The 57,671-nt window shown below is 57.3% G+C and carries 40 protein-coding genes (1 of these 40 only partly in view); 12 read left to right on the top strand and 28 right to left on the bottom strand.

Features of this window, described 5'->3' with window-relative positions; translation table 11 throughout:
* The 18 genes from ACUNV4_RS06240 to ACUNV4_RS06155 form a co-directional block, all read right to left on the bottom strand.
* Nucleotides 1-341 carry the beginning of a Gfo/Idh/MocA family protein gene (locus tag ACUNV4_RS06240; protein WP_430877641.1) on the bottom strand. Its footprint begins 706 nt before the window's first position, so the window shows 341 of its 1,047 coding nt (coding positions 1-341); the start codon lies at nucleotides 339-341; its stop codon lies beyond the left edge, outside the window.
* 151 nt (nucleotides 342-492) lie between these two features.
* Nucleotides 493-981, bottom strand: a complete 489-nt coding sequence (gene tadA / locus ACUNV4_RS06235) for a tRNA adenosine(34) deaminase TadA (RefSeq protein ID WP_430877640.1) — start codon at nucleotides 979-981, stop codon at nucleotides 493-495.
* A gap of 203 nt (nucleotides 982-1,184) precedes the next feature.
* Nucleotides 1,185-2,222 carry an ABC transporter ATP-binding protein gene (locus ACUNV4_RS06230; RefSeq protein ID WP_430877639.1) on the bottom strand — a complete coding sequence of 346 codons (1,038 nt, stop codon included), beginning with the start codon at nucleotides 2,220-2,222 and terminating at the stop codon, nucleotides 1,185-1,187.
* 3 nt (nucleotides 2,223-2,225) lie between these two features.
* Entirely contained in the window at nucleotides 2,226-2,981 is a 756-nt protein-coding gene (locus ACUNV4_RS06225; RefSeq protein WP_430877638.1) for a glycerophosphodiester phosphodiesterase family protein, read from the bottom strand.
* Nucleotides 2,982-3,054: 73 nt separating this feature from the next.
* On the bottom strand, nucleotides 3,055-3,864 hold the full coding sequence (locus ACUNV4_RS06220; protein WP_430877637.1) for a carbohydrate ABC transporter permease: 810 nt from the start codon (nucleotides 3,862-3,864) through the stop codon (nucleotides 3,055-3,057).
* The gene (locus ACUNV4_RS06215; protein WP_430877636.1) at nucleotides 3,854-4,723 is read right to left on the bottom strand and encodes a carbohydrate ABC transporter permease; all 870 of its coding nucleotides are present in this window, start codon (nucleotides 4,721-4,723) and stop codon (nucleotides 3,854-3,856) included. Before ACUNV4_RS06215 ends, ACUNV4_RS06220 begins: the two co-directional genes overlap by 11 nt.
* An 81-nt stretch (nucleotides 4,724-4,804) precedes the next feature.
* Nucleotides 4,805-6,022: an ABC transporter substrate-binding protein gene (locus ACUNV4_RS06210; protein ID WP_430877635.1), complete on the bottom strand. Its 1,218-nt coding sequence runs from the start codon at nucleotides 6,020-6,022 to the stop codon at nucleotides 4,805-4,807.
* Nucleotides 6,023-6,378: 356 nt separating this feature from the next.
* On the bottom strand, nucleotides 6,379-8,484 hold the full coding sequence (gene pnp / locus ACUNV4_RS06205) for a polyribonucleotide nucleotidyltransferase (RefSeq protein WP_430877634.1): 2,106 nt from the start codon (nucleotides 8,482-8,484) through the stop codon (nucleotides 6,379-6,381).
* A gap of 108 nt (nucleotides 8,485-8,592) precedes the next feature.
* Complete coding sequence (rpsO, locus tag ACUNV4_RS06200) at nucleotides 8,593-8,865, bottom strand: 30S ribosomal protein S15 (protein WP_430877633.1); 273 nt, start codon at nucleotides 8,863-8,865, stop codon at nucleotides 8,593-8,595.
* Between the two features lie 84 nt (nucleotides 8,866-8,949).
* On the bottom strand, nucleotides 8,950-10,026 hold the full coding sequence (truB, locus tag ACUNV4_RS06195) for a tRNA pseudouridine(55) synthase TruB (RefSeq protein ID WP_430877632.1): 1,077 nt from the start codon (nucleotides 10,024-10,026) through the stop codon (nucleotides 8,950-8,952).
* Between the two features lie 70 nt (nucleotides 10,027-10,096).
* Nucleotides 10,097-10,510, bottom strand: a complete 414-nt coding sequence (gene rbfA / locus ACUNV4_RS06190) for a 30S ribosome-binding factor RbfA (protein ID WP_430877631.1) — start codon at nucleotides 10,508-10,510, stop codon at nucleotides 10,097-10,099.
* Complete coding sequence (gene infB / locus ACUNV4_RS06185; protein ID WP_430877630.1) at nucleotides 10,507-13,533, bottom strand: translation initiation factor IF-2; 3,027 nt, start codon at nucleotides 13,531-13,533, stop codon at nucleotides 10,507-10,509. The genes rbfA and infB overlap by 4 nt, the downstream gene beginning before the upstream one ends.
* A gap of 45 nt (nucleotides 13,534-13,578) precedes the next feature.
* A complete protein-coding gene (nusA, locus tag ACUNV4_RS06180; protein WP_430877629.1) occupies nucleotides 13,579-15,105 on the bottom strand; it encodes a transcription termination factor NusA in 1,527 nt (508 codons plus the stop codon).
* Between the two features lie 93 nt (nucleotides 15,106-15,198).
* Nucleotides 15,199-15,657: a ribosome maturation factor RimP gene (gene rimP / locus ACUNV4_RS06175; RefSeq protein WP_430877628.1), complete on the bottom strand. Its 459-nt coding sequence runs from the start codon at nucleotides 15,655-15,657 to the stop codon at nucleotides 15,199-15,201.
* 328 nt (nucleotides 15,658-15,985) lie between these two features.
* Nucleotides 15,986-17,995: an acetyl/propionyl/methylcrotonyl-CoA carboxylase subunit alpha gene (locus tag ACUNV4_RS06170; protein WP_430877627.1), complete on the bottom strand. Its 2,010-nt coding sequence runs from the start codon at nucleotides 17,993-17,995 to the stop codon at nucleotides 15,986-15,988.
* Nucleotides 17,996-18,001: 6 nt separating this feature from the next.
* Nucleotides 18,002-19,609 carry a carboxyl transferase domain-containing protein gene (locus tag ACUNV4_RS06165; RefSeq protein WP_430878293.1) on the bottom strand — a complete coding sequence of 536 codons (1,608 nt, stop codon included), beginning with the start codon at nucleotides 19,607-19,609 and terminating at the stop codon, nucleotides 18,002-18,004.
* Nucleotides 19,603-20,766 (bottom strand): isovaleryl-CoA dehydrogenase, encoded by a 1,164-nt coding sequence (locus ACUNV4_RS06160; protein ID WP_430877626.1) that lies wholly within the window; start codon nucleotides 20,764-20,766, stop codon nucleotides 19,603-19,605. Before ACUNV4_RS06160 ends, ACUNV4_RS06165 begins: the two co-directional genes overlap by 7 nt.
* Nucleotides 20,767-20,796: 30 nt before the next feature.
* Nucleotides 20,797-24,279, bottom strand: a complete 3,483-nt coding sequence (locus ACUNV4_RS06155) for an indolepyruvate ferredoxin oxidoreductase family protein (protein ID WP_430877625.1) — start codon at nucleotides 24,277-24,279, stop codon at nucleotides 20,797-20,799.
* A 139-nt stretch (nucleotides 24,280-24,418) separates the two neighbouring features.
* On the opposite strand from ACUNV4_RS06155, the gene ACUNV4_RS06150 reads away from it, so the two are divergent.
* Nucleotides 24,419-24,874, top strand: coding sequence for an Lrp/AsnC family transcriptional regulator (locus tag ACUNV4_RS06150; RefSeq protein ID WP_430877624.1), 456 nt, complete (start codon nucleotides 24,419-24,421; stop codon nucleotides 24,872-24,874).
* A 115-nt stretch (nucleotides 24,875-24,989) separates the two neighbouring features.
* Nucleotides 24,990-25,352 carry a putative quinol monooxygenase gene (locus ACUNV4_RS06145; RefSeq protein ID WP_430877623.1) on the top strand — a complete coding sequence of 121 codons (363 nt, stop codon included), beginning with the start codon at nucleotides 24,990-24,992 and terminating at the stop codon, nucleotides 25,350-25,352.
* 76 nt (nucleotides 25,353-25,428) lie between these two features.
* On the opposite strand, the gene ACUNV4_RS06140 is transcribed toward ACUNV4_RS06145, so the two are convergent.
* A complete protein-coding gene (locus tag ACUNV4_RS06140) occupies nucleotides 25,429-29,439 on the bottom strand; it encodes a CHASE domain-containing protein (RefSeq protein ID WP_430877622.1) in 4,011 nt (1,336 codons plus the stop codon).
* A 418-nt stretch (nucleotides 29,440-29,857) separates the two neighbouring features.
* Between ACUNV4_RS06140 and ACUNV4_RS06135 the strand changes: the two genes are divergently transcribed.
* Entirely contained in the window at nucleotides 29,858-30,283 is a 426-nt protein-coding gene (locus ACUNV4_RS06135; RefSeq protein ID WP_430877621.1) for a response regulator, read from the top strand.
* A 78-nt stretch (nucleotides 30,284-30,361) separates the two neighbouring features.
* Here ACUNV4_RS06135 and ACUNV4_RS06130 read toward each other — a convergent pair whose 3' ends face one another.
* Nucleotides 30,362-31,249, bottom strand: a complete 888-nt coding sequence (locus tag ACUNV4_RS06130; protein ID WP_430877620.1) for an alpha/beta hydrolase — start codon at nucleotides 31,247-31,249, stop codon at nucleotides 30,362-30,364.
* A 239-nt stretch (nucleotides 31,250-31,488) separates the two neighbouring features.
* Here ACUNV4_RS06130 and ACUNV4_RS06125 point away from each other — a divergent pair, with 239 nt between their 5' ends.
* From ACUNV4_RS06125 to ACUNV4_RS06100, 6 genes are all read left to right on the top strand, one after another.
* Complete coding sequence (locus ACUNV4_RS06125; protein WP_430877619.1) at nucleotides 31,489-32,904, top strand: methyl-accepting chemotaxis protein; 1,416 nt, start codon at nucleotides 31,489-31,491, stop codon at nucleotides 32,902-32,904.
* A gap of 115 nt (nucleotides 32,905-33,019) precedes the next feature.
* Nucleotides 33,020-34,000 (top strand): LysR family transcriptional regulator, encoded by a 981-nt coding sequence (locus ACUNV4_RS06120; RefSeq protein ID WP_430877618.1) that lies wholly within the window; start codon nucleotides 33,020-33,022, stop codon nucleotides 33,998-34,000.
* A gap of 87 nt (nucleotides 34,001-34,087) precedes the next feature.
* Nucleotides 34,088-36,499, top strand: a complete 2,412-nt coding sequence (locus ACUNV4_RS06115) for a GcvT family protein (protein ID WP_430877617.1) — start codon at nucleotides 34,088-34,090, stop codon at nucleotides 36,497-36,499.
* Between the two features lie 186 nt (nucleotides 36,500-36,685).
* Nucleotides 36,686-37,294 (top strand): zinc-binding dehydrogenase, encoded by a 609-nt coding sequence (locus ACUNV4_RS06110; protein ID WP_430877616.1) that lies wholly within the window; start codon nucleotides 36,686-36,688, stop codon nucleotides 37,292-37,294.
* Between the two features lie 159 nt (nucleotides 37,295-37,453).
* Nucleotides 37,454-38,923 carry a cryptochrome/photolyase family protein gene (locus tag ACUNV4_RS06105; RefSeq protein WP_430877615.1) on the top strand — a complete coding sequence of 490 codons (1,470 nt, stop codon included), beginning with the start codon at nucleotides 37,454-37,456 and terminating at the stop codon, nucleotides 38,921-38,923.
* 117 nt (nucleotides 38,924-39,040) lie between these two features.
* A complete protein-coding gene (locus tag ACUNV4_RS06100; protein ID WP_430877614.1) occupies nucleotides 39,041-39,235 on the top strand; it encodes a hypothetical protein in 195 nt (64 codons plus the stop codon).
* Between the two features lie 36 nt (nucleotides 39,236-39,271).
* Here the strand turns inward: ACUNV4_RS06100 and ACUNV4_RS06095 are convergent, their stop codons facing one another.
* The gene (locus tag ACUNV4_RS06095) at nucleotides 39,272-40,423 is read right to left on the bottom strand and encodes a trans-sulfuration enzyme family protein (RefSeq protein WP_430877613.1); all 1,152 of its coding nucleotides are present in this window, start codon (nucleotides 40,421-40,423) and stop codon (nucleotides 39,272-39,274) included.
* A 182-nt stretch (nucleotides 40,424-40,605) separates the two neighbouring features.
* The gene (locus ACUNV4_RS06090; protein ID WP_430877612.1) at nucleotides 40,606-41,268 is read right to left on the bottom strand and encodes an NAD(P)H-binding protein; all 663 of its coding nucleotides are present in this window, start codon (nucleotides 41,266-41,268) and stop codon (nucleotides 40,606-40,608) included.
* 137 nt (nucleotides 41,269-41,405) lie between these two features.
* On the opposite strand from ACUNV4_RS06090, the gene ACUNV4_RS06085 reads away from it, so the two are divergent.
* Both ACUNV4_RS06085 and ACUNV4_RS06080 read left to right on the top strand, forming a co-directional pair.
* The gene (locus ACUNV4_RS06085; RefSeq protein WP_430877611.1) at nucleotides 41,406-42,017 is read left to right on the top strand and encodes a TetR/AcrR family transcriptional regulator; all 612 of its coding nucleotides are present in this window, start codon (nucleotides 41,406-41,408) and stop codon (nucleotides 42,015-42,017) included.
* Between the two features lie 37 nt (nucleotides 42,018-42,054).
* A complete protein-coding gene (locus tag ACUNV4_RS06080) occupies nucleotides 42,055-43,188 on the top strand; it encodes an MBL fold metallo-hydrolase (protein WP_430877610.1) in 1,134 nt (377 codons plus the stop codon).
* Nucleotides 43,189-43,196: 8 nt separating this feature from the next.
* Here ACUNV4_RS06080 and ACUNV4_RS06075 read toward each other — a convergent pair whose 3' ends face one another.
* The 5 genes from ACUNV4_RS06075 to ACUNV4_RS06055 form a co-directional block, all read right to left on the bottom strand.
* Nucleotides 43,197-47,141 carry a CHASE domain-containing protein gene (locus ACUNV4_RS06075; protein WP_430877609.1) on the bottom strand — a complete coding sequence of 1,315 codons (3,945 nt, stop codon included), beginning with the start codon at nucleotides 47,139-47,141 and terminating at the stop codon, nucleotides 43,197-43,199.
* A gap of 194 nt (nucleotides 47,142-47,335) precedes the next feature.
* Nucleotides 47,336-48,412 carry a DUF3080 family protein gene (locus ACUNV4_RS06070; protein WP_430878292.1) on the bottom strand — a complete coding sequence of 359 codons (1,077 nt, stop codon included), beginning with the start codon at nucleotides 48,410-48,412 and terminating at the stop codon, nucleotides 47,336-47,338.
* 158 nt (nucleotides 48,413-48,570) lie between these two features.
* Entirely contained in the window at nucleotides 48,571-50,919 is a 2,349-nt protein-coding gene (locus tag ACUNV4_RS06065) for a putative bifunctional diguanylate cyclase/phosphodiesterase (protein WP_430877608.1), read from the bottom strand.
* Nucleotides 50,919-52,163 (bottom strand): FIST signal transduction protein, encoded by a 1,245-nt coding sequence (locus tag ACUNV4_RS06060; RefSeq protein WP_430877607.1) that lies wholly within the window; start codon nucleotides 52,161-52,163, stop codon nucleotides 50,919-50,921. The genes ACUNV4_RS06065 and ACUNV4_RS06060 overlap by 1 nt, the downstream gene beginning before the upstream one ends.
* A gap of 216 nt (nucleotides 52,164-52,379) precedes the next feature.
* Nucleotides 52,380-53,624 carry a multidrug effflux MFS transporter gene (locus ACUNV4_RS06055; RefSeq protein ID WP_430877606.1) on the bottom strand — a complete coding sequence of 415 codons (1,245 nt, stop codon included), beginning with the start codon at nucleotides 53,622-53,624 and terminating at the stop codon, nucleotides 52,380-52,382.
* Between the two features lie 308 nt (nucleotides 53,625-53,932).
* Between ACUNV4_RS06055 and ACUNV4_RS06050 the strand changes: the two genes are divergently transcribed.
* On the top strand, nucleotides 53,933-55,858 hold the full coding sequence (locus ACUNV4_RS06050; RefSeq protein WP_430877605.1) for an alkaline phosphatase family protein: 1,926 nt from the start codon (nucleotides 53,933-53,935) through the stop codon (nucleotides 55,856-55,858).
* 50 nt (nucleotides 55,859-55,908) lie between these two features.
* Here the strand turns inward: ACUNV4_RS06050 and ACUNV4_RS06045 are convergent, their stop codons facing one another.
* Nucleotides 55,909-57,279, bottom strand: coding sequence for an acetamidase/formamidase family protein (locus tag ACUNV4_RS06045; protein WP_430877604.1), 1,371 nt, complete (start codon nucleotides 57,277-57,279; stop codon nucleotides 55,909-55,911).
* Nucleotides 57,280-57,671 lie beyond the last annotated feature (392 nt).

The following is a 57,671-nucleotide window of genomic DNA, read 5'->3' as shown; positions in this document are numbered from 1 at the left end:
CCACAGCGTTTCACCTCATCGGCCAGCACCAGGCCACTGGCGTGATCGGTTGCGACCGGTTTTTCCAGTAGCACCGGCACGCCCATGGCCAGGCATTGCCTGGTCTGTTCCACGTGCAAGTCATTGGGAGTGGCGATGATGACCGCATCTGGCCGCTGCGTTTCCAGCAAGGTCGACAGAGCGTTGAATTGGGGAACCTGATATCCGGCAGCCAGCTCGATGGCATTGTCATCCGGGTCCACGATTGCCTGCAGGCAACAGTCATCATTGGAATTGATGGTTCGGATATGGACCTGTCCAATCAGTCCAGCTCCGACCACAGCGATCTGCAACACAGTCATCGAGACACCGAGTATTCAGTAGTGCTGCATCATCTCACTTACTGCCGAATTCTGCTTGCACTGGCGCACGCCACCTGGGCATCAGTCACCTATGGCAATGGAGGGTACAAGGTACCAACCCGGCTCGCTGCCAGTCAGTGAGGAGACAATTTTACTGCGCCGATCCCGACTGGCGCAGCTCCCGGAAAAACGTCTGCATCAGGGCAGCTCCCTGCTCCGCCAGCACGCCTTCGGTGATGGCCACGTGGTGATCCACACCGGGAAGTCGCAGAGCCTCATGGATGCTCACCACACCACCGGTGCGTGGCTCGCGAGCACCGAATACCAGTCTGGCAATACGCGCCTGTAACAGGATGCCGCAACACATCAGACAGGGCTCCAGCGTGACATACAGGGTGGCTCCGTCCAGCCGGGACGAACGAGACTTCAACGCCGCGTCTCTGACCGCCAGGACCTCGGCATGAGCCGACGGGTCATGATCCATGACGCAGCGATTCTGGCCACTACCCAGAATCTGCCCCTCCTGCACAAGCAGTGCACCAACCGGCACCTCACCGTGACGACCGGCACTCTCTGCCAAGGCCAGCGCCTGATGCATGAAGTCCTCATCGATATGCTGTTGCCTGCGTGGAATGATCATTGCCCCCTGCCTGGGTCGGACTCCAGTACGGAGTGCCAGCACGCTCAATGATGATCAGCGGACAGGCATCCAGATGAATTGGAACACTCTACTGCAAATTCGAGCGGCGAACATGTCGCCGCCTGGCAGGCTTGCCAGCGATGTTCCTCTCCCGATTTTCCGGATCCTGCAGGCGTCGCCACTGATCACTGATACCCAGACCGTCAGCCAGACAATTCCTGTGATCTGATTCTCTTGCCGTTGTCGGCATCGAAATACATGAGCTGCTGCGCGTCGACGGTCAACCAGACCTGTTCGTGCTCAGTTGGCAGGCAGTCACGCACCGCAGTTGCTGTCATGCGTCCCAGTGCAGTCTCGCAATGCAGCAGCATCGTGGCCCCAACCATCTCGGACAGGACCACACGCCCGGCTATTGACAACCCGGACTGTTGCTCGGATGTCAGGTCAAGCGCTTCAGGGCGCAACCCTGCAACCATGCCACCATGACCAATACCCTGCAGCGCTTCCGCATCGACGAAGTTCATGGCGGGCGATCCGAGAAACCCTGCCACGAAACGGTCTGCCGGGTCGTCATAGATCTGTTCCGGGGTGGCGTACTGCAGAACCTCTCCTCCTTTCATGACGGCAATTCTGTCCGCAAGCGACAGCGCTTCTGTCTGATCATGGGTCACGTAAACGACGGTGGCACCCAGTTCCCGATGCAATTGCTTTATTTCGGTACGCATCTCCGTGCGCAAGACGTTGTCAAGATTCGACAAGGGTTCGTCCATCAGAAAGGTTCTTGTATCCCTTGCAAGGGCTCTCCCCATGGCCACTCGCTGCCGCTGTCCTCCGGATAATGCACCAGGTTTGCGCTCAAGATAGGGCTCCAGCTGCAACATGCGGGCAACCTTCTCGGTACGGGCATTACGTTCAGCCTTTGGCATCTTGCGCAGTTCCAGACCGAAAGCGATATTCTCTCGTACCGTCATGTGAGGGTAGAGAGCGTAATTCTGAAAAATCATCGCAATGTCGCGTTCCTGAGGAGCCAGTTCATTGGCACGAACTCCACCAATTCTGAGCTCGCCCTGATCGATCTGTTCGAGGCCCGCAATCAGTCGCAGCAGTGTCGACTTGCCACAACCCGAAGGTCCGACGATAACCACGAACTCACCATCGCGTATATCCAGCGAGACTCCCTGCAACACACAGGGGCCAGCTGCATAGGATTTTTCAATACCTGACAGACTTATACCGCTCATGCTCTACTCATCTTCCTGCTTGTCTGCTGCAAATCGCCTGCGCAGTTCGATCGCAAGGCTGGGGCGATCGCAAGTCAGAACCTTCACACCCAGCTCGAAAGCCTTGTTGAGTTGGGATGCATCATGAGCGGCCCAGACACCGAATTCCAGACCTGCATCCTGTACCTGAGCCATCAGTGCGGCATCCGCTGAATCCACATGCACTCCGATTTCGGGCACCTCGTGAGAACGGCAGAGCTCGATGAGAGCAGCCTGCCCCAGTTGACGCAGTACCGCAGGGCTGACCAGCCACAACCTGGGTCGCTCGGTGGCTACCGCCAACTCATCCAGTGAAGCCATCAGAAAAGAAGAAAATACCGTACGTTGCAACATGTTCTGCGAGCGCAGCGTCTCGATGACCTTTGGCACGAAGTCAGGGTAGGCGAAGCCGTCTCCATCGGGCTTTATTTCACAGCGGAAGTCCACCTGACTATCTCCGTAGATCGTGCACAACTCCGGTAGTGACAGAGGATGTTCGCCTCCGGAATAGTTGATGACAGCCTTGCGCACTTCAGCCTCGCTCATTTCAACGATGGCGCCGGAACGATCAGTTGTTCCATCAAGTGTCGGATCATGGTGAACCATGATCGCTCCATCGCATGTTGGGTGAACATCGAATTCGAGCTCTTCAAGAGCCAGCAGGGCGCTCTGTCGGAAACCATGTGGCGTGCTGTCACCAAACTCCAACGTTCCACCACGATGTGAGGCTATTCTGGTCATGCAGTGAGTTTCTCCGTCGTCGGTTCAATTGTCGTGAAATAGCCTTGCAGTAGAGGCCAGCAAACCAGCCGCCTCATTTGACAGCTCCCATGGTGATACCTCGCACCAGATGCCGCTCTACCAGCATGAATCCGGCAATGACCGGCAGCATGGTAATGACCGAAGCGGCCATGACGAGCGGCCAGTCGATCAGACCTTCACCCGGATTGAGCTTGTAGAGTCGAGACAGGCCGATCTGCAAGGTGTAGAGCTGATCATCATTGACAGCAACCAGCGGCCAGATGTAGTTGTTCCACTCGGCCAGAAATATGAACAGTCCCATCGAATAGATCGCTGGCCTGGATATCGGCACGATGATGCGACGCAAGACCTGCAACGGTGTTGCACCGTCCATATACGCCGCCTCATCCAGTGAGCGAGGTATTCCCCGAATGTACTGTCGCAGGAAGAACGCTGCAAACCCGTTGGCGATGGCCGGAAGAATCAGTCCTGAATAAGTGTCCAGCAAACCGACTCTGGCAAGCGTGAGGTAATTGGGGATCAGCGTGACATGACTGGGGATCATCAAAGTGGCGACCGTTGCCGCAAACAGCAACTTTCCCCCACGAAACTCGAAGCGGGCGAATGTGAAGGCCGCCATGGTTGCAAAAAGCAGACCCAGAATCGTTACCGCAGCCGAGACGATGATGCTGTTGAGTAGATAGCGAAAGAAGTCATGCTGGCCGACCGCCCTGACATAATTGCTCAAGGTGAATTGCACGGTGCCGGTGTAAAAACCATGGGAACTCTGGAAAGACATCCACAGGCTGTAGAGCACAGGGGACAGGAACAGAAGACCTGCGAAACCTGCCAGTGTAATCAGAAACGGATTTTCACGCCTCATAGTGCACCCTTCTTCCAAGTACATGCGCCTTGACCAAAGCCAGTACGATGAGAAAAATGAACAGAAGTACAGCCAGTGCCGACCCGGTTCCAACATCAAACAGTGAGAAACCGATACGGAACAACATGTTCACCAGCACATCGGTGGCTCCCGCCGGACCTCCTCGCGTCATCACATCCACGATGGTAAACACCTGAAAGGCTTCGATTACCGATACGATCAGCAGGAAATAGGTCGTTGGCATCACCAAGGGAAATGTGACACGTCGAAATACATGCCAGCGCCGACCTCCATCCACAGCCGCAGCATCGTAGAGCTCTCGGGGCACAGCCTGTAGTGCCGCGATATAGATCACAACGTCATAGCCCAGCTGTTTCCACGTATTGACTGCAATCAGTACACCCAAGGCAAGTTGAGGATCCTGCATCCAGGACACCCTGGGCAAGCCGACTGCGGCGAGGATTCCATTGACCAGGCCGTAGTCTGTAGAGAAGACCCAGCTGAACACCACAGCAATGGAGACAGCCGAAGTGACAGATGGAAGAAACAAGGCTCCACGCAACAAGCGGGAGACGATGCCTTCGCGTACCAGGTAACTCGAGATCATGAGAGCAAGACACAATCGCAAAGGCACCGAGACCAATGCGAAAATGGCGGTCACGTTCAATGAATTCCAGAAATCACGAGAGGACAGCAGCAATGCATAGTTTTCCAGGCCGACAAACGGTTTATCTGACGACATGAAATCCCACTCTCGAAAACTCAGGTCGAGACTGGACAGGATCGGGAAATAGGTGAAGATTCCCAGAAATAACGTCAGTGGAAGCACCAGCAGATACGGAGTGATTTTGCGTTGCATAGCAGATCTGTGAGTTAGTCGAATATCAGAGAAAGTGCCAGGCAGGCTGAACGAATCGCCCCCCGGCACCTGACTGTCGAATTACTCGGTTCTTGATGCTTCCGCGCGCGTCAGTTCCGCAAACTCCTGCAGTGTCTCTTCAACGGGACGCTGTCCCAGCGCCATCGCCTGCCACATGTCGTATTCCCTGGAACGCATCCAGGTGACAACCGGAGGACGCGGCCGTCCTCTGGCGAAGTCAAGCTGATCAATGGCAACGCGTATGCCGGGTTGTGTGGCCAGTGCATCTGCCGCCACATCGACGTCGGCAGTGTTGGCATTGATCGGCATGTAGCCGGTTTCTGCAAACCAGATCGCGTTCGCCTCAGCCGACGCAAGATAGCTTACCAGTTTGTAGGCCGCGTCTTTCTTCTCCTGATCAGCCCCTTCCAGAATGCCAATTCCGGCACCTCCGATGGGAACGCGACAGACAGCATTGCACGGCATTGGCAAGACAAGCAGATCTTCACCCAATGCGTCCAGCAGTCCGCTATAGTTGCCTGTCGAGTTGATATTGAGCGCAACCTTTCCGGCCGTGAACGCGTTTTTCCCGGCACTTTCGTCCGTCACACCATCTGCGGACGCCAATTGCCATGTGTGTACCAGATCGGACATCCACTGGTACGCCTCGATGGTGGCAGGTGAATCGAGGAGCACATTACCGCTTCTGGAATCAATCAGATCACTGTCGTTCCCCATGACGAGCCCCCAGCGAGCAAACTGACCTGGCGCTACAATGCCCTTCACGTTCTCTGCTTGCAGTTTTTCACTGACTGTCCTGGCCACGTCGGTAATCTGATCCCAGGTTGTCATCTCCGGCACGGTTTCCATTCCGGCCGACCTCAGAATGCCTTTATTGACGTATAGCACCGGCGTCGAGGAGTTGAAGGGAACGATGTAGTTCTTCCCTTCGTAAACACCAACCTCTCGGGCGAACTCGAAGAGTTCATCCTTCAGTGGGTCTTTTTCCAGATAAGGGGTGAGATCTTCCAGAACACCTCGATCAGCAAACAGACCGTATCGAGTCACCTCCAGGATGACAGCGTCCGGATAACGTTTTGCCGGTATGGCTGCCTGCAACTTTGCAACGATGTCGTTGTAGTTGCCAATGTTTTTCGCCTCGACTTGTATGTCCGGGTTTTCTGCCTCGAATTTCTCGATGATTTTCTCGAGAGTCTCACCGGACGAATTACTGAAACTGTGCCAGAACTCGACAGAGGTGTCAGCGACGGCAGATGTGGAAAGGGTTAGCGATGCCAATCCATATATTACAAGTCTGGAGAGGCCAGAGAATCTGTATCTTGGCAACTGCATGCGGGAATCACCTCTATCTTCAGAATTTGTGGAGTGTTGATCCGCGCATACTAGGTAGGAAATATTACCTACTCATGAAGGTGCCCGACGGAGTTGTCACGTACCGGAAAAGTCCACTTGAATCTGCAACAGGAGCCTGCAAGCGGCTGAGCATTCATTGCACCATGGTTGTATTGTCAAGAATTCATGACAGGAAGCTCCATGCTCCTCCGCAGATATTCATGCCCACAAAAAAGGAGGCTCGAAGCCCCCTTTCTCTCTAGTCACTTCGTGGCAAGCGATGCTTGCCACATTGTCGAGACTCAGCTGCTGACAGCTTCGCCTTCTTCAACGGCTTTCATGCTCAGGCGAATACGGCCCTGCTTGTCCACTTCCAGAACCTTGACCTTGACAACCTGCCCTTCGGACAGCTCGTCAGCGACGTTCTGCACACGCTGGTCAGAGATCTGAGAGATGTGTACCAGACCATCCTTGCCAGGCAGGATGTTGACGAAAGCACCGAAGTCCATGATCTTCTGTACACGGCCTTCGTAGATGGTGCCCACTTCGATGTCAGCGGTAATCAGTTCGATACGACGACGGGCTTCTTCACCCGCTGTACGATCGCTGGACGCGATCTTGATCAGGCCATCATCACCGATATCGATGGTTGCACCGGTCTCTTCAGTCAAGGCACGAATGACGGCCCCCCCCTTACCGATGACAGCAGCGATCTTCTCGGGATTGATCTTGATGGTGATGAAGCGTGGTGCATGCTCGGACAGATCGCCACGTGGCTCTGCCAGAACCTTGGCCATCTCACCCAGAATCCAGATTCGACCGCCTTTGGCCTGCTCCAGCGCCTTTTCCATGATCTCGCGAGTGATGCCCTGAATCTTGATGTCCATCTGCAAAGCAGTGACACCATCGGCAGAACCAGCCACCTTGAAGTCCATGTCGCCCAGATGATCTTCATCACCCAGGATGTCGGAGAGTACGGCATAACCGTCGTCTTCCTTGATGAGACCCATGGCAATACCGGCTACCGGTGCTTTCAAGGGAACACCCGCATCCATCAGAGCCAGAGAGGTACCACAGACCGATGCCATGGAGCTGGAACCATTGGACTCGGTGATTTCCGAAACAACTCGGATGGTGTACGGGAAATCCTCTTCGTCAGGCATGACCGCCTGAACGCCACGCTTGGCCAGTTTGCCATGCCCGATCTCACGTCGCTTGGGTGAACCGACAAAGCCGGTTTCGCCCACCGAGTACGGAGGAAAGTTGTAGTGCAGCATGAACGCCATGCGCGTCTCGCCGCTCAGCGCGTCGATGATCTGCGCGTCACGAGTGGTGCCCAGAGTCGCAGCAACGATCGCCTGTGTTTCACCACGAGTGAACACGGCTGAACCGTGAGTTCGTGGCAGAATACCGGTGTGAACTGAAATGGGACGAACGGTGTCAGTGGTACGACCGTCGATGCGTGGCTCACCCGCGATGATGCGAGAACGTACGATGGATTTTTCCAGCTTGCTGAACGCATCCTTCACATCGCCGGCGCTGTAACCTTCTTCGCCCTCTGCAGCAGCCAGGGCTTCAACGACCTTTGCCTTGGCATCGGATACGGCATCCTGGCGCGCCATCTTGTCGGCGACCTGGTAGGCGGCGGTGAGATCGGCTCGAGCGGCCTCATCAACCTTCTGTGCCAGTGTGGCATCGGCCTCCGGTGTCTGCCATTCCCAGGGAGTGGCATTCACATCGACGGCCAGGGCCTTGATGGCGGTAATGGCGGTTTGCATCTGGTCGTGACCGAACATGACCGCGTCCAGCATCACGGATTCGGACAGTTGATCGGCTTCGGACTCCACCATCAGAACCGCTGAGTCCGTTCCGGCAACCACGAGATCCAGCTGCGATTCTTCCATTTGTGACACGGAAGGGTTCAGGACGTATTCACCGTCGATGTAACCCACCTTGGCAGCACCGATAGGACCGGCAAAAGGCATTCCTGAGCAGGCCAGGGCAGCCGAGGCACCCAGCAATGCCGGGATGTCAGCACTGATTTCGGGATCCAGAGACATGACGGTTGCGATGACCTGCACCTCGTTCATGAACCCCTTGGGGAACAAGGGACGCAGTGGTCGATCGATGAGACGCGAAATCAGGGTTTCGGATTCGCTGGGGCGGCCTTCGCGCTTGAAAAAGCCACCGGGGATCTTGCCCGCCGCGTAAGTCTTTTCCTGGTAGTTGATGGTCAGGGGAAAGAAGTTCTGACCGGGCTTGGCCTCTTTCCGGCCAACGGCAGTCACCAGCACGACGGTATCGCCCATGCTGGCGACGATCGCGCAACTTGCCTGACGGGCAATTTCGCCGGTCTGCAAGGTAACGGTCTCGCTACCGAATTGAAAGGTTTTTGAATGTATGGTCACAAAGTGTTCCTGAGAAGGTAAGCGGCCTCGGGTCACGAGGCCTCGTTACACTGCCACCAGATGGTTATGCTGCCAGCTGATGGGATGGACTCCTTTGGAGAGCCGCCCTTAGCGGCGCAGACCCAGGCGTTTGATCAGATTCTGGTAACGGCTGGCATCTTTGCGGTGCAGGTAATCGAGCAGTTTACGACGCTGATTTACCATTCTCAGCAGGCCACGACGCGAATGATGGTCGTGCTTGTGTTCCTTGAAGTGTTCAGTCAGATGAGAAATTCGCGCAGACAGCAATGCTACTTGTACTTCTGGTGACCCTGTGTCCGTAGAGTCGGTCTGGTGTTCTTTGACGATTTCCGCTTTTTGTTCAGCGCTTAGGCAAGACATGTTGAGGTAATACTCCAGTACGATTTGATGTATGTGTTGTTCATCCGCCGTCAAAAACGGCTGATAACCCGATATTGTACCATTTCAGTCCCATTGAAGGACCCGGCGAGGTGCAACCAGTTCGCCAGTTTCATGCAATTCTCCCAGTCCAGCCAGTCGACCGGTGGCGTCATAGACTCGACACGGCAGCGTTGCTGCGCCTTCTCCCGACTCTCCCGTGACGGAAGGCCCCTCTGTCGAACCTGAACTCACATCGCATGTTGCAGCGGCGCTCGATGACATGGCACCGGCAGCTCTGTCCGACGTGGGGTCGACCTCAAGACGTCGGCATGGTGCTGACTGGCCACGCTGGAAGGTTGCCAGCCCGGCTTCGTCCAGCCTGACGCCACGTAAATGGGCCAGTCCGGCATCCAGCGGCAACAGCAGTGCATCCAGGGCTGCCAGATGATCTGTGTCCTGCCCTCGGTCGGATTCGTTCTGTGGCGCTGCCATCCTTTCCAGCACCTCAAGACTCGTCATGGCCTCTCGTTGAAACGGGGAAACGAACGTTCGTCGCAATTGGGCGACATGCGCCCCACAACCGATGGCTTCGCCTATATCGGTCACCAATGATCGAATATAAGTCCCCTTCGAACAACGTACCGCGAGTCGTGCGCTTGTTCCCGAAAAAGACAGGACTTGCAGATCGTGAATGACGACCGAGCGCGCTGGTCTGTCCACCTCCTTGCCTTCACGCGCCAGCTTGTAGAGCCGCTGACCATCGATCTTGATGGCAGACACCATGGGTGGAACCTGTTGCTGGGGACCGCGAAAACGATGACAGATTTCCGTAAAGGATTCGAGGGTCAACCAGTCGGGAACCGGACGCTGCTCCAGCACCTCCCCGTCGGCATCGGCCGAATTGGTGGTGACACCCAGTCGCATGGTGGTCTCATAGCCCTTGTCGGCATCCAGCAGAAAGGCGCTGAGCTTGGTTGCCTCGCCGAAGCAGACCGGCAACATGCCGGTCGCCAGCGGGTCCAGGCTGCCGGTGTGACCGGCCTTTCTGGCTCCAAACAGGCGCTTGGCTCGTTGCAAGGCATGGTTGGAGCTTCCGCCAGAGGGTTTATCAAGCAACAGAATGCCATGAACCGCTCGGCCCTTGCGATTTCGACGACTCAAGATGGTATGTCCGATTGAAGCGACGGGGAGGAAAGCGGACGGCGGCAGCAGGCCGCCATCCGCTCAGGAATCAGTCCCGGGCAGCCGGAGATTCGTCAGCAGTGCCTTCACCGGACTCATCGTCAGCGGTGGTGTTGCTGGCAACAGCGTCGGCAATCAGGGCCGACATCATCGCACCGCGTTCAGCCGAGTCATCATAGAAAAAACGCAGCTGCGGTACGGAACGGGTATTCATCTGGCGCGCCAGTTGACGACGCAGAAAGCCGGATGCACGCTCCAGTGCCTCCTGGGTTTCCTTGTGCTCACCAGAGTCCAGCAGGGAATAATAGACTTTCGCCACAGAGAGGTCCCGCGAAACCTCGACCGACGCCAGTGTCAGCATCGGCGAGATCCGCGGATCACGCAACTCGGTCCGGATCAGACCTGCCAGCTCACGCTGGATGAAGTCGGCAACCCGGTGGCTTCTTGGATAATCGCTGGTCACAGTGTACGAGCTACCTCGGTACGCTCGAACACCTCGATCAGGTCACCCGGTCGGACGTCGGTGTAGTTCTTCACACCGATACCACATTCGGTACCCATACGCACTTCCTTGACGTCATCCTTGAAGCGACGCAGAGATTCCAGCTCGCCTTCGAAGATCACGACATTGTCGCGCAGAACCCGGATGGGTTCGTCCTTGCGCACAACCCCGTCAACCACCATGCAACCGGCAATCTGACCGAACTTGGGCGAGGTGAATACCTCTCCGACTTCCGCGTTGCCGATGATGCGTTCGCGAACTTCCGGCGCCAGCAGACCACCGGCCAGCTGCTTGGCCAGATCGATCAGCTCGTAGATCACGCTGTAATAGCGCAGATCGGTTTCCTGCTCCTGCACGATTCGACGGGCCGCACCATCGGCGCGTACGTTGAATCCGACCAGAATGGCATTGGAGGCAGAAGCCAGATTTGCATCGGACTCGTTGATGCCACCGACGCCACCACCCACGACTCTGACTTCGACTTCGTCGGTGCTGAGCTTCTCGAGTGCGTCCCGAATGGCTTCGAAACTCCCCTTCACATCGGCCTTGACGACAAAATTGACGACCGGCACGGTGCCCTTGATCTGCGAGAACACATCTTCCATTCGAGCGGGTCGACGTTCGGCCAGTCGAGCATCACGCTGCTTGCCATGGCGCAACTCGGCCAGTTCCCGTGCGCTCTTCTCGTCGGCTGCCACCAGCATTTCGTCACCGGCATTCGGCGTGGCTGACAGACCAAGCACCTGTACGGGCGTCGATGGACCGGCTTCTTCAACAGCCTGACCGTTTTCGTCGAACATGGCGCGAACACGACCAGTCACCTGGCCGCAGATGAAGCTGTCACCACGCTTGAGCGTACCTTCCTGTACCAGGATCGTGGCAACAGGCCCCTTGCCCTTGTCCAATGAGGCTTCGATGACCGTACCCGCAGCATTGCCCTCGGGTACCGCTTCCAGTTCGAGCACTTCTGCCTGCAGAATCAGCGCTTCCAGCAGAGTGTCCACACCTTGACCGGTCAGTGCCGAGATAGGTACGAACTGCGTATCGCCGCCCCATTCCTCGGAAATGACGTCGTGCTGTGCCAGTTCATTGCGCACACGCTCCGGATCAACACCTTCCTTGTCCATCTTGTTGATGGCGATGATCAACGGCACATTTGCCGCTCGCGCATGTTGAATACCTTCCACCGTCTGCGGCATGACGCCATCGTCGGCAGCCACCACCAGCACCACGATATCCGTAGCCTGAGCACCACGTGCCCGCATCGAGGTAAACGCGGCGTGACCCGGAGTGTCGAGGAAGGTGATGTCACCGTTCTCGGTATGAGTCTGGTAGGCACCAATGTGCTGCGTGATTCCACCGGCTTCGCCAGAGGCAACCCGTGCACGTCGGATGTAATCGAGCAGCGAAGTCTTGCCGTGATCGACATGACCCATGATCGTGACAACCGGCGGTCTCGGCACGGCATCGCCGTCGCGCTCACCGGCAACCAGTGCTGCCAGAGCTGCTTCAACGTCATCCGCACTCATCGGATTGGCTTTGTGACCCATCTCCTCGACCACCAGAATGGCCGTATCCTGATCCAGAAGCTGGTTGATGGTGGCCATGACGCCCATGGTCATCATCGCCTTGATGACCTCGGCAGCCTTGACGGCCATCTTGTTGGCCAGCTCGGCAACCGTGATGGTTTCAGGCACATCGACGTCACGCACGACAGGTGTCGTCGGCCGCTCGAAGGCATGCTTGGCCTCGAAGTTACTGGGCAGAGCTCGACGCCCACCCTTGCCACCCTTGCGGCGACCGGATTTTCCCTTGGCAACATGCAGCTGGTTGCGGCCATAACGCGTATCGCCACCACCGCTGCTCTTGCCACGGCCCTTGCCTTTCGGCTTGTCTGCGCCACGTGCATTGCCACGATCATTGCTGCTGGCGGCCTGCTGGGCTTCCATCGCGGCACGGCGCTGCAACTCGGCAGCCACACGTTCCTGCTCCTTGCGCTCACGTTCACGCTTGGAGTTTTCGTCCGCTTCCTGACGCCGTGCCGCCGCTGCCTGCTTTTCAGCCATGCGCTCTGCAGCAGCTCGCGCAGCCGTCTCGGCTTCAAGGCGCTTGGCGGCCTCGCGTGCCTTGCGCGCCTTGTCTGCCGGAGAAAGCTGCTCTTCGGGCACCTTGGCAGATGGCGCTGATTCCGAGCCTTCCGCCTGTGCTGCTGCGGCTACTGCCGCTGCCGCCTGAGCTTCTGCCTGGCGGACGGCCTCGGCAGCTGCATCGGCAGCTGCATCGGCAGCCGACAATTTCGGCTTGCTCGCAGCCTCACTGGCCTGACTCGCCGCCTTGGCAGCCTGCGCAGCAACCTGCGCTGCCACCTGCTCGGCAGCTGCAGCCGCATCCGCTGCACTATCGCCAGCAGCTGCCGGCTTGTCCGCTTCGACCGCCGGCTCTTCTGCCGCAGCAGCAGTATCATCTGCCGCCGGTTCGGCTTCAGCCGGTGCCTCAGGGGCCTCGGCGTCGCCAGCATCACTCACGGCAACTGCATCTGCATCATTCCGTGCTGCTGATTCGATCTCGGCTGCCGGTGTGTCCACAGCCGGCGCATCGCTCTCGTTGACCGACTCATTCACAGGAGATTCGATGACTTCGTCAGCGCTTGGCTTGCTCACAGTCTCATCAGCCGATTCTTCACCGCCCGGCCGCACGTAGGTCCGACGAGCACGCACCTCGACGTTGACCTTCTTGCGACCCGAAGGATCGGTCTTCAACTCACTGACGCGCTTGCGCTTGAGCGTGATTCTCTTGCTCGCGCCGCCACCTGCCGAACTCCCGCGAGATTCACGCAGATGAGTCAGCAGGGTCAGCTTCTCCGAATCGGAGATCATGTCGTTTTCGCCCGTCTTGGCGATACCCGCATCACCGAGCTGCACCAGCAGCTTGTCCACTGGCGTACCAACGACTTGCGCGAGCTGTTTTACTGTAACTTCAGCCATAGCTTCTCTTGTATGTTCCCCGTACGACCGGTTGCCCGGGAGGTACTACTTGCCTGCTTCTGCCGCTGCCTGTTCTTCTGCCTCGGCATCGGCAAACCAGCTCTCACGTGCTTTCATGATCAGGGTGCCGGCAAGCTCTTCATCCATTCCCTGCACAACCATCAGGTCGTCGACCGACTGATCGGCCAGATCATCAATTGTCAAAATCTCATGAGCGGCCATTTCCAGGGCCAGCTCTTCGTTCATGCCTTCCATCGCGACCAGCTCGGCTGATGGCGTATTGCCACCCAGCTTTTCTTCCGTCGCGATCGCCTTGGTCAGCAGTGCATCCTGAGCGCGGCTTCGCAATTCGTCAACGATCTCTTCCTCGAACTCGTCGATATCGAGAAGCTCTTCTCGTGGTACGTAGGCCACTTCCTCTACGGTCGTGAACCCTTCCTGTACCAGTATCAGCGCCACTTCCTCATCGACATCCAGCTGATCGACGAACACCTGCAGTGTCGCCTTGGATTCTTCTTCGCTCTTTTCCTCGGCTGCCGACTCGTCCATGACATTCAGCGTCCAGCCGGTGAGCTCCGAGGCCAGGCGGACATTCTGCCCGCCACGACCGATGGCCAGCGACAGTTTGTCACTTTCCACGGCAATGTCCATGCTGCCCTTGTCTTCGTCCACCACGATACCCTTGACTTCGGCTGGCGCCATGGCGTTGATCACGAACTGGGCCGGATTCTCGTTATGGAGAATGATATCGATCCGTTCTCCTGCCAGTTCGTTGGATACCGTCTGTACCCGTGAACCACGCATACCGACGCAGGCACCCACCGGGTCCAGCCGCGGATCGAGTGATGACACGGCAATCTTGGCGCGTGCACTGGGGTCGCGAGCCGCACCGTTGATGACGATGACGCCCTGGCCGACTTCCGGTACTTCCAGCTTGAACAGTTCGATCAGGAATTCCGGCGCTGTGCGCGTGACAAACAACTGTGGACCACGAGGCTCGCTGCGCACCTCACGAAGATAACCTCGCAGACGATCACCCGGACGAACGGCTTCTCGTGGAATCATGTCCTCACGGGATATATAGGCTTCGGCGTTACTTCCCAAGTCCAGATAGACACCACCGCGCTCGAGGCGCTTGACGATACCCATGACCAGTTCGCCGACACGGCTGCGATAGGCATCCACCACGCGCTCGCGCTCTGCCTCGCGCACCTTCTGCACAATGACCTGCTTGGCTGTCTGGGCAGCGATACGGCCGAAGTCGACCGACTCGATTTCCTCTTCGACAAAACCGCCGATTTCCAATTCGGGCGCATCATATTGCGCCGCAGACAAGGTGATTTGCCGCAGAGGAAACTCCATCTCTGCATCGTCGGCGACAACCTCCCAGCAACGATAGGTCTTGTAGTCACCGGTGGCCCGGTCTATGGCAACACGCACTTCGATATCACCGCCATGACGCTTGCGGGTAGCCGATGCCAGCGCTGCTTCGAGCGCCTCGAAAATGATGCCTTCATCAACGCCTTTCTCATTGGAAACGGCGTCAACAACGAGCAGGATATCTTTACTCATCTCAACTGAGCCTCAATACGGAAGAACACACAGATGCGCTCCTGATTAACGTTCGTGCCAGCTTTTGGAAAGCCCTGTTCACAGCCGGACTCATCATGTCAAACGCCCGATGATGTGAGCCTGCTCGACATCGGAGATGGTGAGATCATAGTCGATGCCATCGACTTCGACCGTTGCCACACCCTCCTGAACAGCTACCAGCGCCCCCTTGAAGTTGCGTCTACCACCGACGCCATCGGACAGCCGCACCTTGACGGTCTCACCGATCTGCGCAGCGAAATGCGCCTCGGTGAACAATGGACGATCGATTCCGGGGGAAGAAACTTCCAGTAGATAGGCACTCTTGATGGTATCTTCAACATCCAGAACCGCATTCAGCTGACGGCTGACCGCCGCACAGTCTTCCATGACAATGCCTTCTGGCTTGTCGATGTAGACACGCAAGGTCACACCATTTTCCGCCTGCCCGAATTCAGCGCCCACAAGCTCGTACCCGAGCCCGGTAACGACCGGTTCGACCACTTCAACTACTTGTGTACTGGCTCGTTGCATGCCTGAAGATTCCGCCTGAACTGTGAATACTGACCAATGAAAAAGGCTCCCTGGGGAGCCTCTATGTAAACCTGTTAGATGACTGACTCGGCAGGCAAACAGCCCCTGCCGGCTTGAGTAACGCTACTAGTGGTCAATGCCGAGGCATTCACGCAGGGAGTTCGTTACCAGCAATTGTCGGAATCATACCATCACAGCGTGATCATCGCCACTGTTCTGCCAAGACTCCTCACTCCGCCAGTGCTGCAAGGGTGATGCCTGACCGGCCATGCGCCAGCCTGCGCAACACCCTGCGACCAATGACGGTTTGTCGACTACCCGTCTGGTGTCATGTTCCGGTACTCTCCTCCTCGGCGACCAGTCGCAACAGCTCCTGCCCTTGCGCAATCTGGTCCTCGGCACGAACCGCAATCGACTCGATCACGCCGTCGCGTTCGCAGGCCAGTTCCTGCTCCATCTTCATGGCCTCCACCACAATCAATGACTGTCCGGCAAGTACGCGATCACCTGCCGAACAATTGACGGCCACTACCCGTCCCGGCATGGGCGAGACAATCGCATCACTGGCCGGGCCCACCGCTGCATCTGCACCTGCCTGCGGTATCCGGAATTCAGCCGATGTGCCTCCCAGCTGCAGCGACAGGCGATCTGTCACGCGCCAGGCATGCACACAGACGCTTCGGCCATCCACACTCACGCGATCGGGACTGAGCGCCTGTACGCAAATTCCGCTGGAGGGAAATTCTTCCAGATTCGGAAATCGAACCTGCCAGCCAGCGGAATGCCCCTGTGACGGCAGTGCCTGCAATTCGGCTGTTTGCAGGCTCTCATCGAGCAGTAGCCGAATGCGCCGCCGCGCCCCACCCCACAACTGCCAGGGCCCCAGTCGCTGCGCGACACTGTCGGCGTCCTCTGTCAGGCCGATCCATGGCACGGCCATCTCGACGGCAGCCACTGCCAATGCGTGCATCTGTCCTTCGCTGTGCAACAACGCATCAAGCTCGGTGTCGATGAAAGATGTGTCGAAGCGACCGCTGCGCACCTGCTCGTGACTGACCAGCTTCCACAGGAATTCGCGGTTGGTGATGGTACCGAGTACCACCGTGTCCGCCAGCTGTTGTGCCAGCTGCCCGAAGGCTGCTTGCCGATCAGCAGCGTGGCTGATCAGTTTTGCCAGCAAGGGGTCGTAATAAGGCAGAACCGAATCGCCTTCCTCGACACCACTGTCCACCCTGCCGGTTTCCGCCGGACGAAACCGGTGCAAGGTACCCGTCGCCGGCAGGAAGCCACTGGCCGGGTTCTCTGCATACAGACGAGCCTCGACGCTGTGTCCGCTGATCTGCAGCTCCGACTGAGTCATCGGCAAGAGCTCTCCTGCGGCCACTCTCAGCTGCCATTCAACAAGGTCGACCCCCGTGATGGCCTCGGTAACCGGATGCTCCACCTGCAGGCGCGTGTTCATTTCCATGAACCAGAAACCGTCGGTCTGCAAACCTTGACTGCCATCGACTATGAACTCGATGGTGCCGGCTCCGCGATAGTCGATGGCACGCGCCGCCCGCACGGCCGCATCGGTCATGGCCGATCTGACCTCTTCGGTCATCCCCGGCGCCGGTGCCTCTTCAATGACTTTCTGGTGACGCCTCTGCAGGGAACAGTCCCGCTCGAACAGATGCACGACATTCCCGTGCGAATCACCAAACACCTGCACCTCGATATGCCTGGGTGCGGCCACATATTTTTCGATGAGCACATGGGCATCACCGAAGCTGGCAGTGGATTCACGCTGTGCTGCAGCCAGGGCGGCATCGAATTCCTCGGCAGAATCCACTCGCCGCATGCCCTTGCCACCGCCACCGGCTCGCGCCTTGATCAATACCGGATAGCCGATTGCCAGCGCCTCGCGACGCAGCAAATCGGGCTCCTGCGATTCTCCGTGATAACCGGGTACCACCGGCACACCCGCCTCCTGCATCAGCCGCTTGGCGGCATCCTTCAAGCCCATCGCCCGCATGGCCTGACTGTCAGGGCCCACGAACACGATACCCGCTGTCTCACAGGCATCCACGAAACGGGGGTTCTCCGACAGGAAACCATAACCGGGGTGAATGGCATCGGCTCCGGTTGCGCGCGCCGCCTCGATGATACGATCGATGTCCAGATAGCTGCTGGCCGCCGCGGCCTCGCCGATGCAGACAGCAGTATCGGCCTGCAGTACATGCCGGGCATTGACGTCGACATCCGAATACACCGCAATGGTGCGCAAGCCGCAGCGTCTGGCAGTACGAATGATGCGACAGGCGATTTCGCCCCTGTTGGCGATGAGTAGAGATTGCATGACAGTCTACATCCTGAATACGCCGAAGCGCGTTTCGGGTATGGGAGCATTGAGACTGATGGACAGGCTCAAACCCAGTACATCGCGGGTATCGCGTGGATCGATGACACCATCGTCCCACAATCGGGAAGAGGCATAGAGTGGCCGGGACTGTGCGTCGAACTGCTCGACGAACGGTCGCCGGAACGCTTCTCGCTCGGCCTCGCCGAAGGGTTGACCCTGTCTGACGATACCGGCTTCACGCACACTGGCCAGCACGTCCGCCGCCTGTTCACCGCCCATGACACTGATGCGGGCGTTTGGCCACATCCACAGGAATCGCGGGTCGTAGGCACGACCACACATCCCGTAGTTACCGGCGCCATAGGACCCCCCGATGATGACCGTCATCTTGGGCACCGCAGCGTTGCTCACCGCCATGACCAGCTTGGCACCATCCTTGGCGATCCCGCCGGCCTCGGCAGCCTGACCGACCATGAAGCCGGTGATATTCTGCAGAAAGATCAACGGAATCCTGCGCTGGCAACACAGCTCGACAAAATGCGCCCCCTTCAGTGCACTGTCAGAGAACAGCACGCCGTTGTTGGCCAGAATACCGACGGGCATGCCGTGCAGATGGGCAAAGCCCGTCACCAGGGAACTGCCGTAGCGTGGTTTGAAGGCATCGAACTCCGACCCATCAACCAGTCGGGCAATCACCTCATGTACACCGAAGGCCTTGCGTGAATCGACCGGCACAATGCCCAGCAATTCCTGCTTGTCATAGACGGGCTCCATGACGGGCCTCAGCCGCACGGTTGTCGGCTTGAGCTGATTCAGTGAGGCAATGCAGTCACGAGCCAGTTGCAGCGCGTGATGGTCATCATCGGCCAGGTGATCCGCAACCCCGGACAGGCGTGTGTGTGTATCACCGCCACCGAGTTCCTCGGCACTGACCACCTCTCCAGTGGCCGCCTTGACCAGCGGTGGACCGGCCAGAAAGATGGTGCCCTGCTCACGCACGATGATGGTCTGATCCGACATCGCAGGCACATAGGCACCACCGGCCGTACAGGAGCCCATCACCACGGCAATCTGTGCAATACCCTTGGCCGACATGGATGCCTGGTTGAAGAAGATACGGCCGAAATGTTCCCTGTCGGGAAACACCTCATCCTGATTGGGAAGATTGGCACCGCCACTGTCCACCAGATAGATGCAGGGCAAGTGGTTCTGCTCGGCAATTGCCTGAGCCCGCAGATGCTTCTTCACGGTCAAGGGGTAATAGGTTCCCCCCTTCACGGTTGCATCATTGCAGATGATCATGCAATCCTGCCCACAGACAGGTGCCACCCCTGCAATGACACCGGCGCTGGGTACTTCATCATCATAATGCCCAATGGCGGCAAACAGACCGATTTCCAGAAAGGCCGACCCCGGGTCGATCAGAGCGGCGATGCGATCTCTGGGCAGCAACTTGCCGCGGGCGACATGGCGTTCGCGGGCACGCTCGTTACCTCCCAGGCTGACTCTGCTGGCCAGCGCATCGATGTCGGCAACCGCTTGCAGCAGGCCCTCCCGGTTCTGCCGATAGTCGTCACTGTGAACATCCAGTCGGGATTCGAGTTTCACGATGTCTCCCGGAACAGTTCACGACCAATCAGCATACGGCGAATTTCACTGGTACCCGCACCGATCTCATACAGCTTGGCGTCACGCAGCAGACGCCCCGTCGGATAGTCGTTGATATAGCCATTGCCGCCCAGCGTCTGGATGGCCTCCAACGCACACCAGGTGGCCTTCTCCGCAGAGTACAGAATGCAACCGGCAGCATCCTTGCGCGTGGTTTCTCCACGATCACAGGCCGCTGCCACCGCGTACACATAGGCGCGACAGGCGCTGCTGGTGGAATACATGTCTGCCAGCTTGGCCTGCATCAATTGAAATTCGCCAATCGACTGACCGAATTGCCTGCGTTCATGCACATAGGGCATCACCACATCCAGACAGGCCGCCATGATGCCAAGCGGTCCGGCAGCGAGTACCACACGCTCGTAGTCCAGACCCGACATCAGTACATTGACCCCCTTGCCCACGCCGCCCAGCACATTGGCGGCAGGCACTCGGCAGTCCTCGAACACCAGTTCGCAGGTGTTGGAGCCGCGCATGCCCAGTTTGTCGAGCTTCTGTGCCGTGGAGAAACCGGGCATGCCCCGCTCGATCAGAAACGCCGTGATGCCACGCGCCTCGGCATCAGGGTCGGTCTTGGCATAAACCACCAGTGTTCCGGCATCCGGTCCGTTGGTGATCCACATCTTGTTGCCATTGAGAACATAGTCATCACCATCGGGCCTGGCAGACAACTTCATGGAGACGACATCCGAGCCGGACCCGGGCTCGGACATGGCCAGTGCGCCCACCACCTTTCCGGCGATCAGATCGGGCAGATAGCGAGCTTTCTGTTCTGCCGTACCATTGCGGTTGATCTGGTTGATGCACAGGTTCGAATGTGCACCATAGGACAGCCCTACCGATGCGCTGGCGCGACTGATTTCCTCGATGGCCACGCAATGAGCCACATAGCCCATGCCGGCCCCACCATCACTCTCCGGCACCGTGATGCCATGCAGCCCCAGTTCGCCCATGGCTTCCCACAGATCCTGCGGGAACTCATTGTCACGATCGATCCCTGCGGCGCGGGGAGCAATCTCCTCACGCGCAAACCGGGCAACCATCTCCCGCAAGGCATCGATTTCCTCGCCCAGTGAAAAACGCATACCGCTCTCGAACATGTTCTCGATCCTCCAGGTAATCAGCTGTCATCAGGCCGCGCGGGGTTGCGCGGCCTGTTCCTCGGATGTGAATTTCAACAAGGCCGTCTCGCGTATGGACTCGGCCTTGTGCATGGCTTCCTGCTTGACGACCCCGTAGCCGCGTATGGATGAAGGGACACTGAGCAACAGCATGGCGCGCTCGACATTACTGCCGTCCAGCCGCTGCAGTACAAGATCCATGTCCTCCTCATAACGTCTTATCCACTCCCGTTCCAGGCGACGCTCCTCGGTTCGTCCGAAGATGTCCATCTTAGTCCCACGAAAGCGTTTTCCCTTCTGCAGCAGATTCAGCACGGACAGGATCCAGGGGCCGAATGCACGCTTGCGAGGTCGGCCATCCACCGGCTTGCCACCCAGAACCGGTGGCGCCAGATGCAGGCGTATCGTGTAATCCCCTTCGAAGGTATCTTCAAGCTGTTCACGAAACGACGGCAGGGAATACAGACGTGCCACCTCGTACTCATCCTTGTAGGCCAGCAGACGAGCGTATTCGGTGGCAACCATGCGTGGCAGCCTCTCCTCCACACCCAATTCTTCGCAGCGTTGACGAAATCGATTGACCCGCTCTTCATAGCGCTGCGCCAGTTCCGCATCCTGATAGTCTGTCAGATGCCGCATGCGCTGGGCAACAAGCCCGTCCAGAGTGACCACTTCACGCAGCTCTTCGCTGTGTGTCGACTCCGCCTCCTGACCGACCTTCCCGCTGAACAGGGAGGGTTCCAGCGCCAGGCGACGTCCCCAGTGAAAGGCCGCGCGGTTTGCCTTCACGGCAACCCCGTTGAGTTCGATGGCCTTGTCCAGCGCCTCGAAACCGATAGGCACAAGCCCGCTCTGCCAGGCATAGCCGAGCATCATGATATTCGTGGCTATGGCATCGCCGATTCGTTCTTCCGCAGCCGCACCGAAGCGATGAAAATGCACGCTGGATTTCGAATCCCTGGCCACCCGCGATTCCACTTCGCTGTACTTGAAATCGATGTCCCCATGTTTCACGAAACTGGCAACCGGAGCCGTGGAGGTGTTCAGCACGGTGGCCGTGCGCTCCGGATTGCACAAGACGATGCCATCCTTGGATGCCGCGACCACCGCATCGGCGGCTATCAGAAGATCTGCGCCTCCGGCCACGATATGCGGACTGGTGACCATGGACGGTTTCCTGGCCAGGCGTACATGACTCAGCACGGCACCGCCCTTCTGCGCCAGTCCTGCCATATCCAGAATCATCGAGGCATTGCCATCAATATGTGCCGCCATTCCCAGCAAGGCACCTATCGTCAGCACACCGGTCCCCCCCACTCCCGTCACCGCGATATTCCATGGCGTATCGGACATCGCCGGAACACTCGGCAAGGGCAGCTCCGGGGCAGGCGTGTCCTCCTGCACTTTCGTCTTCTTGCGAAGCTGACCGCCTTCAACCGATACAAAGGACGGACAGAACCCTTTCAGGCAGGAAAAGTCCTTGTTGCACGACGACTGGTTGATCCGACGCTTGCGGCCCATGGCCGTTTCCAGCGGTTCGATGGATACGCAGTTGGACTGCTCCGAACAGTCACCACAGCCTTCGCAGACATCGCTGTTGATCACCACGCGCCGCGCCGGGTCTACCATCAGGCCGCGTTTGCGTCGCCGGCGTTTTTCGGCTGCACAGGTCTGCGCAAAGACAATGGCATTACAGCCCGGCAGCTCGCGCAGGGTCCTCTGTACGGCGTCCATCTCGTCACGGTGCCTTATCAAAGTGCCGGGCGGCAGCTCGCCGGCCGAAAACTGCTCAGGATCATCGCTGACCACATAGATCGGGGAGACGCCTTCGGCGTGCAGCTGCTGGGCGATCAATTGCGCGGATAGCTCGCCATCGACGGTCTGACCGCCGGTCATGGCAACAGCATCGTTGTAGAGAATCTTGTAGGTGATGTTCACACCAGCGGCCTGCGATGCCCGTATCGCCAGCAGCCCGGAGTGAAAATACGTACCGTCGCCAAGATTGACGAACCGATGTCGCTCGTTGGTGTAATGGCTGATGCTGGTCCAGGGCACGCCTTCACCGCCCATCTGTGTGAACGTGTCGGTGTCCCTGTCCATCCACTGCACCATGTAATGACAACCGATGCCGGCCATGGCACGGGATCCCTCGGGTACCTTGGTGGAGGTATTGTGCGGACAGCCCGAACAGAACCAGGGTTGTCGTTCGATCGGTGCCACATGGGCAGCGCGTTCATCGGCACGACGCTGCAGATAGGCAAGACGTTCCTCGATACGCCTCTTCAACGACTCATCCAGTGGCAGACGCAACACCCGGTTGGCAATGGCACGCGCCACTCTTGACGTACTCAAGGCCACCGACAAGGGCAGGAAATGTCGATCCTGCTCATCGAACTTGCCAACGATGCGAGGACGGACATCGGCACGCCAGTTGAACAGCTGCTGCTTGATCTGGTTTTCGATGATCTCGCGCCGTTCCTCGATGATCAATACCTCCTCCAGACCTTCGGAGAATTCACGAATGCCAGTCGGCTCCAGTGGCCATGGCATACGCACCTTGTACAGTCGCAGGCCGATATCCCGGGCAGCCGCCTCATCGATGCCAAGCTCGGTAAGCGCCTGTCGCACATCCTCGAATGCCTTGCCGGTGGCCACGATTCCGAAACGGGCGTCAGGGCTGTCCATGACCACCTGGTCGATCTTGTTGGCTCGGGCAAAGGCCAGCGCTGCATACGCCTTGTGCTCCTGCAAGCGATCATCCTGAATCAGTGGTGGGTCCGGCCAGCGGATATTCAGTCCGCCGGCTGGCATCTCGAAGTCTTCCGGAATCACGAACGGCTTGCGCTCTTCCCCCAGCGACACCACCGCGCTGGTTTCCACCGTATCCGAAATGACCTTGTAGCCGACCCAGCAACCGGAATAGCGTGACATGGCTATGCCGAACAGGCCGACTTCGATGAATTCATGTATCGACGAGGGATACAGCACGGGCATGACCGCCGCCATGAAGGCATGATCTGACTGATGGGGCAAGGTGGACGACTTGGCCGAATGGTCATCACCCGCCAGACAGAGCACTCCACCATGGGCCGAAGAACCGGCGGCATTGCCGTGCTTGAACACATCGCCACATCGGTCCACACCGGGCCCCTTGCCGTACCAGTAGCCAACAACGCCATCGCGATTTGCCTGACGTGACAAGGGGACCTGCTGCGTCCCCCAGATGGCAGTGGCAGCCATGTCCTCGTTGATGCCCGGCTGGAACCTGACATCCAGGGCCTCCAGATGGGACTTCGCGCGTTCCAGCTGCTGATCATAGGCACCCAATGGGGAGCCTCGATAGCCGGTCACGAATGCTGCCGTATTCAGCCCCTCGGCACGATCGCGTCGCATCTGGGCCATTGGCAATCTGACCAGCGCCTGCGTACCGGTCATGAAGACGCTGCCGGTCTCCGCCGTGTACTTGTCCTCAAGGTTGTGTGATTTGCCCATGATCCTCTCCAAACTTGTATTGACGCCAGTCTGCACCCAAATCGGCAGACAAGGCCATGCGATTTTCATCGCCAACGAGTGCTATTATGTTATTTCATCCTAATAACTGCGATATTGCAGAAACATTTATCCTAATGTCATGCCAGACGCGACCGATCTGAAACTGCTGAGAGCCCTGCAAGCCGATCCCACACTGAGCGTCGCCGAGCTGGGCGAGCGCATCGGTTTGAGTCATACGCCCTGCTGGCGCCGCCTCAAACGCCTTGAAGCCGACGGGCTGATCAAGGGACGCCATGTGGTGCTGAACGCCGAGGCACTCGGTTTTCCCATTACCGTTTTCTGCTTCATTCGCCTCAAGCAGCATGACAGAGCCAGCATGGATACCTTCGAGGAAAGTGCTCGTGTACATCCCAATATCGTGCAGTGCTATACCATGTCGGGCGAACAGGACTACCTGCTCAGGGTAGTGGCACCATCCATCAAGGCTTACGAGAGGCTGCTGAAGAACGACTTGCTGAGTCTGCCCGGAGTTGGCCAGATGAATTCCTCCTTCGCGATGAGTGAAATCAAGAATACGCTGGACCTGCCAATCTGAACAGCAAGCCACGGTATTTTCCCGTATGGGCTGAAAAGCCAATTGACCTCGACCACGGTTCACTGTCCAATTTCCCTGCTTGCACCTGCATCAACCACCAAGAGGAGAAAAACACATGGCACTTGAAGATACCGTCTGCTCGCTCGTTCCCTATTTCACTGTCCAGGAAGGCAAGATGGACGAATTCCGGCGTCTCGGCGAACAGATGGTGGAACGCACCCGGGATGAGTCCGAGGTCATCAACTATGGTTTCAGCTTCAACGGACGACGTGCTCATTGTCGTGAGTCCTACACCAGTGCGGCGGGAATTCTCGCCCACCTGGGCAATGTCGACAGCCTGCTGCAGGAAGCGCTGAAGATCGCGAGTCTGGACATACTGGAGATTCACGGTCCTGCCGATCAACTGGCGGAATTGCAAGAGCCACTGAAAAGCCTGAACCCTGCCTATTTCACCATGGACATCGGCTTTCGCCGATAGGCGGTTGTTCCCCGGCATCACCGGGGATGGTTCTTGCAAGGCAAGGATCATCCCTGACCTGTAGCACCGGCGCGTATCAGGCTGCGGAATCGATGAATTCACCGATCACAGTCGTTGCTCGGTCGATCGCCGACTCCAGTCTGTCCGCATCGTCAGCATTGAGCGGGTTGACCGCATCATTGCAGGCAATCTGCAGCTTTCCGCACAACTTCCACACTTCCAGCGAACCGACAGACAAAGAGCCCGACTTGAGCTGGTGAGCCAGCTGATCCACCGACTGCCAGTCTCCCTGACGCAGCGAACTGGCGAGGCGCGCACCCACGTTCCGCAGTGAGGCAATGTACTCCTGCAGGCATTCTGCAATGACCTCTGTATCATCACCCAGCAACGATACCAGCGCACCGGGGTCGAACACCGGTACCTCATCGGAATCCGCTTGCAATACCTCATGTGCGACGCGATTTTCAGGCTCCTCGATGGCAGTCATGCCATCGATGTCCATCACTGTTGACTCATCCTCTTCGGGCGCACCAGGCTCGCCCCCTGGCAGGACTTGAACAGGGCCTGGCTGAATGAAGCGGTCAAGCGACTCATGCAACAAGGACAATTTCACCGGCTTGGTCAGATAATGATCAACGCCTGCCTGCTCGGCACGTCGCGCTTCGCCATTGAGCGCATTGGCTGTGAGCGCCAGAACCGGCGTTCTGGCTCTCCCCTGCTCGGCCTCTTCCGTTCGGATACAGCGAGCCAGCGAATACCCGTCCATGATCGGCATGTGCAGATCGGTACAGACAAGACCGTAATGACGCTCACGCCACAAATCGAGCGCTTCCGCTCCATTGTCAACAAACTCCGCGGTATGACCCAGCAAGGTCAACTGCCGACGCAGCACCATTCGGTTTACCGGGTCGTCTTCGACAACCAGTATCAATCGACCGGCAGCCAGTGCAGCCTCGACGCTGAGACAGTCGACCTTGCGCGACTCCGGCTCGTCGATATCAGCCTGCAGGATTTCCGGCGATGCCCGGCCGACAGCAATCGTGACCGCTTCAAGCAGTGTGTCCCGTCGTAGTCCATCGTAGTCCACGACCACGGTTTCCAGCTCGACCTTGCCCTCACTGGTCAGCAGAGATGCCCGCCGTATGTCTACCCGGTGACGACATGAGTCACTCACCAGCAGGACGTGACGAATATCCGCCATTGAATCGGGCTCCACGTACAGACTGTCCGTGGCGCCCTTCATGCCCGAACGCAACAATGCCAGCGGTTCGTCGATGGTCGAGGCAATTGCCTTGATGTCGGGCAGGCTCCCTACCTGGTGAACGGTGGCGCCCGCGTATCGCAGATACTCCGCAAGGTCTTCGGCATCATACTCATCCGCTTGCATCACCAGGCAGGTGACGCCGTGCAGATCCTCATGTTGCAGTGTCAAGGTATCCTCTGACTGCTGCAATGGCAGCACTACCGTGAACGTCGACCCCTGACCCAATTCACTTTCCACGGAGATTTCGCCACCAAGCAGTCCCACAATGCGTTTGCATATGGTCAGCCCGAGCCCGGAACCACCGAATCGCCGGGTAGTGGATGATTCCGCCTGTACAAAGGAATCGAAAATGTTTTCCAGTGTATCGGCAGCAATACCCACGCCGTTGTCACTGATCGAAATCCTCACAGACAAGGGTTGATCAGGACACAACTCGACACACACCTTCACTCGCCCGATACGCTCACCCCGGCCACCACTGAACTTCACCGCATTGCCGACAAGGTTGTTCAGAATCTGTCGAATGCGAGTCGGATCGGCAATCACCTTGTCCGGTATGGCCGGATCAATGAATTGAGTCAGGATGACGTTGCCTTTTCTGGCCACCGGCACGGACGAACTGACCACACTCTCGACCAACTGCTCCAGCTGGACTTCGGTCTCTTCCATCTCGAAATGGCCGGCTTCGATCTTGGAGAAGTCCAGAATGTCGTCGATGATTCGCAGCAGCGAAAAGGCGGAGTCCTGCACCGTCTGCAACGAGCGCTTCTGCTCCTTGCTGGATGTTTCCGACATCAGTACTTCCACCATACCGACTACGCCGTTCATGGGAGTTCGTATTTCATGACTCATGGCGGCCAGAAACGAGGATTTCGCCCTGTTGGCCTCCTCTGCAGCGAGCCTGGCATTCTCCAGCTCTCTGTTGACTTCCTTCAGACTTCGGGTACGCTCCCTGACGCGACTCTCCAGCTCGTCATTCATGCGACTGATGCGATCCTGACTGATCTTCAATTGCGTGATATCTGCCGCGACGGTCAACACGATGTTGTCCGTCGTGCGGTTGGATGCGATGGCGAGCTTGCCGATGCTGAACCATCGCGGCTCACCATCCACATCATAGATTCTCTGTACCGAATCCGAGCGGACTTCGGTTTCAATCACCTCCAGGTTTTCCTTGAGCTCGTGACTGGCCAGAGGACCGATCTGCAATGGTTCACCGGTAAAAACCGTTTCTCCAGCCGCTATCAGTTGATCCGGTGTCACCCCGTAAAGACTCTCCGAATAGGCTCGATTGGCAAGCACGTACCGGCCGTTCCTGTCTCTGGCGCTGATCAGGTTCGGAATGTTGTCGATGACATCGCGCAGAAAGTCCTGTTGCCGCTTCAATCTCTCCAGAGCGTAGCGCTGTTCAGTGATATCGCGCATCGATACGACAGCCCCGGTCTTTTCTCCATCCCGGTCAGGCAAGGGGCCACCACTGGCAAGCACATAGCGACGCTCCTGCCCTCTGGCATCGATACAGAACTCCACGTCTCTGATGGACTCGCCCTTCATGGCACGACTCAGTGGACAGGACGACAGTGCCAGAGGTGTAATGCCGTCCGCCTCCAGAAACTGGAAGTAACTCGACCAGCGTTCCTTGGGAATGATGCGAAGATCACCCGAATGCCAGCCTCTGGCCGTCTTGTTGAAAATGGTGATGTTCATCTGCGCATCGCAGGAGACTACACTCTCGGCCAGATTCTCCAGCAGTACCAGATTGAGATCTTCCTGTTTGCGAAGTTCGGAGGTGCGCTGCAGCACTCTGTTACGCGCCGACAGCAGCATATAGGCGACGACCGCTGCCAGCGCACTGAGAAGAACACCTGTCGCCAGCAAGGCCCAGGGAAACGCCGAATCCTCGATCTGGGTAAAGGAAGGTGTGGACAGAAACTCAATGGACCATTGCCTGCCAGCGATCGTCAGGTATCGTGTTGTCGTGAACTGGGCTGGTTCACCACGGCGATCGATCGACAGATCCTTCTCACCGTCATAAAGCAGGGAGTTTTCCACGGACGGCGATTCGTCATAGATCCGGAAGCTGATGGTGGACAGGCCCTTCTGCAGAATGCCTTTCATCAGGTCATTGGCTCTGAACGGGCTGTAGACGAATCCGATCAGTTGCTCGCGCCGTGATTCCAGCGTCTGCGGAGAGCTTTGCGAGGAGTAGACCGGCAGATACAATAGAAACCCGGCCTGCTTGCGACTGGTGATTTCCTGCACGAGCTCCACTTTTCCCGATAAGGCAGGTTGACCCGTATCCCGGGCTCGGTCCATCGCGGCACGGCGTGTTTCATGAGAATACATGTCGTAGCCGAAGGCCTTGCGGTTGCGGATATCGAAGGGCTCCAGATACACCGCAGCCGTGTAGACATCACGCTCACCCTCAGGCGTTACCTGGTAATCCGGAAATCCTTCTGCCCTTGTTGCCGCCTCATGAGATGCCAGTTCCTCGGCACCGCCGATCCATCGACTGAACCCCACTCCCTGTATGCCCGGGAAATAGATGGGCAATGCCAGCTCGTTGACATAGTTTCGCCATTCGTCACGAGAGACGGCCACGGACCCGTTGAACAGACCTACCCCACCTCGCAGAACTTGCGCATAGGTGTCGAAGCGCGACTGAATCTGCTGGTTCAGGTAACCGGTTTCCAGTTCGAATCGAGCCAATGATCGCTGATCAAGCATGTCGCGTGACGTCTGCCAGCCCATGACCGACATGACCAGCAGCAGGACAAAGGCGCATAGCGGCACCAGTGATTGTCGAATGTTCAAACGGTCCATTTTACGTCCAGTGTCAGGTCCGGAACCGCGCCAGCGTCCATCCGCGCTGGCCACGACTTGCTTCTCGAGATGCACGTAGCTGCAGCACTAGCTGTGCCGAAATCAATCGGTGGTGCATCGTCAGATGTTTTCCTGATGCTGTCCATCAGCATGACAACGGCGGGGCAACGTCATGCCGCTTGCGACGAATATCGCGTTAACCGACCAATTTTCAATGATTTACATCCTGCCCGCCCTGACAGAAATAACGTCTTGCCGGGCTTCGTCACAATTTCTGCGATTGCATTAAGTAACAAGGTAAGAAAGCCCGACATATACAGGTAACTGCAAACCGACTACATCGAACACCAGGTCGGCATGACAATTGAGCTTTATCTACTTGCGGCTACTGCCGATATCTCACTCTCAGGAGAACATTATGTCCGAACTTGTAAAGGAGGGCTCGATGCGCAGACCCAGCATATGTCTGGTCGATGATGATGACATGATGCTATCGCTCTTCACGAGGGTGCTGAAACGTACGGGATGCGATGTCATCACTGCAAAGGGGCCAGACGCCGCCGCCGATGTTCTGGCCAGCACCCAGGTCGACGTGATGATCAGCGACCTGAGAATGCCGAACATCACCGACGGCGAACAGCTGCTGCGTCATGCTCAGAAGCGTTACCCGAGCCTGGCAGTCTGGATGATGTCCAGCGAGTTCTGCTCGGAGATGCGCGATCACCTGATGAAGGCTGGAGCGGCGCAGTGCATCGAGAAGCCGTTCAACGCCGACAACATAGGACACCTGATCGACCAGCTCGGCATCCCGAACCTGATGCGTGATCCGGCCGGGGTCAGGTAACGACCCCACTACTCTGCAGACCCGGCAATCGAGGGGCCAACCCCGTTGCCGGAGGCCGTCTGGCACCAGAGGATGCCCTCATTCGCCTGTGCCGGGATTTCGTCCTATTGGTCGACTGATGTAACGCGCCATGAAGGGAAGCGAATCCCGCAGGCCCTTGATCCATACGTGCCATTCATGGTCACCATCCATGACCCGGAATTCCACCTGACCCGGCTGATGCTCGAGCAGTGTATTGAACAGAACAGCCCCGTGATAGGCGATGTTGAACACATCATGATCGCCGGAGTTGATGTACATGGGGACAACCCGGTCCTGCTGTCGATAGGCTTCCAGATAATTGGTGTAGTTGAGTTTTTCCCACAGATCCGGATCGAACTGACCATCGTCGCCCTGGTAGGTTGCCACGCGATGAGCCGATGAGTTCATCGGGGGCAGCGGTACGTAGACTGCCGGACTCAAGGCGGAGGCCGCGGCAAACAGATCCGGCCGTTCCAGCGAAAAATTCACTGCACCATAGCCTCCGGCGGACAAACCTGCCACCAGGCGACCCTTGCGCTCCGCAATGACAGCCCAGGTCTGCTCGATATGCGGAAGCAGATCATCGAAGAACGCCGTACGAGCATTCTCGTTGTGGCCGTCTACCCACCAGGACAGGCTGCCCGGCATGACGACAACCATGGGGGGTATGTCACCTGCATCGATCAGGTTGTCCAGGGTCTGATGGACACGGCCATTGACAGCCCAGGTGTTCTCATCACCTCCGGATCCATGCAGCAGATACAACACCGGATAGTGCAGATCATCGTCGTCATAGCCATCGGGCAGGTAGATCGTGTATGCGTAATCGCGATCCAGGGTCGCCGAGTCGAAGCGATGTGCGGTGATCTCGCCAGCCACCGAATTCGTTACAGGCAGTTGCATCATCGCAACCAGAACCACGAACATGAAACGTCTTGCCAGCATGTCAGTCAGGTGCTCCTTGATGGGTAGAGGGAATCCGAACTTACTACTTTCCCGGCGTTTTATCCAACGCCCCGCGCACCGTGGACTGCTTCAAGAAATCGGAATCAATCATCGTCAGCGATTCATTCATCAGGCTGTCGGCACTCACATGGCTCAATTCCTGCGCTGAAAAAGAAGCCTGCGACCCAACGAATACCAGTCATGGACTGACTTCACCCACTGATGATGAAGGTCCCCCATTGAGTTCACAGAACCCGACCGAATGCCAGACAGGTGAAGAAATCGATGAATTCGCGGAATCCATCCTGTCTTCGGTGCAGGAACTCATTCTGGAAATTGCCGATATTGCCGGCAATGTCGACGAGGTTTTCAATCGCATCAATAGCCAGACCGATTATCTGCTGGAACTGACAACCCTGGCAAAACAGCTGGCGGAGGCATCCCGGCAGATCGACCAGGCGGGCAAATGCGCGCAGCAGCAGACCCACGATATCGAATCTGCCAATCAGCATTCGGAAGTGAACGTCAAGGCCGCCACCCGGAGAATTTCCGAGCTGGTCAACGGCGTCAGCCTCATCGAGGATCGACTGGGCTCACTCAACGGCAGCCTCGATGGCGTCAAACAGGTATCGAACGACATACAGTCAGTCGCCAGGCTGACCAATCTGCTGGCATTGAATGCCACCATCGAAGCTGCCAGAGCCGGTGAGGCCGGCAAGGGATTTGCCGTGGTCGCCGGTGAGGTAAAACTGCTGGCCAGCCAGACTGCCAGTGCTGCCGGTGTCATCGACTCGACCATTTCCGATGTGTCCGGTAATGTCAGCGAATTGATCCAGACCGGCGGGAAAACCCGCGAAGTCGCCGACAGTGTGAACGACGGTGTCGGCGTCATCAACTCCACAGTCAGCAGTTTTTCCTCCATGGCCTCCAACATGCAGCTGGAGGTCACGCGCATCGCCGGTGCGGCCCGTGACTCTCTCGAACAATGTGAAACCATGCGTTCGAACATTGAAAAGGCCGCGGCAGAAATGCAGGATGCCAACAGTGCGCTGAAAGACGCCGACCGGCGGGTCAATCAGCTGTTGACCCGTGGCGAGAGACTCGTGGCGCATGTGGCCGGCAGCGGCCGTCATGTTCGTGACCATGAAATCATTGCCAGTGTACGCCGGAGCGCTGAATGTATCGGCAAGCTGTTCGAAGAGGCGGTATTCAACGGCGACATCAGCGAGGATGAGCTGTTCGACCAGGACTATCTGCCCGTGGCGGGCTCGAATCCGCAACAGTTCACGACTCGTTATGTCGCGCTGACAGATCGACTCCTCGGGCCGATACTGGAAGACATACTGGCGTCGAACAGCCGCATCGTGTTCTGCGCAGCTGTGGATGTCAATGGCTATCTGCCGACGCACAACCGAAAATTCTCGTTTGCACAGAAACCCGGACAAGTGGATTGGAACAACAGCCATTGTCGCAATCGGCGAATCTTCAATGATCGCACCGGCCTTGCCTGCGGACGCAACACGCAACCGTTTCTGCTGCAGACCTACCGGCGTGACATGGGTAACGGAGAACACGTACTGATGTATGACTGCTCGGCTCCGATATACGTGAAGGGTCGACACTGGGGTGGTTTTCGAACCGGATATACATCCTGAGGAAAAGGACAAGCGGCGCTGACGCACCGGCGACACGGCTCTGCTCAGCCAGGCATCTGGATGAATCCAGCTCGGATCATGTGCCCCGAGAGCGTGACACGGTAGAATTCCGATCATGCTCATCAAGATCAGTGATACGGCCGGTCTCAAGGCGCTCGAGGTACTCGAGGAGCTGTCTCGCACCGGTTCCATGCAGGAGACAGCCGGCAGACTGGGCATGTCGACACCTGCGGCTTCACAGCAATTGAAACAGCTGGAAACGGCTCTGGGACGAAAGCTCGTCGTGCATGGCCGACGCCCCATGACGCTGACCCGACACGGCGAGGCCTATCTGCTTCATGTCCGCGCTGCCCTGCAACACCTTCGCCAGGGCGCCGCCGAACTCCTGCTGGATGACCTGGGTGCAATCACGGCATTACGGATCGGCATCATCGATGATTTTGACAGTGAAGTCAGTCCACGGCTGGCCGTGGCCCTGGCGGATACCTACAGTCCCTCGGAACTGACTCTCACCACGGCCACGTCCACACGCATCGTGCAGGACATCGCAAGCAACGATCTCGATACGGGAATTGCCGCCAACCCGATGGAGCTGCCCGCCGATGTCATGGAAATACCCCTGCTGAACGACCCCTTTGTACTCGCAGTGCCCAGAGGGTATCTGTCAGCGGCTCCTGCCGATCTGAACGAACTGATCTCTCTGCCCTATCTTCGCTACGAAAGAAGTCTGGCGCTGGGTCGACAGATAGCCACCCATCTCGCTCGGTTGCGTCTCGAGCTGCCCAGCACCATGTCCCTGGACAGCAACCAGGCCATTTTCGCCCTGATAGCCAACGGCAATGGCTGGGCCCTGACCACCATGGTCGGCTATCTGCGGGCTCAGCGCTTTCACGATGACGTCGATATCTTCCCACTGCCCTTCACACCATTTTCTCGAACCATCTCCTTGCTCTACCATCGGCACTGGACTGCAGTCGTTGCCAATGACATTGCCGAGACCCTGCGTGGCATCCTGCAGTCCGCTATCGTCGACAAGGCACGACAACGTCATTCCTGGCTGAGCAAGTCGTTTAAGGTAATTCGAATGCCCGATTAAGATTTCTGAAATCACCCGAATAGCGATTGACGAACGGCATGCCCTGCTGGCCCAATCCGATTTCCAGTCAGTCACAGGAATCGAGTCTTGAAACAGCAAACACGCGTGGTGGTCATCGGTGGTGGTATTGCGGGCTGCTCAACGCTTTATCACCTGACACAGGAAGGCTGGACAGACGTGGTTCTTGTCGAGCGCGATGAATTGACATCAGGCACTACCTGGCACTCCGCGGCACAGGTAACCAACTTCGGCATGACGCAGACCATGGTGGCCTTGAAAAGCCATTCCATCAGACTCTACAAGGAGCTGGCGGACGATCCGGAGTATCCGATCAACTACCATCATGGCGATGGTGGCATTCGCCTGGCTGGCTCGCAGACAACCATGGATGGCTATCGACATTTTGCAAGCATGGCCAAGGCAATGGGAGTCGAATACGAAATACTCGATGCGGACGAATGCGCGCGCCGACACCCTCTGATCACCACGGATGGACTGTCGGGTGGGCTTTGGGACCCAATGGATGGTGACATCGATCCTGCGCAACTCTGTCAGGCTCTGGCTCGACGGGCTCGCAAGGCAGGTGCCGAGGTTTACCGCAACACACCGGTCACGGGCCTGACCCAGCACAAGGATGATAGCTGGACGGTACATACCGAAAAGGGAGACATCGATTGCGAGATTGTTGTCAATGCCTGCGGTTATCGTGTCAATGAGGTTGGCGCGATGATGGGCGTTCACCACCCTGTCATGTCCATGGAGCATCAGTACTTTCTGACCGAACCCGTTCCCGAGATCGAAGCTTTGGACCACCGTGTTCCCCTGCTGCGCTGCCCGATCGATGACTTCTACTCTCGCCAGGAGAAGAACGGTCTGCTGGTCGGCTTCTACGAACAGGACTGCCGCACCTGGGGCATGGACGGCATTGACCCACACTTTGTCAATGCGCTGTGCCCGGAAGATACCGACCGCGTACTGCCGGTGCTGGAGAATGTCTTCAAGCGCATGCCTGTGATCGAGGAAGCCGGAATCCATAGCATCATCAATGGACCGATCACCTACACGATCGATGGTGCACCGCTGGTCGGGCCCATTCCGAACAAGCGCAATGCCTTCTGCATCATCGGTCTGCGAGCCGGACTCGGAGAAGGCGGTGGACATGGCTGGCTACTGGCACAACAGATCGTGCACGGCGAGGCACAGTACGATACCTGGGTCATCGACCCGAGACGGTTCACCACACATGCCAATGTGGAGCTGTGCGCGCTGAAAGCCATCGAAGACTATCAGAACGAATTCCGTTTCCACCTGCCGCATGAGCACCGACCGGCAGCTCGCCCCATGAAAACCACTCCCCTGACCCCTGTCCTGGCGGCAGAAGGCGCTGAGTTCGGCGTGGTCAACGGTTGGGAGAGAGTCGCCTATTTCAAGCCACGGACAGATTTCGTGGAGACCCACGGCTATCACTTCAATGAAACCTTCGAGGTAGTCGCAGCTGAAGTCGAAGCCGTGCAGAATACCGTCGGGTTGACGGAGGTCAATGGTTTCAACCGGTTCGAGATCACCGGTCCCGGCGCCATGAACTGGCTGGACTCGATGAGTTGCAGCGCCATCAAGAGAGCAGCCGGCAAGGTCTCGCTGACCTATCTGCTGAACCAGGCAGGCAATATCAAATGCGAAGCCACCCTGGCCACACTGGACGATGACACCATCTGGTACGGCTCGGCGGCGGCCTCGGAATTTCATGACAAAGACTGGCTTGACGCTCACTTGCCGACGGATGGCTCGGTACACATCCGCTCATTGACCAACGACTACACCATTCTGGTAGTTGCCGGACCCAGATCCCGTGAGCTGCTGTCAGCCGTTTCACGTGAAGACTGGTCTCCCCGTGCCTTCCCCTGGTTGTCGGTACGCAAGGCGTTTATCGGTATCGCCCCTGCTGTGGTCATGTCAGTGAGCTTCTCGGGTGAGCTTGCCTATGAGATTCACGTACCCAATGCGCAACTGTACGCCGCCTGGCTGGCATTGCGTCAGGCAGGAGAGTCGCTCGGATTGCAACTGTTCGGCTCTCAGGCCGTGGAATCGATGCGTCTGGAGAAAGGTTACCGGCACTGGAAAGCCGATCTGATCACCGAATTCAATCCGTTGGAATCCAACCTCGGCCGCTTTGTCAAGCTGGACAAACCCGCCTTCGTCGGCAAGCAGGCGCTGGAGAGCGGCTCTCATGAACAGCGATTCGTATCGCTGGTGCTGGACTGCACACACGCACCAGCCCAGCCGGGCGACAGCATGGTGTCCGATGGCCGGGTCATCGGCACGATAACATCCGCGGGATGGGGTCATCGCGTTGGCAAGAACATCGCCATGGGATTCGTGGAAAGCGCGTTTACCACGCCAGGCAGTCAACTGCAGGTGGAGGTCATCGGCCAGCCAGTGAACGCCACCGTAGTGGAACCGTGTCTGTACGACCCGCAATACAGCAAGCCACGCGGCTGACATCGGCAATGGTGGGTGCTTCGCTGATCGGCAAACGGGCCATTCTGGACGTCTGGCTACGGGACTGGGAGAACCCCACGAACCTCCACTCCACGGGTTACATCGGTTCGGAATGCAACGGTGGCTTTGCGCAGTACATTGCTATCGATTACCGCAATGTAGCAGTGGTTGACTGTGAGCTGAGTGATGCCGAACTGGCTACCTTCCCCTGTTCCTATTCCACGGCGGAAGGCATGTTGTCACGCGCGCAGGTCACGGCGAACGATACTGTCCTGGTCACTGGCGCATCCGGGGGGCGTCGGTTCTGCTCTGCTGCAATTGGCAAAGCGCCGAGGCGCTACGGTTGTCGGCCTGGCATCGGAGGACAAGCATGCGGCACTGACAAGGTTGGGCGCCGATGCTCTGCTACCGCGCTCCCCGTCCAACCTGGCTGCTGCCTTGCAGGCTGCCATCGGCCGGGAAACCGTAACGGTTGTGGCCGATATCGTCGGCGGCACCGCTTTCGGTGACATCCTGGATGTGCTCGACAGAGGTGGCCGCTATACCTGCTCAGGCGCCATTGCCGGACCGCTGGTAGAACTCGATTTGCGTACGATGTACCTGCGTGATCTCACATTCACCGGCTCGACCGTACTTGAACCTCATATCTTCCGCAGCCTGGTCAGTTATATCGAAGGCCGCGAGATTCAGCCGATGCTGGCTGCTACCTATCCGCTACGTGAATTGCACGATGCGCAGAAAGCATTTATCGCGAAAAAGCACAGTGGCAACATCGTGGTCACGATGGACGGGTAAACGCCTTGCCGGCCAGCCTGTTGCCGTATCCTGGCAGATCTCTCATCCCTCCCTTACCCATCAGGTGCATATGAAGAGTACGCACAGCTTCGAGACTCTGGACCCGTGATCGAAATCCCGGCGTGAAACGTAACAAGGCGCATGCGAACTGCTGCCCTCATGTTTCCTCATCAGCTCTTTGCCCGATCCCCGGTGGTACGCGAGGATGTGGAAAAGATATGCCTTGTTGAAGAGTCGCTGTTCTTTGGCGATGAGCGTTATCCACTGACATTCCATCGGCAGAAGCTCGCCTTTCATCTGGCCACGCTCGATGCCTGCGAAAAACGGCTGAAGAAGCGGCTTCCGGTCGAACGAGTTCATTACACCGGCAAAACCGACCTGCTGGAAATCCTTGTAAAACGACTTGCCGCCAATGGCTTCAAGCGTTTGCTGGTAGCCGATGTTCACGATTTCGAGCTGAACAGGAGACTGATCGGATCGTGTTCAGGCGCCGGTATCCAGCTCGAATCGCTGGCGACGCCGGCGTTTATCAATACACCGGATGAGAACCACGCATATCGTCATGGACGCAAGCGCTGGTTCATGGCCGATTTCTACCAATGGCAGCGGCGGCGTCTGAACGTGCTCATGGACGGGGAGCAGCCGCAGGGCGGACAATGGAGTTTCGATGAGGATAATCGCAAGAAAATGCCTGTTTCGGAAATCAGCCTGATCCAGCCATTGCCGGTCAAGCAGCGTACCTTGCGCATCCGGCAGGCTTGCAGCCTGGTCGATGAGCGTTTTCCCGGCGCCCGCGGATCACTCGAGAACTGGTTGTACCCCACCACCCACAAGGGAGCGGTCAACTGGCTGCAAAGATTCTGTACCGAACGATTCACCAAGTTTGGCCCCTACGAGGATGCAATGGTTCAGGGTCAGGGATTTCTGCACCATTCGGTGCTGACACCGATGCTCAATACCGGACTACTGACCCCGAGGGAGGTACTTGATACCGCACTCGCTGCGCAGCAGGAATTCGATATCCCGTTGAACAGCGTTGAAGGCTTCGTACGGCAGATCATCGGCTGGCGTGAGTTCATGCGTGCCACCTACGACGACCTGGGTGTGAACATGCGTACCAGCAATCACTGGGGGCACTACAACCCCCTGCCCGATGGCTTCTATACCGCTGAAACCGGCATTGCCCCCATCGATGATTGTATCGCCAGAGTACTCGAGACTGGCTACTGCCATCACATAGAGCGTCTGATGCTCCTCGGCGGATTCCTGTTTCTCTGTGAGGTCGATCCGGATGAGGTCTATCGCTGGTTCATGGAGATGTTCATCGATGCCTATGACTGGGTCATGGTGCCGAATGTCTATGCAATGAGTCAGCATGCCGACGGAGGATCCATCACGACCAAACCCTACTTCTGCGGATCCAACTACGTGCTGAAGATGAGCAACCACAAACGCGGCGACTGGTGCGATATCTGGGATGGACTCTACTGGCGGTGGATCTGGAAGCAGCGCCAGGCACTGGGTAGCAATCCGCGGTGGGCGGTGATGTGTCGGGCAGTCGAAAAGATGGATCCCGGCAAACGGCAGAACCACCTCAACAACGCAGAAACCTACTTGGAAGCGATGTAGCAACCACCACCCTGCGATAGCGTAGCTTGTGTCTGCGGAAAGAAAATATCGTTTGTCCGGCGTACTCCTCGTGACTAGTCTGTACTTACCCTATCAGCTGGCATGGAGTTTCGTGAAATGGACCAACGTACAAGTAGCATCGATCACCTGATTGATCGACTGGATATCCCGGAATTCGAGCGTGAAAACATCAAGACAAGCGTCCGACAGGCAGAAATGGTATCCGATGCAATCGGCTCCTGTGTGGCAGGCCTGCGCCGAGCCATCAGATTCCTGACCCCATCACGACCCGGAAGCCTGCACCAGCACTGATCAGGGATGACGCGGGACACGCATCGTGTCCTCCTGTCAGCCTGGCTGCACCAGCGCCTGATCGAGATCCCGAATCAGGTCGTTCACATCTTCTATTCCCACGGCCAGACGCAGGAGATTTTCCGGCAGGCGGGTTTCAGCTGGCTCGATACTGTGACGGTGTTCGACCAGAGTCTCGACTCCCCCCAGTGAGGTTGCCCGGATGATCAACTGCAGTCGACCGAGCACCGCAAGCGTCGCTGCCTTGTCGCCCCTCACCTGAAACGACAACAGACTTCCGTAGCCACCACTCATCTGCCGGCGAGCGATATCATGACCCGGATGGGAGGTCAGCCCCGGATACATCACGACTTCCACACCATCGTGCTGCTGCAGAAACTCGGCAATACGCGCAGTATTCTCACAGGCTCGCTCGACGCGCAGCGCCAGGGTCCGCATGCCCCGCAGCAACTGACTGGCATCGAATGGACTGATGATGGCACCGGCATCATGGCGTTCAGAGACAATACGTTGCCAATGCGGATGATCACCACGGGTTACCAGCGCTCCGGCCATGACATCGCTGTGGCCATTCAGGGATTTCGACGCCGAGTGCATCACGATATCGGCTCCCAGTTCCAGCGGGCGTGTCAACAAGGGCGTGGATACCGTGTTATCGACGACCAGAACGGCACCCGCGGCATGTGACAGCTCGGCGGCCAGCCTGATGTCCGTTATGTGCATCATCGGATTGGCCGGAGTTTCCACCCAGACAAGGTCGGTACGCTCCCGGCCGCGCAATGCATCGCGCAAACTGTCGACATCCTGCGGTGAATAGTAGCTGACCGTTATTGAAGTCCTCGCGCAGTACTGTCTGGTCCAGCTGAACACGCCCCAGTACATCGAATCCGGAAGTACGACATGTGCTCCACTGTCCAGGGTGTAGAACACCGCGGCTATGGCGGCCATACCGGATGCGAACAGCAGAGCCTGTTCTCCATTTTCCAGGGTGGCCAGAACACGTTCTGCCTGCACGAAGGTCGGGTTGTTGTCTCGAGCGTACACATGCGCAGCGTTCATCGGCTGATTGGCCGTGTCTCTGGCAAAGGTCGTCGACGTGTTGACAGGAGGAATGATGCCGCCACTGATCTCATCGACATAATGATCCGCCTTGGCGGCAATGGTCGCGGGGGCCAGGGTTCTGGTCATAGGGGCGTACTTCCTGAAGAAACGGCGCTGATGCGCAAACGATCAGTGTTCGGGTTAATCTCAATGAGACATGAATTCACGACCGGAAATCACCTTCGGCCGGGCGGCGCTTTGCTCGCGCCATACCGGCGCCCACAGCCGCGTACTCGGATTTTTCGGTGCGGCCTTTGGCAACTTTCGGATTACTCGTGCTGGCCAGTAGTATACAGGCTCATCATCTCGTCCCAGTGCAATCGTTCGACCCCCCTGCCTTCGCTCCAGCTGTTGAGTGCCATTGCCTTGCCCAGTGTCGACACATCGATACCGCGAAACTTTTGCAGAGGTCCAAACAGGATGCGACTCAAACCCGGCCACAGCGCCAGGGTCAGGGCCTGGGAAATGCCATAACGATTGACGGGCGTAATGATCATGGACGGCTGAAACAGACTGAGACGCCTGAAATTCAATGCTTCCAGTGACTCGTTGAGTTCGCCCTTGCTGCGCAGATAGAACGATCTGGATCGCGCATCAGCGCCCACGGAACTCAGGAGTTGAAAGTGTTCCACACCGGACTGACGGCAAGCCGTTGCAAAGTCGATCACGGCCTGCTTGTCGATCCGCAGGAACTCTTCCCTGCTGACACTGGACGGCTCGCCGACACCCAGGGTACAGATCGCGCACTGGTAACCGCTCAACAGCGAGGCATAGCTGTCCGGATTCAGCACATCGATGCGATGCTGTGTGATGGTGCTCTGTGCGACACCGCTCAGCTCCCGCCGCCCCAGCAACGCCAGCTTCGTCAGGCGAGCATCACCACGCAGTGATTGCACCACCTCGGTCCCCACTGCACCCGTGGCACCCAACATGACAATGTTCAACGCCTGTCCCCGGTCGAGATGAAGCTCCACTGTAATGGCCGTGCAGCGAAAAGTAAACTTGTGAGTTTACTTTTCCGGTAACATGCCCGTCAGGCAATCCATCCGAGGGCAGCTGCCGGAAGCTCATGAGACAGGAACAGACCTACAGCCAACGCAAGCGTACGGCGATTCTGCATGCGGCCGCCGAGGAGTTCCGCACGAACGGGTTCAGGGAAACCAGCATGGATCGTATTGCCGAGGTAGCCAGGGTGAGCAAGCGCACTGTCTACAGGCACTTCCCCAGCAAGGACGCTCTGTACCGCGCCATTACCCATGAGCTGGTTCTGAGCAAGCTCGATGCTGTGGATGGCAGCTATGATCGCAGGCAGTCCCTGCGTACACAACTGATCCGGATCGCCACTCAGGAAGTGGAATCATTCAGCTCCGAGACCTACCTGTCGACCATGCGCGTGCTGTTGGCCGAAGCCTTTCGCTCACCGGACATCGTGCAAAGAGCCCTGCAGGATCTGCCAGCCAATGGTGGGGCCATTCACGCCTGGATCACCGCCGCCGTCGATGATGAACGCCTGACGGTGGACGACCCGACCATGGCAGCCAGCCAGTTGCTCGCCTTGCTCAAGGGGTTGCTCTTCTGGCCACGGGCCATGTCAATGCAGAACGCCGTCAGCATCCAGAGACGCGACACGATCATCCATTCGGCCGTGGACATGTTTCTGGATCACTACCAAAGCCAATGAGCGTCTGTTCACCCCGACCACTACCGATTTCCGTCTCATGAAAAAACGCTGGTTACTCGTTCCCGTGCTGTTGCTGTCGGTACCCGTGTTGGCATTTCAGGCCGGACTGTTCCCGGTTTTCGGTGCTCTTCCAACGACAGAGGATCAGCAGCGATTTTCATCATCCAGGGCCTACAACCCGGAGATCGGTGAATTTCAGAATCGCAGAGCCGAGCTGGTCGCAAGCATGCAGGAAGAGATGGAAATCCTGCCGATGCTCCGTGAGTGGTTCAAGGAACGCCCCGATGGCCAACCTGCCGTGCCCTTGCCGGAACGGAAACCGGACATGCAGCAATTCATGGCCCCCGGCTCCGACACCAGAATCATCTGGTTTGGCCATTCCACTTTCCTGGTGAACATGGCTGATACGATCATACTCGTTGATCCGGTGTTTGGTGACACTGCAGCACCGGTCAACTTCACCGCCAAGCGATTTCAGCCACCGGTGCTGCCGCTCGAGGATCTGCCACCCGTCGACATCATCCTCATATCACACGATCACTACGACCATCTGGAAGCACAGAGCGTGCGCTTCTTCAGCGACAAGGCAACCAGCTTCATCGTACCGCTGGGCGTAGGCGGACACCTGAGGCGCTGGGGAGTTTCCGCCGAGCGGATCACCGAGCTTGACTGGTGGCAAAGCCATGATACCGACGGCCTGCAGTTCACGGCCACGCCGGCTCAGCATTTCTCAGGGCGAGATGGCATCAACAACAACCAGACCTTGTGGGCGTCCTGGGTGGTTGCCTCCACGAATTCTCGTGTGTTCTTCAGTGGCGACTCTGGCTACGATACCCACTTCGCCGATATCGGCGAACGCCTCGGCCCTTTCGATCTGGCCCTGCTCGAGAACGGACAGTATGACCAGAGCTGGCCTTATGTGCACATGCTGCCTGCCGAGACCATTCAGGCCTTCAGGGATGTGAAGGCACGCCGTCTGATGCCCGTGCACTGGGGCATGTTCGAACTTGCCTTCCACACCTGGTACGAGCCGGTGTCCGCGGTCAGTCTGCTGGCGGAACAGAACGGCATCGAGCTCGTGACACCGGTACTCGGTGAACTGATTACTCTGGACGAATCCCTCGACACCTTGCCATGGTGGGAGAGCCTCATCGAGGCACCAGGACCCTGAGTACAGCGTCAGGATGCCTTGCGCAAACCGGCCTCATCATCGGCGATGAAATCATCTATCGCCAATTCGGCCTGCGCAAATGCGTGCGACAGCTCATCGGCGCAAGCGGCCAGGAGCACAGGATCCTTGTTGCTACGCGCCGCCTCCACTTTCTTGCACAGGCTCCAGATTTCCAGCATACCCATGGACAGCGACGATGACTTGAGTCGGTGAGCCAGCTCATCAACCGGCTGCCGCTCGCCACGCCTGATGGCGTCCACCAGGGCATGTCCATGCTGCTTCAGAGACACCTGAAATTCCTGCAGACATTCGATCATCGTTTCCGGGTCATCACCCAGTAGCTGTTGCAGTACGGTCGGATCGAAGACCACGATCTGTCTGGCCTCGAACTCGCCAACCGGTGCTGTCAGTGTATCCGGCAGCTCGGCGCGATGACCATCCGGCACGATCAGATGCTGACTGACGGCTTCCTTGAGGGACTCCAGCTGTAATGGCTTGGTCAGGTAGCCATCCACACCTGCTTCGGCAGCCCGCCGGGGCTCGCCGCTCAGAGCATTGGCCGTCAGAGCGACAACGGGAATTCTTTGCTCTGGTGACTCTTCCTGCCGAATGGCACGCGTCATCGTGTAACCGTCCATGATGGGCATGTGCAGATCCGTGAATATCATGCCGTAGCGCCTGCTTCGCCATTTCTCCAGAGCTTCCTGACCGTTCTCGGCAAATTCGGCGGTCTGTCCCAGAATGGCCAACTGCCGCTTGATCACCATGCGATTCACGGAGTCATCTTCCACCACCAGAATACAACTCCCGGCAGCCATGGCGTCTTCCACACTCAATGGCTCGAGCATCGGCAGGGCAATATCTTCAGTATAGGCGTGCATGACTTCGGGAGAGGCCCGCCCGATGGCAATGGCAACCGCTTCGATCAGGATCCTCCGTGGAAGCGCATTGCAATCGACAACCACGGCACTGATGGATTCGATGTTGCCACCATGCCTGGTCGGCACCTGCCTCAACTGCATGCCGAGTGTCTGTTCTTCCCGACTCAGGACCACATGCCCGGTAAGGCTGGAAATCGGTTCATGGCTACCCTCACTCAGCTGAACCAGATGCTCGGGAGTGCAGAGCAGAACGGTGGGACCTTCTATTGAGTGAATGATTGCAGCAGCATGGTTGAAGTCCTCAACCACCCGGAGTCTGACGCCGGCAGTCTCCAGATACTGTCCGATGTCTGCACTGTTGTAGTCTTGCGATTCAATCAGCACACAATCCACATCACGGATATCTTCAAGCTCAGCGACTGCCGTACCCGACGCAGGCACGTCAAGAGACAGAAGCAGAGTGAACCGTGAGCCTTCTCCGGGTTGACTCTCTACCAGTATCTCACCGTGCATCATCTCGACTATCCGCTTGCAAATGGAAAGTCCCAGCCCGGATCCGCCGAATCGTCGGGTAATCGATGATTCCGCCTGCACGAAAGAGTCGAATATTCGTTGCTGCGCTTCCGGTGAAATGCCTACGCCATTGTCGATGACATCCAGCCGCAGACTCAGTGGCGCTGCTTGCAGTACCAACGCACGCACTTCCACCCTGCCTGCCCGCTCCAGCTGCCTTCCGCTGAATTTCACGGCGTTGCCAACCAGATTCGTCAATAGCTGTCGAACCCGCGTCGGGTCTGTCAGTACCCGTTGGGGAATTGCCGGATCGATGTAAAGACTGATGCGGGTATCGGCCTTTCTGGCCAGCGGTACCGACGCTCTGACGACGTTCTCCAGCAGCTCGGTCAGGTTGCAAGGCGCATTCTCGAGTTCGAACTGACCAGCCTCGATCTTCGAGAAATCCAGGATATCGTCAATGATGCCCAGCAAGGAAAAAGCCGAATCCAGAACCATCTGCATCGACATCTTCAGCTCCTTGTTCCGAGATTCGTTCATCAGCACTTCCACCATACCGACAACACCGTTCATCGGTGTACGAATCTCATGACTCATGGCAGCCAGAAACGACGACTTCGCCTGATTCGCCGCCTCCGCGACCTGAGTGGCCTCCTCCAGTTTTCTGTTGGCTTCCTCAAGGCTGTTGGTTCTCGCCAGAACCCGGCTTTCCAGCTCCTGATTCATGGTCCTGACACGGTCTTCACTGCTTTTCAGGTCGGTGATATCCGATGCCACAGTCAGTACGATATTCTCCGCGTTGACGTTGGACCGGATGGGCAATCTGCCAACGCTGAACCAGCGCTTGCGACCATCCTTCAGCTCCAGTGCCCTGACGCAATCGAGACTCATGTCATTGTCGATCACTGACATGGATTCTCGCCTTTCATCGACATCCGGCGATGACTTTTCCAGAAGCCCGGTTGCACTTCCCGCAATCAGCTCCTCTGGCGACAAACCGAAGAGCCCTTCCGCATAGGCCTTGTTGGCCAGAACGTGATTGCCTTCCCGGTCTCTTGCGCTGATCAGATTGGGAATATTGTCGATGACATCTGCCAGAAACTTCTGCTGCCGCTCGATATTCAGTTTGGCCTGACGATATTCCGAAATGTCACGCAGCGACAGCACGGCCCCGGATTTCTGACCATCGATATCTGGCAAAGGCCCTCCCGTGACCAGAACGAATCGAGGCTCCTGCCCGGGGGTGACGATGCAGATTTCCTCACTGCTGATGGTTGCACCTTCCACTGCACGAAAGAGTGGGGATATGCCCGGCATCATGGGAGTAGTGCCATCCTTCTCGAACATCTGAATGCGCTTTATCCAGTTCGGATCGACCTGTCTGGATGGGTTCAACTGGTACCATTCTCTGGCCTTCTTGTTCATCAGAACATCGCTCATGTCGGCATCGCAGGCCACCACCCCTTCAGCCAGATTTTCCAACAGAACCGAGTTCATGTCCGATTGCTTGCGCAATTCATGAGTCCTTTGCAGGACACGCCGTCTGGCAGAGAGCAGCATCCAGGCGACAATGGACATCAGCAGGCTGAGCAATGTCCCGGTCACGAGCAGGACCCAGGGAAGCGCCGAATCCGACGCTTTGGTAAACGAGGGCGTTGATTCGTAATGGATAGACCAGAATCGTCCAGCAATCTCCACCGATTTCGTTGCCTCGAACTGGACGGGCGTGGATTGGACCTCCATTTCCAGCTGTTTGCTGCCATCGTAGAGCAGTGTTTCGGCGGTCATGGCAGGACCGTCGTAAATCCGGAAATTGATGTTGGACCGCCCCGGACGCAGGATCCCTTTCATCAGGTCACTGGCCCGGAACGGGCTCATGACAAATCCGAACAGGGTTTCTCTTCGCCTGGCTTCGGTGATCGGCGCACCGTTCTCCGAACGATAGATGGGCATGTACAGAATGAAGCCCGTCTGCTCCTCGCCGACGACTTCCTTCAGCAAGTCCAGCTTTCCGGACAAGGCAGGTTCACCGGTATCTCTGGCTCGCTCCATGGCAGAGCGGCGAGTGGGCTCGGCAAACATGTCGTAACCAAGTGCACGACTGTTCCCCTGATTGAACGGCTCAAGATAGACGACTGCCGTGTATTGGTCTCGTTGACCAGCGGGCCTGACGGCATATTCGGGAAACCCTTCCGCTCTGATGGCTTTCTCATGAGACTCGAGATTCTCCTTGCCGCCCACCCAACGGCTGAAGCCGACCCCTCGCAGAGCCGGGTAGTACCTGGACAGTTTCAGCCCTTCAACGTATCTGTGCCATTCCTTCCGAGTCACTTTGACCGAACTGTCGAACAGTCCGACACCACCCCGCAACACTTGAGCATAAGTATCGAATCGCTCTTCGATCTGCTCGTGCAGGTGCGTAACATCCTGTTCGAAGCGAATCTGTGACTGACTATCCAGGGTATCACTGGAAAACTTCCACCCCGCCACCGAGATTGTCATCAGCACCACGAATACAGCTTGTGGAATCAGCAGATTTCGAGTGTTGATTGCGGGCATCGTTTGAATCTGTCGCTATCTTCCAATAATGGCGAAGAATCCAACGGTATTGAATAGCATCGCAGTACCTTGTTGCCATCAGCCAGCTGCACGTCATGTGCCTTAAAGCCATTAACGGCGAGATAACGCAGAGATCAATGGTTAGTTTTTCTGTGCGCGTGGAGTCATCGCGTGGGGGTTCTGCAATGCTGGCATTACGGTTCCGGTTGGCGTGATCCCGGTGCCAGGCCACAGGACTCCAGCAATGGAAGAATGCTCTGCACGTGTTCCCGAGGTGCTGACGAGAGCCAAGCCAGCTGACTGTCCCGCCGATCGCGCCATTGCCGGTAGGCCGGTGTCTGGGCGTCCTCCAGGTGTTTCTCCAGCAGCCGATAGGGAGCCAGCAAGTCATGCCGCTGCGCACTGACTCGGGACAACCAGACCTGTACCTCTCCGACGAAGAAACGATCGACAACACGACGCAGGATATGTCCCTGCCTGCCAGGCTTTCCCTTGAAGCACAGCGGCCGACTGGCAAGGCGTTGCTCGATCATTCGATTGGCAGATTGGAGTTGAGAGTAAGTCAGCGTTGCAGCAGCAATCAGCGACCCCGCCTGTCCATGACGCAGCCGTCCCAATGCCTGTTCGAAGCGCGCCGAGTCGAACCGGAAATCGCCCGATAGCCAGCTTTCCACCTGAGAAGTGACATAATGCAGCTCGGTAATGGTTGCACTGCCTGCGTTTACCGGGAAATCGTCAAGGTCGACCGGCACACGCCACAGGCCGGAGAACTCATCGCTGGCAAGCGTTGCATTGGCTATCGAGACTGTCAGGCCGTCAAGCTTGCCGGAAACCGCCTCGACCAGCCTGTCCGCCAGCGCATCGCTTTGTCTGGTACGCAATTGCGAGATACACTCAGGGGCGTGGTGCAGAAAGGCCAGATCATTGAACAGACGTTGAGAGGCCGGTGCAACCTTCCCCAACACACTGTTTCTCTCACCAATGACCTCTCCCAGTCGGCAATCGTAGAGCCGCAGAAAATCGATCATGGAGATCGTCGATTGCTCCGGCTCCAGCCACATGTCACGTTTACGGGGGCGGCGGGCTGGATCGACAAGCTGCACACTCTGCACGGCGTCCAGCTTCAGTGCGCGTGCCAGCCTGGTCCGGTAATCATCGAACCGAAACCGAGCAGCATCCCCTGCACAACTAGTCAGAACGAATGCGCACAGAATCAGAGCGATTTTCCCGCTATCGCTGCAGCACGGGAGTCGAACCTGCTTTTCATTCACCGCGGATGTGCGCACCAATCAAGGGATGGAATTCCCAGACTACCTCGCTGCTGCCGCCATAACAATGGCTCCCTGCCCCGACACGATGGCGATCCCTGTCGATCGGAAATACCGGTCAGCTATTGTCCGGAAATCCTCGCAAAGAAGTCTACAGCCATTCAGGCACTGCGCCTGAGCGGTTTGTCAGTGTCGGCTTCCAGATCAAAGAATGATGGAAAGTCATCGAGTTCATCGATGAACACCGGTCTGGAAAAATAGTAGCCCTGAACCAGCCTGATCCTTGTCTGCTGTCTGAGGTATTGCAGCTCCTCAAGGGTTTCAGCCCCCTCCGCCACCATGTCGATGTCAAGTGCGCTGCACAAGGATTCAATGGCTTTCAATATGCCCTGACTTCTCGGCCTGTCTTGAATGGCGGTGATGAAAGCGCGATCGACCTTGACCTCATCGGCGGTGATGTCAGCCAGTGTCGACAGGGAGGAGTAACCGGTCCCGAAGTCATCAATCGATACCCGGACGCCCAATGATCGGAGCTCTGGCAGAACCTGATGCTGGAAACGCTGGGTTGCGACCAGCGCATCCTCGGTCAATTCCAGAATGATGCTTTTTGCAAAACCGGTAGCTGCCAGTTCCTCGATGAACGAGCGCATGAAAGCGACATCCCCGGCCTGTGGCGCTGCCACGTTGATACTGACCGTGACATGGTCCCCGAACTGCGATGACAGACGTTCAAGGTTGCGTGCCACGTCCCGCAACGCGAAACGGGTCATGTCATCCAGCAAGCCCAGTTCAGAGGCAAGTTCGATGAACTCACCGGGCATGTGAATCCGGCCATCCGGTTCAACCCAGCGGATCAGGGCTTCGAAAGCGTCAACCCGGCCAGTCGTGATATCCACCTTGGGCTGGAACGCCACGCGGAAGTGCTCCTCGCGAATCGCAACCCGAAGCCGCTGCTCCAGCTCCATTCGTGCGGTCAGTGTTTCGCGCATCGATTCATCGAAGTAGCTGACACTGCCCTTGCGGCTGCTCTTGGCACGATACATCGCACTGTCGGCGCAGCGGCGCAGGCTTTCATAGGTATCGCCATGCAAGGGATAGATGCTCGCCCCGACCGATGCCGAGGTCATGACTTCATGACCTTCGATACGGAATGGTTCTCGCATCGCGTCGATCACCCGCTCGATGACCAGCGACAGTGTGCTCGAGTCCTCCAGTGGGTCGATGAGGATGAGGAATTCGTCACCGCTGATCCTGGCCAGTGTGTCACCGTCACGAATGGTCTGGCCGACGCGTTGAGCTATTGCCTTGAGCAAGGCATCACCAATGGTATGACTGTAATAGTCGTTGATCTGCTTGAAGCTGTCCAGATCGATGAAGGCCAGTGCAAACTGACCGGAAGATCCGTGTGCAAGAAGCGCCGCCTCCACCAGCTGATGCATGAGGTCACGATTGGGTAGTCCTGTCAGCTGATCATGAAACGCTCGGTGAGAGAGTTCTTCTTCGAAACGTTTGCGCTCCGTGATGTCCAGCGAAGCGGTCAGCAACAGGGATTCATCATGAATGCGTACAGGCTTTTCGGTGATCAGCAAGGTGTGCTGCGACCCGGACAGATTGACAGTCTCTTCACGAGATGTCTGCTGACCGCCACGAAGCTGTTCTTCATATCGCAGACCTTGCTCACGAATGACTTCCGGATCGTCGCAGTCGAGAATCTCCGGCAGAGTCCCGATAAGCTCATTGGCCTGCCGCCCGTAGATGGCAGATACGGCATCATTGGCTATCAGCAGCTTGCCGCTCTCATCCTGGACCGCAACACCCACAGGCAGCACGTTCACCATTTCCTGTAGCAGACTTGCATTGCGTCTGGCCAGCAATTCACTTTTCCTCAATTGTGCAGTCAATTCGCGCAGACGCTGACCTTCTGCGGCGCTCTCGCTGGCAAAACGGGTCGCCAGTGCATGCGACGCAAGTACCGAAAAACGGCGGGCGAGATCGATATGGTTTCGATCAAAACCGTTCTCGCCGATCGCTCGCAACAGCACCAGAATTCCCCTGCGCCCACGCACCTTCACCGGGACATAAAGCGATGACTGCTCGACGGAGAGAATATCCGTACTGACTCGGCTCCATTCCTCGATGCCTGCATTCGAGAACGTTGCGATGACCCTGCCGTTCAGAACCTTGCGAAACAAGGAACCTGCCGACCACAGCGTTCCGCTCAGACTGGCTGGCTCTGCCACAATGCAATCCAGAAAGTGCTCCGTATCGGGCTCTTCGACATCCCGCTCTGCAAGCATCATGGCCTGAGAAAACGTAAAGACCTTGCGCAGTGAGGCAAAGACGCGCGCAAACGGATCGTCGTTGACATCCAGATCCAGCAAGGAATCCAGTGCATCCAGCAACTGCTGCCCCTGTGAGTTGCTCTCACGCAGCGCATCATGCTCATGCCGCAGAGCGAGCAAGGCTTCGCGCAGCTCTTCTGCACTCTCGATGGTGGTCGCTTCAGCCATCAGATGCCGAAGGCCACGGTAGAGATCATCAGATTGCCATGAACGTTGCTGTCTATCAGGCGGCCCTGTTCACCAAAGGTGAAGCAGACGATGAACGGCACGTCACCCAGACCCGAGGCCACGGCATCAGGTACACCACGTATATCCTCACCCACGGCGATCTTGCAACCACCACAAAAGACCACCAGCCCGCCGGCGACCTGTCCTCCACCTGACTCCACGCTTTTCCGGGCCTGATCAGCGACGTTGCCGGCGCGATTGACCAGACGTCGCGTTTCGCCTTTCATCGCATAAACTCGGTCACCGACCTCCAGGTTGCAGAAGGTACGCAAGGAATTCTCCTGTCCGATCGACTCAGGATGAATCAACAGATAATGGCTGACGCCATCGACCTTGCCGGCATCGGTCGCCAGCGGAAACATGGTGGTATCGGCCAGAATGCTTCCGCCTTCGCGTATGCGCTGTCCAATCAGGTCATCTACCCAGCGGTTGTAGACTTCCGCTGCTGGCATGTCGTCGATACTCAGAATCTCGCGCCCGGCACTTCCGGTGACCACGCCGCTCTCGCCTGCTGGCCGGTAGCCGATTCCGGTTACGATGCCAGTCGGCCCAACCGGTTCATAGCCTCCCTGAAACGCATAGCCCAACGATGACGAGGGGAACAGGACGCCAAGAACGAGACCGTCCACCAGCGGACCACCCGGCCCCATCTGGGTCCATCGACCTGACACATCGTCGTCGGCCGAAGAACCGCCAACGATCGGGCAGTTGTCACCGACAATTCGCCGCAAACCGGCGATGACATCTTCCTCGTGACCCGGCGCCTGATAGACCCAGATGAGTTCCGGCAATTGCCCTCTGCAGTCGCAATCATCCAGAGCCTGCTGCAACAGTCGCTCGGCCGCCAGCGCAGCATCATCACCCAAAGGCCCGGCAGCCACCCCATAATCACCATCAGTGTCGTCAACAAGCAGCAAACCCACCCCCTGCTGGCCCATGCAGCCCTTGTCGGTGATCAGTCCGCCAGACGAACTTCCGCCAATCAATGCCGCAGCGGGCAGGCGGGTAGCAGCCCAATCATGGAGTGCCTGCTCATCATGTCCGCACCCATAGAACATGAACACGATGCTTGCATCCTGTGGATCGGTGCCCAGCGACGAGTCCAGTTGCTCAATGGCCTCCCGTGTCGATGCAGCGCATGCATTGAAGGTCTTCAGACGTGGCATTCGAGTATTATCTTTCACTGCGATGCCTTCTCTATCGGCGTGTCTCGATCAAACCTTACGCCTGTGGGAATGCTTGCTCAGTGTTGAAAGTGTGATTCCAGTCCCACGACCTGTTTCGACTCACCGACGACCGTGAGTCATCGAACAGAACGCGGCCAAATCGACCCTGCGTTCGACCATGTGCCGTCAGTCTGTAAGGGCTCTATCCTGAATCCGCAGCATGCGGCAAGGCTCTCATTCCGCGACAGGCGACTCATGCAAGGCCCTGAACATCCGCCCCTCGGTCAACAGCACCACACCAATGGCCGTCGCACTGAATAACGCAAACGCACCGATCAATGGCACCGTGCTGCCGTTGAATGCCTGACCGATCAGAAAGCCCAGCACTGCGGCGCCTACCGTCGTGACGCAACCCTGCACTGATGACGCCGTCCCGGCAATATGCCCGACCGGCTCCATTGCCATGGAACCGAAGTTCGGTGCCGTCAGCCCGAAACAGAACATCATGGCCGACTGCAATGCGACAAAGGAGTACAGGCTCTGATGACCCGTTTGTTCGACCAGCAGCCCCAGCAAGGCCAGGATCAGCATCGAGCACAAGGCCGAATGTGACACCATGCGGGTACCCAGGCGTTCCACGATGCGTGAGTTGAGAAAAGAGGCCATGGCCATGCTGATGGCTGTGATGGCAAAATAGACCGTGAACAGTGCCTCCACGTCGAACACGTCGGCAAAGATCTGTTGAACCGACGAAATATAGCCGAACAAGGGGCCCAGAACCAGAGTCATGGCAATGGTGTAACCGATGGAATTACGTGTGGTCGCCACCACCTTGAATGCCTGGAGAACACGGCCCATTGACAGCGGCAGACGGTGTTCCGGATCCAGGGTTTCAGGCAGACGCATCCAGGCGAATACCGCCAAGCCCATTGCAAACAATGCCAGACCCAGAAAGATCCAGTGCCAGCTGACAAACAGCATGACTCCCTGACCAATCGCGGGGGCCAGAACCGGTACGGTCAGAAAGATGATGAAGGCCAATGACATGACTCTGGCCATCTGTCTGCCGGAATAGCAATCCCTGACAATGGCGACCACTAGCACTCGGGTTGCCGCAGAGCCGGCACCTTGCAGAAAACGGGTCATCACGACACCATCAAAGGTACTGGCGAAGACGGTGCAGATGCTGAACACCGCGTAGATGGAAACACCCAGCAGCAACACGGGGCGTCGCCCGTAACGATCAGACAAAGGTCCGTAGAACAACTGGAACAAACCAAAACCCAGGAAATAGGCGGTGATCACCCATTGACGGTCATTGGGGTCTGCGACGTTCAGCTCTTCACCGATGGCAGGCAGTGCCGGCAACATGGTATCCACGGCCAGTCCATTGAGCGCCATGAAGCCCGCCATCAAGGTCACGAACCCAGCAAAGCTCAGTCCGGGATGCGGAGTTCCGGTGGTTTTATCGGTATTCATGGGGAAAGCCTGGTCACTAGCTGCGAGATAGTGCGCACCCTGACGGTGCTTGTCAAGTCATCTGCTGGTGCAGGCAGGACTGTCGCGCTGCAGCAAGGCACCGGGTTTTCGAGGAAAATCGACCGGTCGAGATCACACCGATCTGCCTTCGCACGGTACTCTTGACCAATCAAGGTCCATTCGCACCAATCCACGTCGTCCGAGTGAAGTACCGGCAATCGCCCGGCTTCATCATGGACCCTGGATCAAACTGGACCGCTCGGACAGACTGACTTCAGCGACACAGAACGATTGATCTTTCACAACGCATGACACTCAACTCGGATTTGCCGCGAGTCCTTGCCGGACCGCTGTTGCGCCACGCACAATCGGATCGACTCAGACTCTGGCTCGTCACCACCTGCCCGACCAACTGGCGAATTCGTGTACGTAGTGAGAACAGCACTCTTCTGGATCGCGACCTGAAGTCGCAGGAACAGACTGAACTGCCCATCGGCAAACAGGCATTCGTGCAGCTGCTGGAGATACAGGCAGACTCTGCATGGCCAGAAGACACTTTGCTCCATTATGACCTTGCCTTTCAGGCCGATGAACAATGGCACTGGATAGCGGACTGGGCGCCGCATCTCTGCCATCAGGGACAGACCTCGCCGCACCTGGTCATTCAAAGTCGTGTGAGGCGTATTCTTCACGGATCCTGTCGCAAACCGCATCATCCTTCCGAGGATGGTCTGCTGCGGGTCGATGCTGAATTGATCAACAACGGTATCGAAACCGAATCTCGGCCGACATTCCTGATGATGAGCGGCGATCAGGTTTATGTGGATGATGTCTCGGGACCGATGCTGCATGCCATTCATCAACTGGATGCCCGACTCGGCCTGTTCGATGAAGTCATCGATGGTGCTGTGGTTGACAGCGGTCAGGCACTGATGCAACACGAACATACCTACTATCGGCGAACGCAACTGTTGCCACGCAGCAGATACAACGCCACCTTGATCGAGCGCTTCTTCGGTGGAGCTCGCAAGCCGATCTTCACCACTGCCAACGCCGAGAACCATCTCGTCTCGTTCTCGGAGGTCTTGTGCATGTATCTGCTGGTCTGGTCGCCCGTGCCGTGGACTCTGGTCAATCTGGATGAACCCTCCTTGCCCGCCAACCTGCTGAAACGCTACCGGCGTGAAGTGGAACATGTCAACGGATTCGTGGCTGGTCTGCCCCGCGCGGCACGAGCCCTGTGTCATGTACCTTGCTACATGATCTTCGACGACCATGACATCACCGACGACTGGAATCTCTCCCAGGCCTGGGAAAAAACGGCCTATGAACATCCCTTTTCCAGGCGCATTGTCGGCAATGCCCTGTTCGCCTATGTACTGTGCCAGGCTTGGGGTAATGGCTCGAACCAGGTAGATGAACTCATCCCCGACTGTCAGCAGTTGTTGAGCGAGACTGCCAATGATCGATACTGTCTGAATGCGGAAGGCCAGGATGCGCTGATCGAGAAATTGCTCGACTTTCGCGGCTGGCAGTATACTCTGGATACCTCACCGGCCATCGTCGTTCTCGATACCCGCACCCATCGCTGGCGTCGACCGGCGAAACCGTCAAGGCCCTCCGGTCTCATGGACTGGGAAGCCCTGAGTGACTTCCAGCAACAGATTCTCGATCGATCGGCTGTTGTTGTGGTTTCTCCGGCCCCCGTGTTCGGGGTCAAGCTCATTGAAATCGTACAGCGCATATTCACGTTCTTCGGCAAACCCTTGCTGGTCGACGCGGAGAACTGGATGGCACATCATGAAGCTGCGACCGTCATGCTCAGCATTTTTCGACATCGTCGTACGCCTCAGAACTTTGTGCTTCTATCCGGGGATGTGCACTACTCGTTTGCCTATGATGTGCAACTACGGTACGAAACAGAATCTCCGGCCATCTGGCAGATTACCAGTAGCGGGATCAAGAACGAATTTCCCGCAGCACTCATCGAGTGGCTTGACCGACTGAACCGCTGGCTGTTTGCGCCCTGGTCTCCATTGAACCTGCTGACGCAGCGACGATCATTTCATATCATCCCTCGATTGCCTGTCGGACGAAGTGCCGGTGAACGGCTATGGAACCATTCGGGTATCGGCGACATTCGATTGTCTGACGATGGTCGACCGGCGCACATCCGGCAATTGAACGCAAACACGGGAGAAACGGAGTTCGAGGAAGGGCGACGCAGAGAATGACGATCCTACTGCGGGCCTTCCCCGAACGGGCTAATTGACCGGATCAGAACTTATTCGGGCAGAACCTGCTTCCTGATGATCCCGTGTACCCCCCAGTTCCCGTCCACCACCTGAGTGACACCGAAGTCTGCAGCCACCGACATCAGGGAAATGGCTTCATCTTCACTCAATCCCTGAGTCGTCATCAGAAAACGGCGCATCTTGCGAAAGGCATCTCGCATTGCATTGTCGATGGAGGACTTGCTGTAGATATCGCTCTGCGCAGTGTCACCAAGTTCATCCAGATAATTGGAATAACTGAACCCGTGCACGACCCATTCTGTATCGGTTTCCAGCAAGGGATAATCAAGACCCTCGAGCGCTGACCCCGTCGCATCTCCGGCCTTATGCAGAACCACCTGTATCAGGCCCGTCATGGACGTCTCGATGGCAGTACCAGCCAGCTCCGAATCACCTTGTGCCGCATGCGGATCACCGGCACTGAGCAAGGCTCCCTCTACGGCTACCGGGTAGTACATGGTGCCGCCCTTGCCAATTCGCCAATTGTCGATATTTCCACCGAAGTATCCCGGCGGAATGGAATCGACAACATCAGCTTCTCTCGGTGCGACTCCCAGAGTTCCGAAATGTGGACGAACGGGAATACGAACGCCTTCCAGCACCTCGGTATTCTTGCTGATGGTCGAATGATCAACCGGCACTCCGGGGTAATCGATCAGCTCGTGAGTGACACCATCGGGATCCACTTGTGGCACCCAGCGATAACTGTAGACAGCCTCTGCCCAGTCACGTCCGCCGGTGGAATCCATCTCGTAGATTGTGATCACTTCACGTTGCCGCGGCTCCTCGACAAGATCGCTGTAATGAAATCCCCAGGCGGCAGCGGCATTGCTGCCAAAGGTCTTGCCGGCGTATTCCGGATTGGCTGATGGACGCGGCGCCATGTCGAGAATGCGCACCTCCAGCACATCACCCGGTTCCGCACCACAGACAAAGACCGGACCCGTCAGTATATGAACACCAAAGCCCTCTCCCGCGCCGCGACCATGAATGGATGCATCGAGTGGTCCTGCACCTCGTCGATCGACGCCCTTGCGGCCCTTTTCCCAGCGAAAGACGCTCTCGGCACCCGCGTCCCCGGTAACCATCAGTGAAGCGTCATCATTCGCGTGATGTGTCAATGTCTCTATCGTGATGAAATCTCCCGATTGCACATGCAAACGAGGCTCCTGAGCCTTGCTGAAGTACCCCCAATGAACCGTATCGGCATTTGCGGAAAGCTGATGATGCGACGGCGTATCGGATTCGATATCGCAGACATCCTGCGACCAGGCACTGACACTGGCCGTACCCATCAGGCCAGTACACAAGAGCCTGGCCAGAGTTCGTCGATGGTACTTCTTCTGCAGAACGGTTTTCATGGCAGTACATCGCTTTCATGTAGATCGGAACCGTTCCGCTACAAGTTGTCTGCCAGCCACAGAAAAACAGGTTACATTACTTCAACACATTGATTGGCAAGATGTATTTTCAACCACGATTGTATTGTTAGAGCCGTGAGAACCCTTCAGTACGCCCTGATGACGTGCATGGATTCCGAACACGCACCCGAGCGAAGCGCATGGATCACAGGCGCAGGTACTGTATTCCCTGAAATCGATCGACATACAACTACCCGCCAGGATGATCACATGACTTGTTGAATGTGCGAATTCCCGAATTTCGAATTTCGAGCTTTCGAGCTTTCGAGCTTTCGAGCTTTCGAGCTTTCGAGCTTTCGAGCTTTCGAGCTTTCGAGCTTTCGAGCTTTCGA

This window comes from Granulosicoccus sp. 3-233 (assembly GCF_052681095.1).
The sequence above is the reverse complement of the archived record's forward strand: the minus strand, read 5'-3'. Positions and strand labels throughout refer to the sequence as shown.

What these genes read in the sequence shown, in the direction of transcription:
- ACUNV4_RS06085 (WP_430877611.1), top strand. Translation starts at nt 41,406, where the DNA reads ATGAGACAGGAACAGACCTACAGCCAACGCAAGCGTACGGCGATTCTG.
- nusA (WP_430877629.1), bottom strand. Translation starts at nt 15,105, where the DNA reads ATGAGTAAAGATATCCTGCTCGTTGTTGACGCCGTTTCCAATGAGAAA.
- rimP (WP_430877628.1), bottom strand. Translation starts at nt 15,657, where the DNA reads ATGCAACGAGCCAGTACACAAGTAGTTGAAGTGGTCGAACCGGTCGTT.
- ACUNV4_RS06095 (WP_430877613.1), bottom strand. Translation starts at nt 40,423, where the DNA reads ATGACCAGAACCCTGGCCCCCGCGACCATTGCCGCCAAGGCGGATCAT.
- ACUNV4_RS06105 (WP_430877615.1), top strand. Translation starts at nt 37,454, where the DNA reads ATGTTTCCTCATCAGCTCTTTGCCCGATCCCCGGTGGTACGCGAGGAT.
- ACUNV4_RS06220 (WP_430877637.1), bottom strand. Translation starts at nt 3,864, where the DNA reads ATGAGGCGTGAAAATCCGTTTCTGATTACACTGGCAGGTTTCGCAGGT.
- ACUNV4_RS06065 (WP_430877608.1), bottom strand. Translation starts at nt 50,919, where the DNA reads ATGGCTGAAGCGACCACCATCGAGAGTGCAGAAGAGCTGCGCGAAGCC.
- ACUNV4_RS06230 (WP_430877639.1), bottom strand. Translation starts at nt 2,222, where the DNA reads ATGAGCGGTATAAGTCTGTCAGGTATTGAAAAATCCTATGCAGCTGGC.
- ACUNV4_RS06160 (WP_430877626.1), bottom strand. Translation starts at nt 20,766, where the DNA reads ATGTTCGAGAGCGGTATGCGTTTTTCACTGGGCGAGGAAATCGATGCC.
- ACUNV4_RS06100 (WP_430877614.1), top strand. Translation starts at nt 39,041, where the DNA reads ATGGACCAACGTACAAGTAGCATCGATCACCTGATTGATCGACTGGAT.
- ACUNV4_RS06045 (WP_430877604.1), bottom strand. Translation starts at nt 57,279, where the DNA reads ATGAAAACCGTTCTGCAGAAGAAGTACCATCGACGAACTCTGGCCAGG.
- rpsO (WP_430877633.1), bottom strand. Translation starts at nt 8,865, where the DNA reads ATGTCTTGCCTAAGCGCTGAACAAAAAGCGGAAATCGTCAAAGAACAC.
- ACUNV4_RS06215 (WP_430877636.1), bottom strand. Translation starts at nt 4,723, where the DNA reads ATGCAACGCAAAATCACTCCGTATCTGCTGGTGCTTCCACTGACGTTA.
- ACUNV4_RS06090 (WP_430877612.1), bottom strand. Translation starts at nt 41,268, where the DNA reads ATGTTGGGTGCCACGGGTGCAGTGGGGACCGAGGTGGTGCAATCACTG.
- ACUNV4_RS06145 (WP_430877623.1), top strand. Translation starts at nt 24,990, where the DNA reads ATGGCACTTGAAGATACCGTCTGCTCGCTCGTTCCCTATTTCACTGTC.
- ACUNV4_RS06130 (WP_430877620.1), bottom strand. Translation starts at nt 31,249, where the DNA reads ATGCTGGCAAGACGTTTCATGTTCGTGGTTCTGGTTGCGATGATGCAA.
- ACUNV4_RS06075 (WP_430877609.1), bottom strand. Translation starts at nt 47,141, where the DNA reads ATGCCCGCAATCAACACTCGAAATCTGCTGATTCCACAAGCTGTATTC.
- ACUNV4_RS06120 (WP_430877618.1), top strand. Translation starts at nt 33,020, where the DNA reads ATGCTCATCAAGATCAGTGATACGGCCGGTCTCAAGGCGCTCGAGGTA.
- ACUNV4_RS06225 (WP_430877638.1), bottom strand. Translation starts at nt 2,981, where the DNA reads ATGACCAGAATAGCCTCACATCGTGGTGGAACGTTGGAGTTTGGTGAC.
- ACUNV4_RS06110 (WP_430877616.1), top strand. Translation starts at nt 36,686, where the DNA reads ATGCCGAACTGGCTACCTTCCCCTGTTCCTATTCCACGGCGGAAGGCA.
- ACUNV4_RS06155 (WP_430877625.1), bottom strand. Translation starts at nt 24,279, where the DNA reads ATGGGCAAATCACACAACCTTGAGGACAAGTACACGGCGGAGACCGGC.
- ACUNV4_RS06050 (WP_430877605.1), top strand. Translation starts at nt 53,933, where the DNA reads ATGACACTCAACTCGGATTTGCCGCGAGTCCTTGCCGGACCGCTGTTG.
- ACUNV4_RS06170 (WP_430877627.1), bottom strand. Translation starts at nt 17,995, where the DNA reads ATGCAATCTCTACTCATCGCCAACAGGGGCGAAATCGCCTGTCGCATC.
- ACUNV4_RS06150 (WP_430877624.1), top strand. Translation starts at nt 24,419, where the DNA reads ATGCCAGACGCGACCGATCTGAAACTGCTGAGAGCCCTGCAAGCCGAT.
- infB (WP_430877630.1), bottom strand. Translation starts at nt 13,533, where the DNA reads ATGGCTGAAGTTACAGTAAAACAGCTCGCGCAAGTCGTTGGTACGCCA.
- ACUNV4_RS06080 (WP_430877610.1), top strand. Translation starts at nt 42,055, where the DNA reads ATGAAAAAACGCTGGTTACTCGTTCCCGTGCTGTTGCTGTCGGTACCC.
- ACUNV4_RS06135 (WP_430877621.1), top strand. Translation starts at nt 29,858, where the DNA reads ATGTCCGAACTTGTAAAGGAGGGCTCGATGCGCAGACCCAGCATATGT.
- ACUNV4_RS06140 (WP_430877622.1), bottom strand. Translation starts at nt 29,439, where the DNA reads ATGGACCGTTTGAACATTCGACAATCACTGGTGCCGCTATGCGCCTTT.
- tadA (WP_430877640.1), bottom strand. Translation starts at nt 981, where the DNA reads ATGATCATTCCACGCAGGCAACAGCATATCGATGAGGACTTCATGCAT.
- ACUNV4_RS06055 (WP_430877606.1), bottom strand. Translation starts at nt 53,624, where the DNA reads ATGAATACCGATAAAACCACCGGAACTCCGCATCCCGGACTGAGCTTT.